General features: G+C 38.7%; 53 protein-coding genes and 6 pseudogenes (2 of these 59 cut by a window edge). 19 read left to right on the top strand and 40 right to left on the bottom strand.

Annotation, left to right across the window (positions count from 1 at the left end; all coding sequences use genetic code 11):
- Both CUU64_RS20675 and CUU64_RS20680 read right to left on the bottom strand, forming a co-directional pair.
- Positions 1 to 57, bottom strand: partial view of a YcnI family copper-binding membrane protein gene (locus tag CUU64_RS20675; protein WP_101635564.1) — the 5' end (the start) only. 591 nt of this gene lie to the left of the window's left edge; the window shows 57 of its 648 coding nt (coding positions 1-57); it begins with the start codon at positions 55 to 57; the stop codon falls past the left edge of the window.
- Between the two features lie 23 nt (positions 58 to 80).
- Positions 81 to 1,715 (bottom strand): copper resistance protein CopC, encoded by a 1,635-nt coding sequence (locus tag CUU64_RS20680; RefSeq protein ID WP_101635565.1) that lies wholly within the window; start codon positions 1,713 to 1,715, stop codon positions 81 to 83.
- A gap of 385 nt (positions 1,716 to 2,100) precedes the next feature.
- On the opposite strand from CUU64_RS20680, the gene CUU64_RS20685 reads away from it, so the two are divergent.
- The 3 genes from CUU64_RS20685 (at position 2,101) to CUU64_RS20695 (ending at position 4,500) form a co-directional block, all read left to right on the top strand.
- A complete protein-coding gene (locus CUU64_RS20685; RefSeq protein WP_101635566.1) occupies positions 2,101 to 2,898 on the top strand; it encodes a sensor histidine kinase in 798 nt (265 codons plus the stop codon).
- Entirely contained in the window at positions 2,895 to 3,542 is a 648-nt protein-coding gene (locus CUU64_RS20690) for a response regulator (RefSeq protein WP_101635567.1), read from the top strand. Before CUU64_RS20685 ends, CUU64_RS20690 begins: the two co-directional genes overlap by 4 nt.
- Before the next feature lie 130 nt (positions 3,543 to 3,672).
- The gene (locus CUU64_RS20695) at positions 3,673 to 4,500 is read left to right on the top strand and encodes a phosphatase PAP2 family protein (RefSeq protein ID WP_101635568.1); all 828 of its coding nucleotides are present in this window, start codon (positions 3,673 to 3,675) and stop codon (positions 4,498 to 4,500) included.
- A gap of 182 nt (positions 4,501 to 4,682) precedes the next feature.
- Here CUU64_RS20695 and zupT read toward each other — a convergent pair.
- Together zupT and CUU64_RS20710 are read right to left on the bottom strand one after the other, a co-directional pair.
- Positions 4,683 to 5,473 (bottom strand): annotated as a pseudogene (gene zupT / locus CUU64_RS20705) (zinc transporter ZupT).
- Between the two features lie 147 nt (positions 5,474 to 5,620).
- Positions 5,621 to 6,133: an SLC5/6 family protein gene (locus CUU64_RS20710; RefSeq protein ID WP_142383664.1), complete on the bottom strand. Its 513-nt coding sequence runs from the start codon at positions 6,131 to 6,133 to the stop codon at positions 5,621 to 5,623.
- Between the two features lie 71 nt (positions 6,134 to 6,204).
- Between CUU64_RS20710 and CUU64_RS22840 the strand changes: the two are divergent.
- Together CUU64_RS22840 and CUU64_RS20720 are read left to right on the top strand one after the other, a co-directional pair.
- A pseudogene (locus CUU64_RS22840) lies at positions 6,205 to 6,423 on the top strand (transcriptional regulator).
- 247 nt (positions 6,424 to 6,670) lie between these two features.
- Positions 6,671 to 6,892, top strand: coding sequence for an endonuclease domain-containing protein (locus CUU64_RS20720; RefSeq protein ID WP_257985618.1), 222 nt, complete (start codon positions 6,671 to 6,673; stop codon positions 6,890 to 6,892).
- A 220-nt stretch (positions 6,893 to 7,112) separates the two neighbouring features.
- Here the strand turns inward: CUU64_RS20720 and CUU64_RS20725 are convergent, their stop codons facing one another.
- Positions 7,113 to 7,208 (bottom strand): sporulation protein YjcZ, encoded by a 96-nt coding sequence (locus CUU64_RS20725; protein ID WP_101635570.1) that lies wholly within the window; start codon positions 7,206 to 7,208, stop codon positions 7,113 to 7,115.
- Between the two features lie 215 nt (positions 7,209 to 7,423).
- Between CUU64_RS20725 and yjcZ the strand changes: the two genes are divergently transcribed.
- Entirely contained in the window at positions 7,424 to 7,561 is a 138-nt protein-coding gene (yjcZ, locus tag CUU64_RS20730; protein ID WP_101635571.1) for a sporulation protein YjcZ, read from the top strand.
- A gap of 449 nt (positions 7,562 to 8,010) precedes the next feature.
- Here yjcZ and CUU64_RS20735 read toward each other — a convergent pair whose 3' ends face one another.
- The 9 genes from CUU64_RS20735 to CUU64_RS20775 form a co-directional block, all read right to left on the bottom strand.
- The gene (locus CUU64_RS20735) at positions 8,011 to 8,781 is read right to left on the bottom strand and encodes an MATE family efflux transporter (RefSeq protein WP_257985619.1); all 771 of its coding nucleotides are present in this window, start codon (positions 8,779 to 8,781) and stop codon (positions 8,011 to 8,013) included.
- 105 nt (positions 8,782 to 8,886) lie between these two features.
- Positions 8,887 to 9,651 (bottom strand): ABC transporter ATP-binding protein, encoded by a 765-nt coding sequence (locus CUU64_RS20740; protein ID WP_101635573.1) that lies wholly within the window; start codon positions 9,649 to 9,651, stop codon positions 8,887 to 8,889.
- On the bottom strand, positions 9,644 to 10,702 hold the full coding sequence (locus CUU64_RS20745; protein WP_257985620.1) for an ABC transporter ATP-binding protein: 1,059 nt from the start codon (positions 10,700 to 10,702) through the stop codon (positions 9,644 to 9,646). Before CUU64_RS20745 ends, CUU64_RS20740 begins: the two co-directional genes overlap by 8 nt.
- A 21-nt stretch (positions 10,703 to 10,723) precedes the next feature.
- Positions 10,724 to 11,515, bottom strand: a complete 792-nt coding sequence (gene nikC, locus CUU64_RS20750) for a nickel transporter permease (RefSeq protein ID WP_101635687.1) — start codon at positions 11,513 to 11,515, stop codon at positions 10,724 to 10,726.
- 65 nt (positions 11,516 to 11,580) lie between these two features.
- Complete coding sequence (gene nikB, locus CUU64_RS20755) at positions 11,581 to 12,522, bottom strand: nickel ABC transporter permease (protein WP_180954712.1); 942 nt, start codon at positions 12,520 to 12,522, stop codon at positions 11,581 to 11,583.
- A gap of 3 nt (positions 12,523 to 12,525) precedes the next feature.
- Positions 12,526 to 14,097, bottom strand: a complete 1,572-nt coding sequence (gene nikA / locus CUU64_RS20760; protein ID WP_101635574.1) for a nickel ABC transporter substrate-binding protein — start codon at positions 14,095 to 14,097, stop codon at positions 12,526 to 12,528.
- Positions 14,098 to 14,228: 131 nt separating this feature from the next.
- Positions 14,229 to 15,110 (bottom strand): DMT family transporter, encoded by an 882-nt coding sequence (locus CUU64_RS20765; RefSeq protein ID WP_101635575.1) that lies wholly within the window; start codon positions 15,108 to 15,110, stop codon positions 14,229 to 14,231.
- Complete coding sequence (locus CUU64_RS20770) at positions 15,107 to 16,420, bottom strand: opine metallophore biosynthesis dehydrogenase (protein WP_101635576.1); 1,314 nt, start codon at positions 16,418 to 16,420, stop codon at positions 15,107 to 15,109. Before CUU64_RS20770 ends, CUU64_RS20765 begins: the two co-directional genes overlap by 4 nt.
- Positions 16,421 to 16,422: 2 nt before the next feature.
- Positions 16,423 to 17,238: a nicotianamine synthase family protein gene (locus tag CUU64_RS20775; protein ID WP_101635577.1), complete on the bottom strand. Its 816-nt coding sequence runs from the start codon at positions 17,236 to 17,238 to the stop codon at positions 16,423 to 16,425.
- 600 nt (positions 17,239 to 17,838) lie between these two features.
- Between CUU64_RS20775 and CUU64_RS23265 the strand changes: the two genes are divergently transcribed.
- Both CUU64_RS23265 and CUU64_RS20785 read left to right on the top strand, forming a co-directional pair.
- The gene (locus tag CUU64_RS23265) at positions 17,839 to 18,006 is read left to right on the top strand and encodes an IS3 family transposase (protein WP_101635578.1); all 168 of its coding nucleotides are present in this window, start codon (positions 17,839 to 17,841) and stop codon (positions 18,004 to 18,006) included.
- Between the two features lie 274 nt (positions 18,007 to 18,280).
- The gene (locus tag CUU64_RS20785; RefSeq protein WP_101635579.1) at positions 18,281 to 19,288 is read left to right on the top strand and encodes a L,D-transpeptidase; all 1,008 of its coding nucleotides are present in this window, start codon (positions 18,281 to 18,283) and stop codon (positions 19,286 to 19,288) included.
- A gap of 388 nt (positions 19,289 to 19,676) precedes the next feature.
- Here the strand turns inward: CUU64_RS20785 and CUU64_RS20790 are convergent, their stop codons facing one another.
- The 10 genes and pseudogenes from CUU64_RS20790 to CUU64_RS22850 all read right to left on the bottom strand — a co-directional run bounded on the left by CUU64_RS20790 (position 19,677) and on the right by CUU64_RS22850 (position 28,401).
- Positions 19,677 to 19,907: a hypothetical protein gene (locus CUU64_RS20790; RefSeq protein WP_101635580.1), complete on the bottom strand. Its 231-nt coding sequence runs from the start codon at positions 19,905 to 19,907 to the stop codon at positions 19,677 to 19,679.
- 77 nt (positions 19,908 to 19,984) lie between these two features.
- Positions 19,985 to 20,860: a LysR family transcriptional regulator gene (locus CUU64_RS20795; RefSeq protein WP_180954700.1), complete on the bottom strand. Its 876-nt coding sequence runs from the start codon at positions 20,858 to 20,860 to the stop codon at positions 19,985 to 19,987.
- A gap of 431 nt (positions 20,861 to 21,291) precedes the next feature.
- Positions 21,292 to 21,867, bottom strand: a complete 576-nt coding sequence (locus CUU64_RS20800; protein ID WP_101635582.1) for a DJ-1/PfpI family protein — start codon at positions 21,865 to 21,867, stop codon at positions 21,292 to 21,294.
- A 546-nt stretch (positions 21,868 to 22,413) separates the two neighbouring features.
- A pseudogene (locus tag CUU64_RS20805) lies at positions 22,414 to 24,833 on the bottom strand (cytochrome P450).
- A gap of 314 nt (positions 24,834 to 25,147) precedes the next feature.
- Positions 25,148 to 25,936: a 3-hydroxy-5-phosphonooxypentane-2,4-dione thiolase gene (lsrF, locus tag CUU64_RS20810; RefSeq protein ID WP_101635583.1), complete on the bottom strand. Its 789-nt coding sequence runs from the start codon at positions 25,934 to 25,936 to the stop codon at positions 25,148 to 25,150.
- Between the two features lie 15 nt (positions 25,937 to 25,951).
- Positions 25,952 to 26,308: a cupin domain-containing protein gene (locus CUU64_RS20815; RefSeq protein WP_101635584.1), complete on the bottom strand. Its 357-nt coding sequence runs from the start codon at positions 26,306 to 26,308 to the stop codon at positions 25,952 to 25,954.
- Positions 26,309 to 26,322: 14 nt separating this feature from the next.
- Positions 26,323 to 27,891 carry an autoinducer-2 kinase gene (gene lsrK / locus CUU64_RS20820; protein WP_101635585.1) on the bottom strand — a complete coding sequence of 523 codons (1,569 nt, stop codon included), beginning with the start codon at positions 27,889 to 27,891 and terminating at the stop codon, positions 26,323 to 26,325.
- Positions 27,888 to 28,127 carry a sugar-binding domain-containing protein gene (locus tag CUU64_RS20825; RefSeq protein ID WP_101635586.1) on the bottom strand — a complete coding sequence of 80 codons (240 nt, stop codon included), beginning with the start codon at positions 28,125 to 28,127 and terminating at the stop codon, positions 27,888 to 27,890. Before CUU64_RS20825 ends, lsrK begins: the two co-directional genes overlap by 4 nt.
- 3 nt (positions 28,128 to 28,130) lie before the next feature.
- Complete coding sequence (locus CUU64_RS22265; protein ID WP_180954702.1) at positions 28,131 to 28,283, bottom strand: hypothetical protein; 153 nt, start codon at positions 28,281 to 28,283, stop codon at positions 28,131 to 28,133.
- Positions 28,267 to 28,401, bottom strand: a complete 135-nt coding sequence (locus tag CUU64_RS22850) for a hypothetical protein (protein ID WP_257985621.1) — start codon at positions 28,399 to 28,401, stop codon at positions 28,267 to 28,269. Before CUU64_RS22850 ends, CUU64_RS22265 begins: the two co-directional genes overlap by 17 nt.
- 249 nt (positions 28,402 to 28,650) lie before the next feature.
- On the opposite strand from CUU64_RS22850, the gene CUU64_RS20830 reads away from it, so the two are divergent.
- From CUU64_RS20830 to CUU64_RS20850, 5 genes are all read left to right on the top strand, one after another.
- Complete coding sequence (locus CUU64_RS20830) at positions 28,651 to 30,165, top strand: sugar ABC transporter ATP-binding protein (RefSeq protein ID WP_257985622.1); 1,515 nt, start codon at positions 28,651 to 28,653, stop codon at positions 30,163 to 30,165.
- Positions 30,166 to 31,194 carry an ABC transporter permease subunit gene (locus CUU64_RS20835; protein WP_101635587.1) on the top strand — a complete coding sequence of 343 codons (1,029 nt, stop codon included), beginning with the start codon at positions 30,166 to 30,168 and terminating at the stop codon, positions 31,192 to 31,194.
- A complete protein-coding gene (locus CUU64_RS20840; RefSeq protein WP_142383665.1) occupies positions 31,178 to 32,179 on the top strand; it encodes an ABC transporter permease in 1,002 nt (333 codons plus the stop codon). The genes CUU64_RS20835 and CUU64_RS20840 overlap by 17 nt, the downstream gene beginning before the upstream one ends.
- Before the next feature lie 19 nt (positions 32,180 to 32,198).
- Positions 32,199 to 33,239, top strand: a complete 1,041-nt coding sequence (gene lsrB / locus CUU64_RS20845; protein ID WP_101635691.1) for an autoinducer 2 ABC transporter substrate-binding protein LsrB — start codon at positions 32,199 to 32,201, stop codon at positions 33,237 to 33,239.
- A gap of 391 nt (positions 33,240 to 33,630) precedes the next feature.
- Entirely contained in the window at positions 33,631 to 34,590 is a 960-nt protein-coding gene (locus CUU64_RS20850) for a TRM11 family SAM-dependent methyltransferase (protein ID WP_101635588.1), read from the top strand.
- Between the two features lie 435 nt (positions 34,591 to 35,025).
- On the opposite strand, the gene CUU64_RS20855 is transcribed toward CUU64_RS20850, so the two are convergent.
- The gene (locus CUU64_RS20855; protein ID WP_101635589.1) at positions 35,026 to 36,471 is read right to left on the bottom strand and encodes a DEAD/DEAH box helicase; all 1,446 of its coding nucleotides are present in this window, start codon (positions 36,469 to 36,471) and stop codon (positions 35,026 to 35,028) included.
- A 425-nt stretch (positions 36,472 to 36,896) separates the two neighbouring features.
- Here CUU64_RS20855 and CUU64_RS20860 point away from each other — a divergent pair, with 425 nt between their 5' ends.
- Together CUU64_RS20860 and CUU64_RS20870 are read left to right on the top strand one after the other, a co-directional pair.
- Positions 36,897 to 37,115 carry a helix-turn-helix domain-containing protein gene (locus CUU64_RS20860; protein WP_101635590.1) on the top strand — a complete coding sequence of 73 codons (219 nt, stop codon included), beginning with the start codon at positions 36,897 to 36,899 and terminating at the stop codon, positions 37,113 to 37,115.
- A gap of 449 nt (positions 37,116 to 37,564) precedes the next feature.
- A complete protein-coding gene (locus CUU64_RS20870) occupies positions 37,565 to 38,059 on the top strand; it encodes a CarD family transcriptional regulator (protein ID WP_101635592.1) in 495 nt (164 codons plus the stop codon).
- A gap of 513 nt (positions 38,060 to 38,572) precedes the next feature.
- Here the strand turns inward: CUU64_RS20870 and thrC are convergent.
- The 6 genes from thrC to CUU64_RS20900 form a co-directional block, all read right to left on the bottom strand.
- Complete coding sequence (thrC, locus tag CUU64_RS20875; RefSeq protein ID WP_101635593.1) at positions 38,573 to 39,982, bottom strand: threonine synthase; 1,410 nt, start codon at positions 39,980 to 39,982, stop codon at positions 38,573 to 38,575.
- 399 nt (positions 39,983 to 40,381) lie between these two features.
- A complete protein-coding gene (gene glnA, locus CUU64_RS20880) occupies positions 40,382 to 41,746 on the bottom strand; it encodes a type I glutamate--ammonia ligase (RefSeq protein WP_101635594.1) in 1,365 nt (454 codons plus the stop codon).
- A 477-nt stretch (positions 41,747 to 42,223) separates the two neighbouring features.
- A complete protein-coding gene (locus tag CUU64_RS20885; protein ID WP_101635595.1) occupies positions 42,224 to 44,185 on the bottom strand; it encodes an alkaline phosphatase family protein in 1,962 nt (653 codons plus the stop codon).
- Positions 44,186 to 44,324: 139 nt separating this feature from the next.
- Positions 44,325 to 44,516: a hypothetical protein gene (locus CUU64_RS20890; RefSeq protein ID WP_101635596.1), complete on the bottom strand. Its 192-nt coding sequence runs from the start codon at positions 44,514 to 44,516 to the stop codon at positions 44,325 to 44,327.
- A 604-nt stretch (positions 44,517 to 45,120) separates the two neighbouring features.
- Positions 45,121 to 45,933, bottom strand: coding sequence for an STAS domain-containing protein (locus CUU64_RS20895; RefSeq protein WP_101635597.1), 813 nt, complete (start codon positions 45,931 to 45,933; stop codon positions 45,121 to 45,123).
- A 628-nt stretch (positions 45,934 to 46,561) separates the two neighbouring features.
- Positions 46,562 to 47,827 carry a hypothetical protein gene (locus tag CUU64_RS20900; RefSeq protein ID WP_101635598.1) on the bottom strand — a complete coding sequence of 422 codons (1,266 nt, stop codon included), beginning with the start codon at positions 47,825 to 47,827 and terminating at the stop codon, positions 46,562 to 46,564.
- 253 nt (positions 47,828 to 48,080) lie between these two features.
- Here CUU64_RS20900 and CUU64_RS20905 point away from each other — a divergent pair, with 253 nt between their 5' ends.
- On the top strand, positions 48,081 to 48,272 hold the full coding sequence (locus tag CUU64_RS20905) for a hypothetical protein (protein ID WP_101635599.1): 192 nt from the start codon (positions 48,081 to 48,083) through the stop codon (positions 48,270 to 48,272).
- 176 nt (positions 48,273 to 48,448) lie between these two features.
- On the opposite strand, the gene CUU64_RS20915 is transcribed toward CUU64_RS20905, so the two are convergent.
- From CUU64_RS20915 to CUU64_RS20935, 5 genes and pseudogenes are all read right to left on the bottom strand, one after another.
- The gene (locus CUU64_RS20915) at positions 48,449 to 48,745 is read right to left on the bottom strand and encodes a hypothetical protein (RefSeq protein ID WP_101635601.1); all 297 of its coding nucleotides are present in this window, start codon (positions 48,743 to 48,745) and stop codon (positions 48,449 to 48,451) included.
- Between the two features lie 623 nt (positions 48,746 to 49,368).
- Positions 49,369 to 49,935, bottom strand: a complete 567-nt coding sequence (locus tag CUU64_RS20920; protein ID WP_101635602.1) for a DUF4256 domain-containing protein — start codon at positions 49,933 to 49,935, stop codon at positions 49,369 to 49,371.
- A gap of 12 nt (positions 49,936 to 49,947) precedes the next feature.
- Positions 49,948 to 50,505, bottom strand: a pseudogene (locus CUU64_RS20925) (FMN-binding negative transcriptional regulator).
- A gap of 44 nt (positions 50,506 to 50,549) precedes the next feature.
- Positions 50,550 to 51,068 carry a spermidine/spermine N(1)-acetyltransferase gene (gene paiA / locus CUU64_RS20930; RefSeq protein WP_101635603.1) on the bottom strand — a complete coding sequence of 173 codons (519 nt, stop codon included), beginning with the start codon at positions 51,066 to 51,068 and terminating at the stop codon, positions 50,550 to 50,552.
- A 25-nt stretch (positions 51,069 to 51,093) separates the two neighbouring features.
- Positions 51,094 to 51,546, bottom strand: coding sequence for a MarR family winged helix-turn-helix transcriptional regulator (locus tag CUU64_RS20935; protein WP_101635604.1), 453 nt, complete (start codon positions 51,544 to 51,546; stop codon positions 51,094 to 51,096).
- Positions 51,547 to 51,660: 114 nt separating this feature from the next.
- Between CUU64_RS20935 and CUU64_RS22855 the strand changes: the two are divergent.
- Positions 51,661 to 51,753: pseudogene (locus CUU64_RS22855) on the top strand (YitT family protein); the annotation flags it as partial.
- A 363-nt stretch (positions 51,754 to 52,116) separates the two neighbouring features.
- Here CUU64_RS22855 and CUU64_RS20940 read toward each other — a convergent pair.
- A complete protein-coding gene (locus CUU64_RS20940) occupies positions 52,117 to 52,374 on the bottom strand; it encodes a hypothetical protein (protein ID WP_101635605.1) in 258 nt (85 codons plus the stop codon).
- A 473-nt stretch (positions 52,375 to 52,847) separates the two neighbouring features.
- On the opposite strand from CUU64_RS20940, the gene CUU64_RS20945 reads away from it, so the two are divergent.
- Positions 52,848 to 53,114 carry a hypothetical protein gene (locus tag CUU64_RS20945; RefSeq protein ID WP_101635606.1) on the top strand — a complete coding sequence of 89 codons (267 nt, stop codon included), beginning with the start codon at positions 52,848 to 52,850 and terminating at the stop codon, positions 53,112 to 53,114.
- A gap of 1,304 nt (positions 53,115 to 54,418) precedes the next feature.
- Here CUU64_RS20945 and CUU64_RS20955 read toward each other — a convergent pair.
- The 3 genes and pseudogenes from CUU64_RS20955 to CUU64_RS23270 form a co-directional block, all read right to left on the bottom strand.
- A complete protein-coding gene (locus tag CUU64_RS20955) occupies positions 54,419 to 54,949 on the bottom strand; it encodes a YfiT family bacillithiol transferase (protein ID WP_101635608.1) in 531 nt (176 codons plus the stop codon).
- 109 nt (positions 54,950 to 55,058) lie between these two features.
- Positions 55,059 to 55,265, bottom strand: coding sequence for a UPF0158 family protein (locus CUU64_RS20960; RefSeq protein ID WP_101635609.1), 207 nt, complete (start codon positions 55,263 to 55,265; stop codon positions 55,059 to 55,061).
- Between the two features lie 102 nt (positions 55,266 to 55,367).
- Positions 55,368 to 55,493, bottom strand: a pseudogene (locus CUU64_RS23270) (DUF2750 domain-containing protein); the annotation flags it as partial.
- Positions 55,494 to 56,527: 1,034 nt separating this feature from the next.
- Between CUU64_RS23270 and CUU64_RS20970 the strand changes: the two are divergent.
- On the top strand, positions 56,528 to 57,671 hold the 5' portion of the coding sequence (locus CUU64_RS20970) for an ATP-binding protein (protein ID WP_101635610.1). Its footprint extends 110 nt past the window's final position; only the first 1,144 of its 1,254 coding nucleotides appear in the window; its start codon is at positions 56,528 to 56,530; its stop codon lies beyond the right edge, outside the window.

A 57,671-nucleotide genomic window follows, 5' to 3' on the forward strand; every position in this document is an offset into this window, starting at 1 on the left:
TAACGCGGCAGCTATCGCTATTAGGCAGAAGCACCATTTCTTCCATAATGTTCTCATCTTTTTTAAACTCCTCTTATCGATTATTTTCTACCCACGTTGGGGTGGAATTCCACATCATAACTATCTAATGAGCTGGTCAACACATGGACAGAGAGCTTCCATTTCCCATTCATGTTCAAATACATGCCTGCTGTTTGAAATTGGCCAGGTAATTGTTTGGACAGAATGATGGTGTTTTCCTCCATCTTCATCTCCGTATGACTCAAGGTTAGGCTAACCTGTTCTATGTTTGTCACTGGGTCCCCTTTCGGGTTCTTCACATCGATTTGAATGGTATTTTGGCCTTCCACATTTGGACTTATTTCCAACGTTACAGTAGTTCCTTCATCTGCTTGCTGCGTGTCTTTAAAAGGACTGGGTGAAGAATCGGCTGTCGGTAAATTGGTAAGGATGGCCACAAGAATCAAAACGACTACCCCCATAATCAACTCGATCCATGCGGTACCGCTGATTCCTTTTTTCCCTCTTTTCCTGCCTCTCCAAAAATGAAAGGCTCCCAATATAATCATGATGAAAAATAATAGGATTTTTCCAAGGAGAATTTTCCCATAAGGGGAATGGAACAAGGAATGCCATGTCGGCACATACAGCAGACTTCCGTACATTCCAGTTAAAAGAATGATCGCGACAGCTATTATCGCCCATAATGAGAAGCGATGGATAGACTTCCAATACATCTGCTGCTCATGTTCTGAATCTAATCGAGCTTTTGGTAGCAGGAACACCACTGTGAACAATCCGCCTACCCAAACGGAACTAGCCAATAAGTGCAAGAAATCCATCATAACCGCTAGTATAGGGTTTTCCGTTCCTGCCGCGTGGCTTATGATGGATTTACTAACGAGAAGCCCTATGGACACCAGAAGTGGGAGTAGCCAATTTCTCACCGAGTATACGGAGCCATTCAATGTGGCCATGCAGGTAAAAAGAAACAAGATAACTAACAATAGTAACTGAAAAATCCACACCGTTCCCGCGGTGGTTTGCTCCAGTGTCTCCTGTAGCAAAGAAGGCCTCAAAGCCTCTAACCACGATACATCCGCATAAAAGGTGGTTTGCAAGGGTAAGTTCAGCAGCAAAGCAATGCTAAATACGATTAAAGCTGCCCAAATGACCCGGACGCTTGTTGGCTGGTGTGCCCCTTCCTCAATGATAAACACGTTACAAACGATAACACCGATAAATAAGGAAAAACCTATGTAGAGTAGCCAACGGAGGACGATTATATCCAATATAGGATAGTCTTTGTCAGAGGATGCTGAAACTATATCTGTTTCTTTTTGTCCGGCTCCTACACTGAATGAGATCGTTCCGTGTATCGGATGACCATCTGCCGAGACCACTTTCCATTGGATGGAATATGTGCCAGGGACGATTTCATCTTTTAATTTTGCTTCTAGAATGGACCGGTCATCCCCTATGGCATCATTCAACTTAATCTGCTCTCCAGAATGGTCTAGCAATACGAGAGAGTGAAAACCGGATTGAATATGTTCACTGAATTGCAGGCTGATCTTGGATGGTGACTGGCTCAATATTTCATTTTCCGCAGGGGTCGAGCTGACCAGATAGGCATGGGCAAATGTTTCTTTTGGAAATAATATGAATATATAGATCAATAGTAGAAAAATGCTGCATTTCTTAAGATTTCTCATAACTTTCTCTTTTTAATCATGAAGAACAGGAGCAGCCGCCGTCCTAATGTCTCCACCGAAACCTTTCTATAATTAATCGCTTGGTCATCTAGGGTAAAGCAATGACCTTTGGATGGCAGCAATTCATGATAAAGGTCGCTTTTTTAGTATTCATGAGTTTCTGCCTTTCAATTTGAAACAATTCTTCCCTGTTCCACCTTTGACTATTCTACTCCTCAAAAAAAGCAAAATCAAAAACACTTATGTCACAATAAATCTAAATTAATACATATAAGAGTAAATCTACCGTTCCAACGTGTAAATAGCCCGAACTAGCTATCAGTACACATACGTTTAGGGTTATTATATTTATAAAAATTAAGAAAGTAATAAGGAGAGGTCCTAATTGTCTTACCGGGTTTTGCATGTACTTACTGTTATTCTACCAACTTTATTAATCGGAGGATTTGAGTATATACGCCATGACTTCCTTCTGGGACATTTATCGATGGAAACAGGAAATTTATATATAACGATTCTTACGTTTATTCTCTCTCTTTTGTTTTCTTCTTGGGTGTTTCGGATTATTAAATCTTCGAATGCCCTGCTGGTTCAAGAACAGGCGAAACGGGCTGTCTATGAAGAGAGGGAAAGACTTGCTCGGGAGCTTCATGACGGAATTGCACAATCCCTTTTTTTCCTAAATATTAAACTTAAGCAAGGCGACACTGAGGCAGCTTCCCGTGCTGTGTCAATCATTGATAATCATGTTCGTCAATCTATATTTAATCTCCGATCTATCCCAGAAGTACACGGTTCATTGAAATCCAGAATAACTAGCTGGCTATCCAATTGGAATTCGATGACAGGTATTCATGTACAAGAAGAAATCGAAATTGACAATCATTTATTTACCGTAAAAGATGAAGTTCAGGCCTTTGCTATCATACAAGAGGCTTTTGCTAACATTAGAAAACATTCTGGAGCTTCTAAATCATGGATTCAATTTAAAGGAATCCATGGTCAATGGCAATTGAAGATCAGCGACAACGGGTGTGGAATTGATACAGCGAAGATATCAGAAAAGAAATATGGAATTTCCATGATGCAGGAACGTGCAAACCAATTAGGAGCAGAGTTACAAATAAGGAAACGTGACATGGGCGGAACAGAAATAATCGTAATCAAGGAGGACAAACAATGAAGCCGTATACTGTTATTATTGCGGATGATCATCCATTGGCACGAGAGGGTATTCGAAGTGTGTTAGAAGAAGATGCATCCTTTGTTATTGTAGGGGAAGCTACAGACGGCCATCAAGCCTTTGATCTTTGCAGAGAATTACAGCCCCATTTACTTCTTTTAGATATTAATATGCCCAGTTTAAATGGATTGGAAGCAGTTCGTAAAATCAGGATGGCCTATCCTCGGATCCACGTTGTCATGCTAACCGTTTCAGATGATGTAAAAGACCTTTTTACAGCCATTCAATTCGGCGCTCAAGGATATTTACTGAAAAATATGGAACCGGATGATTGGATAGAATACCTTCATGCTTTGTTGGGGGATCACGCGGAAGTCTCACGCGAAATAGCCAGCCGGTTATTATATTCTTTTCGTACAGGGAATGTTTCTAACGAACCTAGTCCGAATTCGTTGACACCTAGGGAATGCGAGATCCTTTCTCGAGTAGCAGTCGGTGAAACAAATAAGCAAATAGCTCAGCATTTAATAATTGCAGAGAATACTGTAAAAAATCATGTAAAAAACCTCTTGGAAAAACTTCAACTTAATAACCGGGTACAGCTTGCTGCTTATGCTGTTAGACATGGTTTGGCAGCAGAATAGATTCTTATTTATTAACAACCCAACATACTAAGTAAGTATAAGATGACCCGTTTGAGCCATTCTCCAAAGTTTATTGGCGATTTAAAATAAAAGGGTAGATGATTATATAATAAATTTGTTGGGGGAAGTCATGAAACAGAACAAAATTACTCTATATGCTCTAAGCATGGTAACCGGACTTTTACTATTAACCGCCTGCAATTCGGAGCAAACTAGTAAAGCAGAGGCCAAAAAAGAGGAAAATGAGAACGTAGGAATGGGTTGGACTCATGAACATCCTGTTACACCAACAGCAGGCAGCTGGAAAGCACTAGAATTTAAGGATGGAAGTTCGTATAAAGTAAAAGCACCTCCTGCAAATGGTTCGGAAGAGACAAAAAAAGAATTGAAGGATTTAAAACATCTGACTGAGAATCGCACACAGGAAGATGTAGAATTCATTAAGCACTGGCAAAATACTGCTAGTCCAAATACGCTTTGGCTTAACACCACTGAAGAGTTGATACATAAATATGGTCTAATGGGACCGGAATCTGCCCGAGTTCATGCTGTCGTCTCAGGAGCGACATATACATCTCTGACAGCGATATATCAAGCAAAATATAAGTATTTACGCCCAAGACCCACTGATTTAGACCCGAGTATTAAATTACCTGAAGGAATGATGGTGCCTCCGCACCCTTCTTATCCTTCAGGACATACAGCAACAGCTTGGACGGCTGCTTACATCTTGTCCTATTACTTTCCGAATGAAAAAGCTCATCTAGAAGAAACAGCAGAAAAAGTAGCACTATCGCGAGAACAAATGGGTATTCATTTTAGAAGCGATAACGATGCAGCTAAGAAATTAGCACAAGCCGTTACAAAAGATATAATCGAAAGTTTAAAAGATGACAACGCTCCAACGAAATACACGGAAGTTAAAAATACAGGTTCTAGTCATGGGGCTGGACATTAAAACAATTAAGAAGCCGACCTCTAATGGGCGGCTTCTGGTTTTGACGATGACATTATTCTTGAAGCCAATTATGTCAGAAGAGGATAATCTGGTATATAAATTCAACAAGTTTGATGCTAATTATGAAGTAAACTTGTCTGTTTACAAAAAAAGCCACCCACAAAGATCAGCTCCGAATTTTGCTAAATAAACAACAACAGACTAAGAGCCATCACGGCCTTCCCGCCAATTAATCCATAGATGGATACGTGTCCTTCATCATATTTTTTTGTAGCGGGAATTAACCCGTCGAGGGATATAAATACAATGATACCCGCTACACCATACCAAACATTATATCGTTAAGGAACGGCATTAAAATCAGGTAGGCAATAATCGCACCCACAGGCTCAGATAACCCGGATAAAAATGACAGCTTAAAGGCTTTCTTCTTGTTTCCCGTCGCAAAGTAGATAGGCACGGCCACTGCTATCCCCTCCGGTATGTTATGAAGTGCAATTGCAATTGCAATGGCCATTCCCAGACCCGGATCTTGCAGAGCCGAAGTGAATGTAGCAATTCCCTCGGGAAAATTGTGAATAGCAATGGCTAAAGTAGTAAATGTACCCATTTTCAATAATGCAGACTCTTCAATGGAGGAATTCATATCCTCTATCTGTTGGTGTTCATGAGGATTTCCTTGTGATGGTATAAATTTATCAATCAATGCTATAAGAAGCATCCCTGCAAAGAATCCACCAACGGTCAGCCAGTTTCCTAACTGTATTCCTACACTGTCTATGAGGGCATTCTTGGCCTTCACAAAAATTTCCACCAACGAGACATAAATGATGACACCCGCGGAAAAACCGAGCGACAATGATAGAAATTTTTTGTTCGTCTTTTTTGTAAGAAAGGCTATAATACTGCCTATTCCAGTAGCCAGTCCGGCTAACAATGTGAGGCTAAAAGCCAGAACAACGTTTTCACCCATCTGTCTATCTCCCCCTACCATAAAACGGCTGTTGCCATACCCGTCTTGCTACATACTTCACTGAAAACATGGACTGTCTGCCAGAATATTTCCTTTGAGAAACATTTGATACGTAAGCAATACATTGCTCCTATAGACTTCATGAGATTAATGAAAGGTTTCAAAAAGAAGAAAAGTATTCAATAAAATGACAACCCCTGATATGATCCAGCCTAATACTGTTGTCATTCGATGATTGGTCAGTCCGCCCATGATTTTTTTGTTACTTGTAAATTCATCCAGATTAGTCAGTTCGGCGTAAGGAATCAAAAATTGACTAAATTCTTTTCCTTGCTGAATCTTTTCGTATACATACATTTTATCTCCGATTGAACGGCTGGTAACCGGAATTCTTTCGTACAAATAGTCTGCAATTTCTTCACCTTTTTCAGTTATAGGATAACTTGCATTGTAAATCACATCTGGAAATGGGAAATCCTTTTCAATCCATTCTCCACCCTCATAAACCTTCCCTAAAATTGTGTGATTATTAATATCTACTTTCCCTGTGGTGAAGTAAAAGAAATCTATCCCATCGGCCTTTGCTACAACAGCATAAGTATAGGCCTTCTTCACCTTCTCTGGATTCGCCCTGTGATGCAGCATTCCAACTAAGGTCATAAAAGTGTCTCTCCTCTTTTTTGACCAAACTGTGTCTTAGTTGAAGATTAGGGAGGCAATCACCGTGTGGTTTGGGGAAACCGAGAAGTAAATTTGGGAAGTTTTTAGATCAGCACGAAATATCTCAGCAGTATCTTGTTGTGGAAAGCAAAGTAAATAAGGAAACTATAAGTCGTATTTGCTAAGGGGATGTGTTCCAGCCATCGATGAACAATGCGGGTAAGATTATAAAGTCTCTCCGGAAAATGACTGGGAAGAACGTTGATTATGATGATTTCTGGAGTATGTAAAACTAAATCACTGGCAAGACTGCTGCTTAATCAAAAACACGCTGGAGGGTTATGTGTTGGTCGGAGCGGCAGTCTTCTTTTTATTGATTTTCACAGCATTTTTCTTTCATTTTCTGGCTAAAAAACAATTTGTACATGAAGAGCAGGTAATTGGCGATGTAGAACGCGCGTAATTGGAATCACCAATCGAAAGGCGTTTATATGATGCATTAGTTGTCAGGGGTGAATATGTGAAATCACAGGTACCATGCGGTTACTATCGTATTGTCTAACGCTTCATGCATACAGAATTGCTATCGAATGTGATGGAAAGGCATATTACTCTAGTCCTGCTCAAAAAGCATATGACAAGCGTAAAAATGCTTACTTGAGGAAAAGTGGCTGGAAAGTTTTGAGATTTTCCGGAAGTGCTATAACCTCCAGACTGGGGAAAGTGTTAGCACGGATTGAAAACGAAAAGACCAAATAAAAATGGCAAAGAAAAAAGCCCAATAATCAGGCATTCCCAATTATCAGGCCTCTTTCTTAGCCATTTTCGGGAGAGAAAATGACGGATAGGGCTGTAGGGTTGGTTTGGTTAATTTATAATACGCCTAAGCTATCAAAATGACAGCCCTTCTTCAAATGAAAAAGCCTAACAATAGGCTTGTACCACAATGGGCTTGACCAATTATTAGGCTTGTCTTAGATTAACCCCAGTAATAACCTGCTCCTAAAATGATAACCAGCAGAACGAAAATAACAAGAACAAATGCAGCATCTTTGCCACGTCCGTATTCACCCATAGTATTCACTCCTTTTCCTTTTCCTCGGTCTATATACAAGCCATCAAATTGACAGTGTTTTTAAATAGTATTTATTGAATTGATGAAAAGGCACATTTTCATTAGGACAAACGCTCTACCATGACCTTTTCAATTAGTTATACATACAATAAAAACCACCACATATTCTCATTCGTGGATGTTCTTTAACTCAATCAAAAAGGGGAGGGAAATAAATGTACGGTTATGGCGGTTATGGCGGCTACGGCTACGGCGGCGGCTACGGCTACGGCGGCGGCACTTTTGCTTTTATCCTTGTAATCTTCATATTATTGGTGATCATTGGCTGCGCTGGTTTTTGCGGCGGTTATTAATCTTTTAGACATTTAAAAGGACTCTCCAATGGAGGGTCCTTAATTTCTTCTTTAAACCTTGATAATACAATCAAAGATGCGTTCCCCATACCCATATTTTGAACTTGAACTAATTGCCTTTAGTACCGCAGCATCTCCAGATCCTTCTCCGAGAACGCTCTCCGGTTATTGTCTGTTCTTGGGAAAAGATAACCGTGATTCTCTAATGAATGACACTTTCGAAGAGTACTATCTCCAATGCCTAATTTTATACTGACATCCTTGGGAGTTATGTAATTCCCTGTTCCCCCCATCGTTCTCACTTATTTTAACCTTCTATTGTTTAATTTATCATAAAGGTATTTGGCTCTTAATTTAAAATAAATTTTGATTTAACATGTACTTTTATGAAGGACTTGAATCAAATTAATATCCAGGATTGAAAGAAAACAGTGATTCTATCCTGGGTTTTAAATTGATTTAAGATTTTCATGTTCTATACTTTTCTTTGGAAAAAACTTCTGGTTTAAATTTGGAATACAAATAGCTAAAAATACAGAACGTCCAAGACTAAATAAAATGAAAGCTAACCATAAACCATGATTATGATATGAAGGCACAAAAAAGAATTGAGAAAGCAGATAAAGCACTAAAGCCAAAATCATCGAGTTTCGAATAGAGGCTGTTTCCGTTGCTCCTATAAACACACCATAGAGAATAAGACCAAGACCTGCTGAAAATGGAAATAGAATGAGCCATATCTGGTAAGTATGAGCTAATTCAATGACACTTGGTCTAGGAGTGAATAACAGCAATATATAATTACTCCATAAATAGTAACACCCCGCTATAAACAGAGCCGATAGAAACGCCCACTGACACGATAGCATAAGAGTCTTCTTATACAACGGGTCATCTCTTGATGCGATCGCTTTCCCAACCAAAATACTGGAAGAATTCGAAAATCCATCGAAGAAGTAAGCCATAATAAAATGAATTTGAAGAAGAATAGCATTTGCGGCTAAAACTTCTGTTCCAAAAGAAGCCCCTTTTGCTGTAAATGAATTAAACACTGTTAATAAGCAAAGCGTCCTGATGAACAAATCCCGATTGACCATCATCATTTTCTTTAATGAAGCAGGATCAGCGATTCTTTTTAAAGGAGGCATCTTCCGTTTAAAAGGAGACACTTTCCAGACTATGATCAGTCCAGCAGCACAGGCTATTACTTCCGACAGCAAGGTTGCTACAGCTATTCCAGCTGTTCCCCAATCGAATACGTTAAATTATTACGATTTGAACAACTACTGTCTATTCCATATAAAGCGGGATTGATTATAATTCCTTTATGATTCCAATGCAGCCTCTATAAGTTCCTTCGTATATGAATGGCGATCTTCTGAAAAAAGATCTTTTGTTGAAAATAAATCAATCAGCCTTCCTTCTTTTAAAACCGCTATTCGTTCACACATATACTGCACGGTGGCTATATCATGTGAAATGAACAAATAAGACATATTGATTTCCCTTTTCAAATCCTTTAGCAAATTTAAAATTTGTGCTTGGATGGATACATCTAAACTGGAGGTTGGCTCGTCCAAAATAAGCAAGCTTGGCTGAAGGCTTATTCCCCTTGCAATAGCAACTCTCTGCCGCTGACCCCCACTGAGCTGGTGGGGATACCGATCAAGTAAGCCAGAATGAAGACCTGTCTTTTCAAAGAGAATTTCGGCCATCTCACGTTTGTCTTTTCTTACTCCTTTTAAAAAAGATGGCGTCACTTCTGGATAATTTTCAAGAGGTTCTATAACCGATTTCCAAACAGGCCGCTTGGGGTTTAACGACGCAGACGGATCCTGAAACACCACCTGTACATGGCGTCTTGCTTTTCTGAGCTTACGGCCCTTTAACTGTGTAAAATCAACGTTATGTAACATGATTTGGCCGGAATCAGATCGATCCATTGCTAAAATCAGCTTCGCAATCGTACTTTTTCCGCTCCCGCTCTCTCCAATCAACCCAAGGCATTCCCCTTGCTCCATATAAAAAGAAACATCTGTCAACACGGTATTTGACTGATACGATTTAGAAACGTTTTTCACTTCAAGCATCTGGATCCTCCATCTCCCTTTGTGCAGCGTGACAAGCCGTCCAATGAAAACTACTTCCTTCAGGCAGCATCGCAGGGATGATACAGCATTGTTCAAAGGACTGCGGGCATCTAAGGGCAAATGAACATCCCTCTTTGGCAATAAGACCCGGCTCTCCTGGTATGGTAGTAAATTTCTCTGGGGCTGTATGATGTAAAATAGGCCGTGCTTTCAGCAGCAGCTTTGTATAAGGGTGCCTTGGACTTTCCTTGAGGCTCTTTGTTAACCCTTTTTCGACGATTTGTCCTCCATACATAACAGCCATCGAATCCGTTCTTTTTAATACATGCTTTAAATCATGGGAAATAAGGAGAACGGCACAATTAAGATCTTTCTGAAGTTCGGCAAGAAGATCCAACACCTTTTCACCTGTCAAAACATCAAGAGCAGTGGTTGGTTCATCTGCAACAATCAAAGCTGGTTCAAACATTAAAGCAGCTGCAAGCGAGGCTCTTTGAAGCTGACCTCCGCTAAGCTGGTGAGGATAGCTTGAGAAAATCCGTTCCGCTGGCAGCTTTACACGTTCAAGCCATATAAGGGCTTGTTTCTTCGCTTCCGGCTTGCTGATTTTGTTATGACTGCGAAGCGCTTCCACGAGCTGTTTTCCAACCTTCATAAAGGGAGTAAAGCTGCCCTGATAATTTTGAAAAATATAAGCTATCTCTTTTCCACGCAGGCGTCCTATTTCCTTTTCAGAAAGACTGATGAGCTCCCTGCCACAGAACTCTATTTGACCTTCTGAAACCTTTAAAGACTTAGGAAGCAAGCCTAAAATAGCGGAAGCTGTCAAGCTTTTTCCGCTGCCGCTCTCACCGGCAAGACCCACCATTTCGCCTGGCCGAATGCTGAGATTCAACTTGTTAACCAGCTTGTTTTCTTCACTCCCTCTGCCCTTATAAAAAGAAACGGAGAGATTTTTTATTTTTAGCACAGGATCAATTTGAGAAAAAGCATCTCTCAGGTTTTCTTTTTCTATCGTTATTTCTTCAGTAAGCATCATAATGGCAGCCATCCTATACCTCCTGTTTCTTTTTTAACTGCTTTTTACATCAAGCTTATCCCGCAGGCCCTCTCCAATTAAATTGCAGGATAATACAACAAGGAAGATCGCCATTCCTGGGTAAATCATCAATTCAGGAACCGTTTGAAAATAAGCTCTTCCGTCATTTAACATCGCTCCCCATTCCGGTGCAGGAGGCTGAGCACCTAAGCCTAGGTAAGATAAAGAAGAAATGATTAAAATGACTTTGCCAACATCCAGCGCGGCAAGTACAAGAACTGGGGAAATGATTTGCGGAAGCAAATGCCTCGTGATAACCTTCCAGGTTGGACACCCTCCAACTTTGGCAGCCAATACATATTCTTTTTCTCGTTCTGATAAAACGATGCCCCTGACAACCCGGGTGTAGCTGACCCATTTAACCAGCACGACAGAAATCATTAAGTTCGTTAAACTTGGACCTAGAAATCCCGCAATGGCAATCGCTAAAATAAATTCAGGCAATGCAATGAGACCGTCTGCCACTCGCATCACAAATGAATCAAAACGACCGCCAATATAGCCTGATAGTAAGCCGATGGGAATGCCGATTAAAATGACGGTCGCAATCACCAATGCTGTAATGCCAAGCGTAGCCTGAGAACCAATAACAAGCCTTGAAAAAATGCATCTTCCCATATGGTCTGTCCCAAAAGGATAGGTTAAACTCGGGGGAGTCAGCCGCTCCGCCATATTTGCTGATAAAGGATCGTTCGGTATAAGAAACGGCCCAATAATGGTCATCATTAAAATAATTGTAAGAAGAAATATGCCCAAAAGAATCATCGGTCTACTGCTTTTTAAATGCCAGCGTACAGAAAAAGGATTTTTTTGCAGAGCAGAAGAGATTTTCAAACGCTTTTCTCCTTTCCTTGTTGCATGCGTGGATCAATGAGATAGTAGGACAAATCCACGAGCAGGTTCAGTACTACAACAAGTACACCTGTCAGCAGGACATAACCTTGAATAACAGGATAATCCCGGCTAAAAATAGCTTCAACCGCCATGCTCCCCAGTCCCGGCCATGAAAACAAAATTTCAATCACCACTGCTCCCCCCAGTAAGCTCCCCAAGCTTAAACCGAAAACTGTAATTACAGGAAGCATGGCCGCTCTGAATGCATGTAACCAAAGAAGCCTCCACTCCTTTATACCTCTTGCTCTTCCCGCCTGGATATAATCCTGAGAGAGGCTTTCAATCAGCCCTGCACGAAGAAGCCTGGAATATACAGCTGCCATTGAGAATCCCAGTGTAATGGAAGGCAGAATCATGTGAGAGTAAGAGTCCATTCCTGTTGAAGGAAGGAGCTGAAATTTAAAAGCAAAAACGTAAATGAGCATCAATCCAAGCCAAAAACTTGGAAAAGATGCTCCTATAAGGGCAAAGATCCGGCCAATTTGATCCGGCCATTTCCCTGGATAACGGGCAGAGAGAATGCCTAGAGGAACGGATATGCTCACCATGACCAGGAGCGCACCGACTGTAAGCTGAATTGTGATTGGAAAGCGTTCTACTATTTCATTCCATACAGGCTTTCCGCTCATATAAGACGTGCCGAGATCCAGCTGCACTATTCCTGTAATCCACTGGAAGTACTGGACATAGATAGGCTGGTCAAACCCTAGGCTGCTGCGTAGCCTAGCTTGATCAGCATCTGTAACGGTCATCTCATCCGCATTTAAAATGGCGAGCACCGGGTCACCGGGAGCCATTTTCATTAACCCAAAAGTAAAGATGGATAAGAAAAGAACGACCAACACCAATTGTAAAAGCCTTCTTCTAATCAAGGACAACACTTATTTCACATCCAGGGTGTAGGTTAGAATGTAATACTCTTCCGCTGTAGGCTTCCAGTTTGTGACCCGGTTGTTTACACCGACAATAATGTTGGGGTAAACAGCATAGCTGTGGGCAACATGTTCATTGATAATATCGGCGGCGCTCTTTGTTAACTTGGTTCTTTTCTCGGCATCGGTGGTCCTATTTAATTCTTGAATAATGTCATTTAATGTTGGGATATTAATTTTCCCTACATTCAGTGCCCCCGTGTCTGTGAACGCTGTATTCAAGAAATAGCTTCCGTCTCCACGTGGAGACGTATTATTGCTATAAGTGGCTAGATCCCAGTCGGTGTTTTCTGCAAGGTGTGTATCCGCATTTTCAACGTTTTTGATTTCAACGGTTACGCCTGCTTTTAGAGCATCGGATTGAAACAGTTGGGCAATGAGCGGAAGCTCCGGCCGCGCTTTGTACGTGATCATTTCAAGTGTAAGTGGCTTCCCGTCTTTTTCCATCAATCCCTTTGCATTTTCTGTATATCCTGCCTCGCCAAGCAATTCCTTTGCTTTTTTAACATTCAGCTCTTGAATTTTATCCTCGAGGCCAAAAGGAAGAGCGCTGTTAAACGGGCCGTTTGCCGGTTCTGCATGCCCAAGCATAATATCATCCGCAATGCTTTTCCGATCAATTAACAAATTAAGCGCTTGTCTGACTTTCACATCTGAAACATTGGTACTTTGCTGATTATATAAAATAAAATGCGATCTAAGGCCTGCCACTGATTCCACCGTAAGTTCCTTATCCTGCCCAATCGCTTCTATGCCTTCAGCCGGAAGATTATACACGATATCGGCTTCTTTAGACTGTAAAGCAAGCGCCCGTACATTTGCATCTTCATTAAATCGGATGGTTGCTCCGTCTATTTTCGGCTCTCCTGCCCAATAGCTGTCATTTTTGCTCACCTGAACTTCCTGATTAGGGATAAAGTTTTTCACTTTAAATGGACCCGTACCTACCGGGGCATTTTGAAACACTTCTACACCCACCTTTTTTTCCGCTTTCGTGTTTACAATAGATGTGTACGGATTTACCAGCTCAGAAGGAAGAGAAGGATATGATTCTGTTGTCGTGATGGTAAGCGTTTGACCCTCTGCTTCCATCGATTTAATTTTTAAAGAACTACTAAGAGATTCATTCACATCCATACTTCTTTCCAAGGATGCTTTAACCCCTTCGGCATTCAGTTTTGTCCCATCATGAAACGTAATATCGTCACGAATAGCAAATTCCCACGTGATATTATCTTTTGTTGACCAATTTTCAGCCAGCCATCCTTCAAGATTTGAATCCTTATCAAGCTTAAGCAGGGTCTCTGTAACCCCTGTACGAATGGGTGTAAACCCTGTATGGGGATCCATGTTTGGGGATTTAAAACTGAAAATCATCGTTACGTTTTTTTCTTCTTCATTTGTTGTTTCCCCTTCTTTTCCTGAACTGCTGTTGCCAGATGAGCAGCCTGCTACGAAAAGAACAAACAAACTCGTTAACCAAACAAGCAAGTTTTTTGTGCTAAAAAAGATTTTGTCCATTTTTTATCATCCTTTGCTTTTTATACGTAATGATTACGATTTAAACTATGTGTTTTAAATCGTAATCATTCTGTTTTATATATTAGAAGTTATTACGTATTGTACAATTAGTCAATGAAAAGTTAAATAGCTTATTCAGCCTGTGAGCTTTTCAATTGTTTGGCAGGCATTGCAGCGGGTTTTTTCTTCTTCCTTGATAGAAAAAAGCATGAGGCAATAATAAGCAGGCCTCCTATAACTGTATAAACATCAGGAACTTCCGTCCAAAATAAAAATCCCCACATAGCGTTAAATACAATTCCTATATAGCGGGTAATTTCAACAACCACAACGCTCTCATGCGTAAATGCTTTTGTAAGAAAAATCTGTCCAAAAAGAGAAACAATGCCTATGCATAACAAATAAAAAAGCTCGAGTGGAGATGGAATGACAAAATTCCCCCACATTAATGGAATGGAAACGACCACTCCTGTAGCTAAAAAATAAAAAACAATTTCATAAGAATGGTGCAGTTTGCTCAAATACCGAATAGAAGTAGCTGCTCCCGCAGCAAAGAATGCACTTAAAACTCCAGCCAGCGCATAAATAGAATAAGACGAATAGTTGAACGGCTTGACTAGAAGAATTGCGCCTAAAAAAACAAGGGGCAGTACGTAAAACGTCTTTTTTGATACCTTTTCCTTTAAAAAGAGAGCAGATAAAATCAGGGCGAAAACCGTTGATAAATGAGCTAAAATACTGGCATCTGCAAGCGGAATTTTAGCAATTGTATAGAAATAGGCTAGCAGATACAAGGCACCAAGCATCCCCCTTACCAAAAGCATCGGAACACCTTTTGTGGAAAAAGCCACTTTGCTGTTGCGCATCATTAAATAAATAAAAACTGTTCCAATAAGGCTTCTAAAAAAGACAACCTCAGCTGTCGGGATGGTCAGGCTAACCGCTTTGACCAGCGCATTCATCACACTGAACACCAGGGAAGAAATAATGGCCATGATTACACCGTTTTTCATTGGGTTCCTACCCTTTCCTGGGCAAGATCAGCCTTCTCTAATGTATCAAACGCTGGATAAAAATTAGAGAAATCCACCTTGTTTTCCGTGCTAAACTTAACCGCTTCTCTCTCAAATGTCTGCAAGAGTGATAATGCTTGAGGCATTTGAATGCCTGCTGGCTGGGCAAGTTCATAAATGAGCTTTAGTTTTTGATAATCCTCCAGAGGAATTCTTGGAATAATCCACTTTCCGTTGCTGTCTATCTCAGCTTGCTTAAAAGGGACAGCAGAAAAGTCAAAGTATTTTCCTTTCTCGTCTGGGATAGCAAATGGATCAATAAGTATGGCTGAATATCTTATGTATAACAGGTACTCTTGTTTTTCTTCACTGAAGGAATAAAACATGTCAATATCTTCACGCGAAAGAGTCTCTTCATGAACCGGGTAATTATCATCATTTAAGAATTGCAGCAGATTAATAGGTTGTGCACCAAAATATTCAACCACAGCAGAAATTTCTTTCCAGAGACGGACCATTGCCCGTATTACGTGCTGAGTAATGGGGCCTTCCGGATAAATTTTATACATAAATGTTACTGACTGTTCTTTTCTCAAAATTTGATTCATGGAAAAAGCATTCATGAATAAAGGAGGATGAACATACGTTGTGATGCTTTTGCTTTCCGCTTCGATAGGAGACCCAACAACTTGACATTGGACACCTAAGCTTTCAATAAATTTGACGACAGGCTCTAAGCACAAGCTATCCTTCTTGGATGAAGCTAGGTAGATTCGCTTTTTCAATGCTTTTGTCAGTACGGCGGTACTTTCTTCTTCACTTCTTTCATATTTGGTTGCTGCATAATAAGATGAGAAACTAATCACATCGATTTTTTCTATTTCTTCTTTAAAATGACGCTCAATCAGGAGATTCGATCCTATGCCGGGAGAGAGGAGAATTAATGTTTTTGCTTTTTTTAATCTTTTGAGTGACAGGCTTTTTATGACTTCAAGATAGCTGTCACTGGGAGTACAAATAATAAGTGTCTTCCAACGGTCTTCTATTTCTTGAAAATCACCGTAAAAACAATCAAGCTTTGCCTCTCCACTGAGTTGGCGGCTTTGGCTTTGATACGTTGCTTTAAGCACTTGGCCATGCTTTTTAAAACTTTCTTTCAACCAGCTTGTATGAGCTCCTGCCCGGTTGACAAGCCCAAGCTTATCGCTCCACCCCCTTGATAGATTCACAGCGATATTCACTGCTGCAGGCCCCGCGCCTATTATTAATGTGCTTCCAAAAGGCTTTCTGTTAGATGTACTAAAATTCATGTTTATCCCAGCTCCTTTCTTGCACAGTGGGCCTTTCCCTTCTTCAAGACAACAGTATCGTAGAAGCGATCCTTTTGCTCAACGCTCGAATAGTTCCATTCATTTGATAAATCTTGATCGAGGGGATAATTAAACATCGATTTAAGGCCGTTTCCATACCGGATAATCACTTTTGCTTCTTCAGAGAGCACAGACTTTAAGTCTTCAAGAACTTCAAGCTTGTTTTTGACAAGTGAAGCGATCATGACATGCGTCGCTCTTTTAATATAGGATAATTCACTTACAGCTTGATTTGTAAAGGCAACATTGGATTCGAGGCCCGTTAGCTCCGCTATATTTTTGCCCATCTCAACCGCCTCCGCATCAATGTCGAGACACATAATTTCAGCACCTGTCTGCTTCGCAATGGTTAGAGCTGAAATAGGGAATGCGCCTGAACCTATAAAAACGATTTTTGAATTCCTATTGATCCCAAATGATTCTAGTTCGTTTTTTACCGATTCACATAAGGCAGACATGTATGTAGAGATATCTGCCTGAGCATTAACTGTACAAGATGATTGGTATTTTTCCACCATACATATTGCTTTTGAAGAGGCTTCCCGAAGCTCTGCCGAATATTTTTTGATTTCCGCATCCTCCCCCCATAGCTCCCACTGTTCGCCATTCTCTTCACTGACAACAAACTTTGAAAGGTCATCAAGCTTGTTTGTAAGCAAATCATAACAATACTTGCTTTCTTTTATGTAAGCTGAAAGCTCGTTTAATTCATGGTGTAGCATTTTAATGGAAACTAAAAATTGATACTTGTCAGACATTTTTTCATCCTCCCACTCTACAAATCGTAATAGTTACGATTTGTAGAGTAACATTCCCACCCTTTTCACGTCAATCAAGTTATTGCAAATTAGTTAAATATACCCTAAAAACAAAAATATTTCTGGTGGCCAGTTTTCGCTTTTTAATCTGCCAATAAGATGTTTGGCTCTTATAATGAATTTCGCGTAAAAGTGTACTATCTACAAGATATGCGAAGAGAAAATACACCAAAAAAGAAAAGACAAATTAAGTAAAAGGGCATTCACTTTTATTCACCGAACTTAACACATAAGTGAAAAACATACTTGGAAACCTTATTGAAACCCGTAGCACACCTTTAGAAAAGTGCTGCATTAAGCTTTTTATCGGGCACATATGCTGAAACTTATCTTGAACGGATGAGGAAAATCATGACTCAAACGGAGAATCAACGTGTTGAAAACCTATACTGTATAAAGGATGCTCTGTTCCTAACTACTGTCGAACAATAATTGAATAAGTAAGAAAGAGACTCATGATTACCACCGAGATAATCATGAGCCTCTTAAGTTTCTATGGCGCAAATTAATGCGTAAAAACTGCGCAGTTCATTTGACGAGATGAAAAACGATATTGAGGAATACATAAAATTTTATAATCATGAAAGATTACAAAAAAGACTAAGCGGCCTTAGCCCCTTGGAATACAGGGCGAAAGTGCTTAGTAAGTTTTATTTATTTCCACTGTCTACTTGGCAGGGGGCAGTTCATAATTACCGTGCCTTTTAGTTATACCATTTAATGTTAAAACTTATCCTTGTTAAATTATGACCCTAAACGGATTAAGTTATTTATCTATTTTATAAGTCTAAATATTTACCCTAAGAAATAAGTTTTAATAAAAAAAGATAAAGGTAATATTCCCTTATTTAACATTAAAAAGAGGGAGGTTTTTAAAATAGATAAGAGAAACTTAATCGAGATAAGACCTTATATTTTTTTAGATAAAACTGATCCTAATTTCAAGTTTAAGTATCTAAAATACTTTCCCAGTGATTCAGAGATGTTATATGAATATGGTCTAGAACTTCTTGCTAAATGCAAGACTGAGGAAGGATGGAAATATATTATAAAAGCGGCTTCGCTAAATCATTATGCGGCTAAAAAGAAGTGGGAAACCTATCAAGGTAATCTACTCAAAGATATCTCACAAAAGAAACCTAATACTCCACCAAGCAAAGTTCCTTGGGTTATTCTATTGTTAATATTATTAATGATTGCTATTGGATTTATTCTCTTCTTGTTATTCAGTCATTTCTTTAAGGATTTTTACAAAAGCTCCACAGAATACTCCACTACATATGAACGTTATTATCAAGAAACTAGTAAAGACATTATTGAAAAACCATCGGTGTTTTTAAAAACAAAAGGAGAAACGCTGCCTGTTTTAGTGGTTCAAAATGCGGTTGAAAGATATAAAGAGTACTTCGGTTCTTTTCCTGAAAGTTCTTCTTCTTTAACAAATCCGAATCCAGATAATTTTTTATCTTTTATTCCGAAAGATGTTGTTTATACAAAAAGAAATACTGGTTACTATTTACATTCCAAAATAGATGGTGAGGATTTGTATGTAAACAAGCTATTAAGCCTTCATTTATACCCAGATACGAATCAGTTAGCATTGCAAAGAGACGATGAAATATTGGCTTTATTTTCGGTTGCAACCGGACGTAATAAACTTCCTCCAACCACTAGTTCTGTAACAGAAAGGGTGGTTGAACCACAAGGAAGAAATGGAGCTTTTGGTTCAAAGGGATTAGCTTTGACAGATAATTTTGCTATCCATGGGACTAATGATGAGACCAGTATCGGTAAAAAACTATCTGAAGGATGTGTCCGAATGCGCAATGAAGACATAGACCTTTTATTTCCTTATATTTCTTTAGGCACTCCTTTTATTGTTGAACATGGAGCACCTGGAGAACCAACTTTTGCAACGTTACCACCTCTTTCAGAAGACATTCCATCCCTCAAAGAATCTTCTAGCACCCTGTACAATTGGAAAGATTGATAAAAAATAAATTAGAGAGAAGGTTGATAGGAATGTAATTATTCGATAGCAGTTTTTGCATTGGGGCCGCAGGAGCCTTTTTTATATGTTTGCTAAATGTTCAAATGTTAATAGGGTAATTAGCGTATGTATTTTATCTGGAGGTGGTTCGTTTGGTATATAAAAATATAGAAAAGTCTATAGAAATGGGTAATTTCGTAGTATACAAGCTGGAAACTACCGTAGTATTTTTCAATCCAACAATGGGTCAAAACAAAGTCATACAATTTGAGAATCGGCACGACAATAATGATTGGAAATGAACGATGGCAAACCTTCGAAATGAGCTCTTAATCATACGGAATCCAGCTCGCATGGATTCCTTTCCGCTCAAGCAACGGTAGATCTGTCACGCACTCCCCCCTTCCCTCTGCCATACATCGAATGTAATCGCTGCCTCAAAATCCAGCTTGCCCTCGTGATCTACTAAAATAAATTCACCATCAAGAATTCTGCCAGGCGGTATGTCTAATTGCGGGATCTTTACCGTTACCTCCTTTTCACAGTCTACCGTTGATGAGAGGAATAGCTTGGCGTTTATTAGTCCGCTGAAGTGCCGCGTTAAATATTGTAATTCCATTAATCTCCTAGTTAATAAATAAAGAGTTCTTCAACCTAGGCGTGTCGCCCTTACCAGGTAAATAAAAAAGGGAGAACTTAATAGTGATCGTTTAACCATAAGGTTGCCACAGCTATAAATTTTTCTGCTGCCGGGGGCAGATGTTTCAAGGTTAAACTGCCAATACCAATCGACACAGATTCTTCATCAACAGCCAGAGGTATAATTTTGACTCCTTCCGGAATGCTATGCAGGGCTATCTCAGGAAGGATCGCCACTCCCATTTGATTTTTTGCCATCGATATAATGGCCTGTTCGTCTTCTAACTGGAAGGCTACATCAGGTGTCAATTTCTTCCCTTTAAAAAGTTTATACATGATCTCACGTGTTGAATTTTGCAGTAGGAGCTTCTCTTCCTTTAACAGCTCAATATATATACTATCTTCTTCACTTAGTGGATGAGATTCAGCCATCACACAGAAAAATAGCTCCCTTTTTAAATGAAGAACTTGGAAGCTTTCGGCAGCAGGCAATAACATAAAACTAAAGTCCACTGTGCCCTGTATAATCCACTGTGCCAGTTCTTCCTGCTTTCCTTCCATAATTTCAACTTTAATATGTGGATACTGCTCCATGAATTTCTTTACTATACCTGGTAGCCAAACAACTGATACTGAAGAAAAACTGCCTAGCCTTACTTTGCCAATTTCCAGCCCTTTGATTTCCCCGGCTTCCTGCCGCATTTTTTCATTTAGGTATAAAATATCTTTTATGTATAAAAGCATTCTTTCTCCGTTAACCGTTAGCTTGATTCCTGCTTTGTTACGTGATAATAAAGAAAAGCCCATTTCTTTTTCCAGACTGGAAATGGCATGGCTGACACCGGATTGAGATATATTTAGAGCGGCACTTGCTTTTGTCAGGCTCCCAAGCTCCACCACTTTAAAGAAAATTTCGTATTTACCAATCGACAAACTCATCCCTCTTCACATTACATTTTTTCATAATATAACATAAAACATGAAATATTTTCATTAGTGGACACCTATTTCACAAAGTGTTGTTAATCTTGTCAGTCGGCTTCGGCTCCATGCACACGCTATCCGGGTAAGTCTGGAAAAAAAGGGTTTCAAAGGGGTTAGTAGAAGGAAGAATTACGAAATCTTTGGATATCAAGGGTTGGAGGTACCGTGTGGTGACTAGAAACTATACGAGCCTCTGTCTTTTAATGGAAAAATCCAGAAATTATGTAAACTCTTATTCATCCAAACACATTGGAATATACACTTGGTTTGGCAGTTTCTTTAACCGATTGATTTTTATGAATATAAGAATTTACTGTCTCAAATAATTCATCCTGGTCAAAAGGGACTGATACAAATATCAGTCCCTGCAAAGTGCTCTTTTATTGAACGGAAGCTTCTTTTTTGACGTTCAGCAGCTTGAAGAATTCTTTCATAAATCCAGGGAGATCGGGCCAAGCATGGCCTGAAACAATATTTCCATCCACATGAAGAAGTTCTTCAATATAGGTCGCTCCAGCTGCCTCTATTTCAGGTCTACAAGCTGTATAGGCAGTCATTTCCCTTCCTTTTACATACTCTCTCACCGTTGTTAATACTAATTGACCATGGCAGATGACTCCCAGTGGCTTATCTTCCTGCAGAAAATGTGCAGCAATTTCCTGGACTTTTGGATTCATTCGAATATATTCCGGAGCACGTCCCCCAGGAATGATTAATCCGTCATAGTCTGCAGGATTTATATCATCAACGGAAGCATGGGACTCAATTTTATATCCCCACTTCTCCGTAAACGTTTCCATTTCTGGTAAAAAATCATGGACGACGGTTTGAAGTTTCTTTTTAACAGGAGAGGCAATTGTGCAATTAATTTCCTCTTCAATACAGCGATAGTATGGATAAAACACTTCCAACGCCTCTACAGCATCACCTGTTACGATAAGTACATTCTTGCTCATCAAAATCACCATTCCTTTACATAAAATTTATATCAAAAATGCTGTGTGCATTTTCGAATGCTTATCCCTTTGCCTCAGCAGCCGAACTGTGCTTTAACACATTTCTTTTTATATAAATACAATTAAACTAACAATTTCCCTTCAAAATTTTAAATGTTTATAAAATCTCTTTGAAATTTTTTAAGATTAGTTGGATGACATTTGCCCAGGAGTTATGAATCAGATTAATAAAGTGAAGCCTGTGTTAAATGAAAAACTTCTATTAAAACTGCTCCCTGAATACGAGACTTTACATGATGTACAAGTATTATGTAACAACAATCTCCTTTGTTAATAGTTAGTGCATTTTTCAACTACTTTAACAATTAAGCTTCTCATGGGATTCCTACTTGATTGGTTTAGGGGGCAATTACCTAACTAGATACGAGGGCATTTTTCCACCGCTTTCTGCTTTTTTCTTGCGCTAAAATTCTTCTTTCAAATTACGTAGAAACCAACAAAAAAGGATTAGCTCGGCACACTGCTACCAAGCTAATCCTTTTTTTATCAAGAATAAACCAAATACTTTTTTTCTTCAGCTAAATTAAGAGGTGATAACAGCAGCAAGAAGCGCTCAAACGGTAATTCACACGCTTCGTACTTTTCTAACAGGTCCAGCATCGTTATTCTTTTCATTAATACCTGCTCTTCATAGGTCGTCTGATCTAACAATGCTTCCAGCTCTCGCTTATGTGGCGGACAAACCGTAAAGTCCGCAAGTTCACGAATATGTTCAGGCGTTGCTGCACTCTGTAAATCCAAACCGTAACGTAGAAGCTCATAAATACTCATTGGACGATTCAAAGGTAAGTAGGACGAAGAGTCTCCACCATTTGTTAAAAACACTAGCTTATTCCCATTCAATCTGTATCGGCGTATTACTCTGTTAATATCCTCTTCGTCATTCCTTGGAACAACACCGATGGTTTCATCTGGTCCATTAAGGTACTGAATTGCAACTGTATCTTTCACATTATCACTTTCACCTATTTTTAAACCAAACACTCTCCTAGCGTCAGAAAACATCGAGCTTGCCCAGTCATGGAATTGCTGCTCAAAATCGATGCTCACATCAGCCTCGCCACGTTCTGAGAACCGGATAGCTCCTTTAGAGGCTAGTTGTTCGTCAATAAATATAGGTACATGTTGATACGTTGTTGCCCAGTTGCGATCTCCGCATCCAAACACTGTATATTGAACTCCTTTCAATCTTTCGGTTTGAACGTTTTCCAACCAGCGCACAAACTTCCTGGCATTCTTCGGTGGTTTTCCATTATATGATGAAGTAATGATAATTACCGCTCCTTTTGTTGGAAAACTCTCAATTCGATCGTCAAGAGCTGAAACTTCATTTTTAATGCCGTGTGCAGTTGCCATGTCAGAAATCTCGCGAGCAACCCCCTCTGCAGTCCCTAGATTCGAACCATAAAGGATAAGAAGCGGTTGATTGTTAATTTCCATTAATGAAGAATCCTTTGCATGTCTTCCCTCTTTAAAATTGTCAGAAACCTTTTCTTCTCTAGATACAGTAGTTGGATTCAATATTTTTTTGTCTCTTAATTGAACACGTATCTTAAAGTTGTCCGGTTTAAGTGTCATTGTTTGTTTAATTTTCAGCTGATAGTTTGTATGATCGATTAGTTCAAAATGTTGAAGAATCATGCCTATTAATAAAGCAGATTCGTGCAAGGCAAACTGCATCCCTATACAGGCTCTTTGACCATTGCCAAATGGTTTATAGGCATTATGAGGAATTTTCTTTGGATTTTCAAACCGTTCAGGACGAAACTTGTCTGCATCCTCTCCCCACGCTTCTTTGTCTCTGTGCAGCTGAGGCAAAAGGATTGCAACATTTTGGTTCTTTTTAATGGGGTATTTTCCACCGAGAATTAAATTTTCTTTTGCATAGAGGGTAAACTGTGGTGCTGTTGGATATAAACGTAAGGATTCATTTAAAATCATTCGTATATATTTAAGTTGAGTAACTTGAGTGTAGGTTGGAATATCACTTGTTAAGACTTGGTCTACTTCTTCGTATGCCTTTTTTAGCACATCCGGATTTTTCAAAAGGAGGTAGAGAGTAAAGGACAATAGTCCACTTGTTGTTTCATGACCGGCTATTAAAAAAGTAATAATTTGATGCCGAATGTTTTCATCATCGAGCTTTTCGCCTGTTTCCGGATCCTTGGCTTGTAACATTCGGGCAAGCAAATCGGTTTCCCCTTGGTCTCCACTTTTCTTGCGTACAGCAATAATTTTATCTACTAAAGAATTGATCTCTAAGATGTCTTTCTGGAATTGCTGTTTCCGTTTAAACATTAATTTATTTTGTATTGGGAGGCGTGTGCCTTTTTGCATGGCTTCTTCTAGCGTATTAACCATATGGATAATAAAAGGGTCATGGGATTCCCGATAAAAACTGTTAAAGCGATAGTTAAAACCACATAAACCAATCGTATCCAGTGTCAGTCTAGTCATATTATCTGGCATATCAATATCCTGATCCTCATTCAAACGAGCCCACTTTTGTACAAGCTGCGAGGCAATGTCAACCATCATAGAATGATAGCCTTTCATAGCCTGTTGACTAAAGGAAGGCATTAGGATGTTATGCGCCTTTTGCCAATTGGGTTCTGTAGTCTTACCTGTAAACAACCCGTCCTTGGCTAAAGGTCGTAATGGATACAAACCACCTAAAAAAGGCTTTTGTCAAACTTTGAGTCATCACATACTTCTTCTACAAATTTGTGACCAGAGAGATATATGATGGAAAAATCACCAAAGAACTCCATTTTAAATATGGGACCATACTGTTCTGCTAATTTGCAAAATGATAAGACTGGGCTCTCTTTGTCAATTAAGGGTAAATTTCCAAGTGGACCATACGTTTTAGGCTGCGGAATTGTAACCAGTTCTTTCATAAACATTCACCTCTAATCAATTTCCATTGTGATTGTAATTTTTGTCCAACACTAAAATGAATGAATATTCACTCATTTTCGGTTAGTGGAATAAAATTGGTAATAACATAAGTAGATAATATCATATTTGCTTATGTAAAAGTACCTAACTTTGTAAGTTTAACTAAAATTACACTTATGAATTGATTAACTAATTAACAGAGTTTAAGAAAACAATTGACTCTTCAGCACATAAACAAAAAAAGCCTACACCCCTACCTCTAAGGAGTCAAGGCTATTTGCTATAAATCACCTGAACTTTCGAACGGCTTTTATGTTCCTCAAGCCTTCACCTCAGCACTATCCTCATACACCTCAACAGCTTCCTTTACACTACACCCCTCATGCACTATCGAGTGAATCGCTTTGATCATCGCTACCGGATATTCCGATTGCCATATATTTCGTCCCATATCTACTCCAGCAGCACCTTGCTCCATTGCATTATAGGTTATTTCCAGAGCTTCTTTAACCGTATCGAATTTTGGTCCGCCTGCGATGACAATCGGGACCGGACACTTGCTTGTTACTTGTTCAAAGTTCTCGCAGTAATAGGTTTTGACAATGTCTGCTCCCATTTCGGCTACCACTCTTGAGGCCAGGGCCAGATATCTTGCGTCTCTTTTTTCAAGTTCTTTTCCGACAGCGGTAATTCCTAATACAGGCAAGCCATAATCATGGGCGTCTGTCACTGTTTGAGCGAGGTTGGTGACCGTTTGGGTTTCATTTTTTGACCCGATAAATACGGATACACCTAACCCGATGACATTGTGGCGAATGGCTTCCTTTACAGAAGTAACAATGGTTTCATTGGAAAGGTCATTCAAAACAGATGGTCCCCCTGAGACCCTTAAGACCATTGGTTTTTTGGTATCTTCTGGTATACAGGCAGCCAGTACTCCTCTTGTTAAGTATAGTGAGTCTGTATATGGAAGCAGGTCTTTTACCGTTTCTCCCGGCTTCTCAAGACCATGAATAGGGCCGAGAAAGTAGCCATGATCAATTGCTAGCATGACAGCTCTTCTGTTTGGCAAGATTTTGTTTAAGCGGTTTTGGAATCCCCAGTTCATTCAACAAACACTCCTTTAATCAATCTTTGGATTATCGATGATGACAGAATCCTTCTCCGGAATATGCGGTGACTTCACGAAAAGGGCTTTAAAATTTCTCGTGGATTTATTGATAAGATAGTGGGAATCTTTCGGTCTGCACTGAATCATGTCACCGGGCTTAACCGGAACACGGTCATTATTTATATAAAAATCAATTTCACCTTCCAAGATGTAAAAGATTTCTTCACATGTTGTGTGATAGTGATTGGGAAAGTCCTGACCTGGTTTGAGTACAACAACACCCATATCTACATTGGGACCTTTGGTTAAGTATTTTGGACCATTGTCTCCAAATCGATATTCAAAGTCTGACTCGTTCACTTTTTTCATCCTTTCACCTCCTTTCAGTTGGACTGAAATCCAGGTGCTTTCCACATATGGGAGGTGACACCTTCGTCAGCGAGCTGAAGCTGACGTTCATAAACTACCCTCCATTTATCATAGATTTTCAAGTACGTTTGATGATTGGATTGGTCAGGTTCATGGACCCGGTCCCATTTTACGACATTATTCACCGCTTCTTTGATATTCGTATATAAGCCGGCTCCCACTCCCGCGTAAAGCGCTGTACCGAGAGCTGCCGATTCCTTAACTGTGGGTACTTTCACTGTCACTCCCAATACATCTGACAGTGTTTGACTCCAGAGCTTTCCTTTTGAAGCACCGCCAACAAAAATGACTTCCTTCGGATAGGATGAGGTTACTTCTTCAATCAGCTTCAAGTTGCCCAGTGTGATAAGAGCAGCATTCTCCTGCAAAGATCTAAACATTTCTTTCTTCCCTGTTATATGCGGGTCCAGGGTTAGATTAATGAAGGAAGGTGCGGCATGTCTCCAGGCATAGTAGTTCATAATGTCTGAAAAGACTGGGAATATCCCATTAGAACCGACAGGAACATCCTTCGCTAATTCTTCCAATAAATCATAAGGATCACGTCCGCTTTCCCTGCCTTTGGCTACTTCCGCCTGGCAAAAAGCATCTCGGAACCACCTCATGACCAGACCTGGAAAAAAGGCAATAGTCTCAATCTGCCACAGTCCCGGGACTGCATGGCAATTTACACGAATTCTGCCTTTCACATCCACAAAAGGCTGGTTCGTGTTCACTTCCTGCTGCCAAAAAGATCCCCCCGAGACTACTGTCTGATGCTCTTCAATTGCGCCTGCCCCTACGGTTGCCATTTGAGCGTCTCCTCCACCGGCAACCACTTTCGTTCCTTTAGCAAGTCCGGTTAAGGATGCAACCTCTCCGCCAATTTCTCCAATCACGGTTCCCGCTTCGTTTACCGGGGTGAACAAAGTATCCTTCAATCCGCATTTTTGTAAATAGCCTCTTGCCCAATCTCTACTCTTTAAATCGAATATCCCTGTTGTACAGCCATTGGATGGATCAACTTGCAGCACTCCTGACAGTTTATAAAGAATCCAATCATTCAACATGGTCATGGATGCAGTTTGTTCGTAAACATCCGGCATATTATTTTTCAACCACAAGAGGCGCGGAACAGCACCGAGTGCAAACGTCTGTCCGGATAATTGGTAAAGCTTTTCTTCAAGCATCTGATAGGTTTGCTTTAAATAGGAGACTTCCTCCGAAGCCCTTGAGTCCACATTCGCACAGGCCCATATTTCGTCACCGCTGGAGTTATAGAGGACGATTCCTTCTCGCATGCTTGTGGCGCTGATTGCCTTAATATCCTCAGGATTTACACTTGTCTTTCTGATCACATCCCTGGTGCATTTGATAAGCAATTGCCAATTGTTCTCATAATCAAATCCCATTGAACCCGGATATCGTTTATCTGAAACATGAATCCACTCATGCTGGGAGAAGCCAATTTGATTCCCATCTGTATCAAATAAAACCGCCCGGATACTGCCGGTACCTGCATCATATGCCAAAATATACTTCATTTTGACTGTACCTCCATTTCCAATAGAGATTTGGCCGTGTCTTCATCCGTGGACATAATGTGGACATAATCTCCTTTTAAGGCGCCATAAATTTCTTTTACTTTTTTCTTTCTGCCGGCAACAGCAATGACATTTTTAAATCGCTTCAAATTTGATAAAGGTGTTCCTATTAATCTTAAATGGTGAGGGAAATTCAAAACTCTGCCATTCTTGTCAAAAAAACTGGCCGAGTATATCGCCTACTGCCTGCTGCTGTTTAATGTAAGTTTGTTCATTAATGGATATTTTTCTTCCTGAATCATCGTTGCATCAGGGTATACTCCTCCAATGCCTGCCACGTTGTATTTAGATAGATGGACAAGCTCGAGAATATCTTTAATGGAAGGCTCCATTAGACTTTGCTCTGGATATATCTAAAAGGTTGGCAATCTCATTCTGGATCAAGTTTTCCTTGTAGTAATACCAAGCGACCCTGATCATCATGTTTTCTGCATACATATCAACGCTCATGGGTCACATCACCCTTTGGACAATTGTTCGTTTCGGTTCTTTTGTTCAGTCTTAGGCAGAGTATATTGGTCCCTTCTCCAATTCAGAACGATAAAAATAAAAGTTCCCGTAAGGTGCGAAGTACTTGTAATATAAGACAAAGGTGCTGTGTAAATAATTAAAAAGCACTACACACGGTGTGAACACTTTCTCGGTTCTTTTATTTTTTATTAGAAAGCGCTTTCTAAATATATTAGGTGGTGAGAGCCATTGAAAAAAACAGCCGCACCTCTCTTCCGCGCCAACAATATTCATAAATCCTTCTCAGGCAATCCAGTGCTGAAGGGCGTTTCACTAGAGTTGCATAAGGGAGAAATCCATGCCCTTGTAGGCGGAAACGGAGCAGGGAAATCAACGCTGATGAAAATCATAACAGGATTATATAAAGCGGATGCCGGGACCATAGAGATTTCAGAACAAGAGGTTTCATTTGGATCACCTTCAGATGCACATCTAAAGGGTATCTACCTGGTTCCTCAAGAACCGCTTGTGTTTCCTAATATGACTGTCCAGGAAAACATAGTGATTGGAATCCCTGGGAAAAAACAAGGATTGATTGCCAAAATTCGACGGTTTATCAAGCTGCTGGGTTGGAAGATTGATCTGCAAAGAAGCGCAACGACCTTATCGATTGCGGAACAGCAGTTAGTGGAAATTTTACGGGGGCTCACAAGGGAAGCAAGGATATTGATACTTGATGAGCCTACTTCTACCTTAACCTTTGGTGAAATTGATTCATTGTTTTGTACAATCAAGCAATTGACTAAGGATGGGTTAGGAGTGTTTTTCATTACCCACCGATTTCCTGAAATTTTTGCCCTTGCAGATACCGTAACAATTTTACGGGATGGATTAGTGTCTGCACAGGGACCTACCTCTATGTTTACTTACGAAAAATTGCTCCAGGGATTGGTACCTGTTCGTACAAAATATAGGGATCCTGAAATATCTGATCCAGCCATTAATTCCATTGAAACAGACTATCACACCCCTCCCGTCTTATCCGTGAAAAACCTTTCCGGCAGCCGGTTTCATGATATCACCTTCGATTTATGGAAAGGAGAGATCCTTGGGGTTGCAGGAGTTGTGGGAGCAGGCAGAACAGAATTGGCAGAGGCTCTCTTCGGGATAACAAAGGCCGTGAGCGGAACCATCCGTTTATACCAAGAACCGATAAATAAATTAACGGTCAGGCAGCGAATCCATCGAGGACTGGTCTATATTCCCGAGGACCGACAGCAGCATGGCGTCTTTTCCATTACCTCTATTCAAAGCAATATCTCCTCCACCTTACTCCACCTCTGGAAGGGCACCTTTATCCCCTTTCAAAAAGAACATAGCACCGCATTGACTTACATGAAACACCTGAAGATTGAAGCAACGACTGCCAAACAACAGCTGAGCGACTTATCCGGGGGAAATCAGCAGAAAGTGGTTTTATCAAAATATCTGGCTTCAGAGCCACAAGTTCTGATTCTGGATGAACCTACCCGCGGGATTGATGCAAGTGCAAGAAATGACATCTACCGGATCATCAGGGATCTTAAAACAACCGGACTTGCCGTCATCTTAATCTCATCTGATATAGAGGAGATTGAAGAGCTGAGTGATCGTGTACTTGTCATGTACCAAGGAAAAACAATTACGGTTTTGCACAAGGAGGAGATTACGAAAGACAGCATTATGTCATCTGCTTTTGGCGCGAAGAATGGGGTGAGCAGTTAAATGAGGAACCTTGCATTATGGCTCCTAAAAGCTCGTGAGTTGTCCATTGCACTATTAATGGTCGCCTATATTTTAGTAGTAGGAGCTATTAATCATGATTTTATTGTAGGTAATTCTCTTTCGCTCCTTGTCAAAGCAAGCGTAATATTGATTGTGTTGGCGATTGGCCAGTCCTTTGTTCTTTTTACTTCTAATATCGATGTATCAGTCGGATCAATAATGGGCCTTTCTGCTGCCGTATGCGGTGTTTTATTGACTGACGGTCACTCACTGCTTGTTATCGTCCCAATTGTAATTCTCCTTGGTGCGGGAATAGGCCTACTCAATGGATTAGGAGTAACGATTTACCGGATTCCTTCTATTATAATGACCCTTGGCATGCTCGGCGTAGTGAGAGGCTCCATGCTTCTTTATACGAAAGGAATGTGGATAGAAGATATACCCAATTACTACAAGAAGCTTTCTTCCCTAAAATTTATCGGTATCACGTTGCCGGTTTGGATTACGATTTTCCTTCTTGTTCTGGCTACTCTGCTGTTAAAGAAGACAAGGGCTGGACAGTATTTTTATGCTGTAGGAGACAACATTGAAGGAGCAAGGCTTGTTGGTATTCCGGTTATAAAAATTACAGTAGCTGGCTTTATTCTCTCGGGAGCTTCCGCTTCCATCGCAGGATTGTTCTTTGTAATGAATATCGGATTTGTTCCTAACCAAACAGGAAACGGTATGGAGCTGCAGGTAATTGCAGCAGCCGTTCTTGGTGGCGTCAGTTTGTCAGGAGGTCTTGGAAGCATATTTGGTGCAGCCATAGGTGCGATCTTTTTCACGACTATTAATAACTCGTTAATTTTCTTAAAAATTCCTTCTTACTATAACTCTGCCATTTCTGGTTTACTATTGCTGATTATAGTGGTCGGTGATTCGAAATTGCAAAAATACTTGAGAGATAAATCGCTTAAGCAGCGGGAAATCGAACTGATGAAGCTCCAGACAGCACAAGGAGGTGTCGAAGGTGCTACAAAGGATTAAGCCTCTTCTAGTATGGGAGACATTCCTCATCTTATTTCTAATCTTTATTGTGCTGTTATTCGGACTGATCACTCCCGGGTTTATGGATCTGAATAATCTCCTCTACAGCACGAATGATTTTGCTTATATTGTATTGGCCGCCATTCCAATGACCTTTGTCATTATTACTGGAGGAATTGATGTATCAGTGGGCTCCATAATGGGGCTGTCCTCCATTACCACCGGAGTGTTGTGGATCAATGGCGTGAATATATGGCTCGCTCTCATCATTGCACTGCTTGTATCTTTACTTGCCGGTTTTCTTAATGGAATGATTGTCTCCCATACCACCGTCCAGCCGCTTGTCGTCACTTTGGGAGGAATGTTTTTGTTCTCGGGAATTGCCCTCGTTTTATCAGGAGGATCGAGTGCTTCAGGCTATGAAGGAATCAGTGGTTTTCCTTCCTCCTTCGTAGAAGTGGCAAACGGCCAGGTATTCGGCATTCCCAATTCGATTTGGTTTCTGTTAGTAAGCATCATTATTTTTGGCACCCATCTTCATCTAACACGTTACGGCCGTAACGTCTTCTTAGTTGGGATTAACATAAAAACAGCAAGATTCAGCGGGATCTCAACAAAATGGACCCTTATAAGCGCCTATATGCTTTCAGGACTTGGAGCTGGTATAAGCGGCATCATCCTCACTTCATACTTTAGTTCGGCTCGTTCTGACTTAGGTGCCGATGCTGTATTGCCAGTTATTACAGCAGTTGTTTTAGGCGGAACCAGTATATTCGGTGGAAAGGGTAGCATTCTGGGGACTGCCATTGCAAGCCTGATCATTGGTATTATGCAATACGGCCTGCAAATGGCAAGCATGACAAGCCAGGAAACTAGTGTGGTGATTGGATGTATGCTTATTTTCTCTGTTTTGCTTAGAAACACAAGATGGCAACGAATCTATCAGCATGTCTCTAATTTAAGTGATAAAAAGGGAGGAATTTAAAGTGAAATGCTTAAAGCCAATGGCGTTGTTTCTATGTATCCTGCTAATTGTTGGATCATTATTTGCTTGCAGCTCCGGGGAAAAGGCTTCAAAGGACGAGGACGGGAAAAAAGACGCTAAACTGGCGTTTATTCCGAAATTGACAGGAGTCGGTTTTTTCACTTCCGGAGGTGAAGGGGCAAAAGAAATGGCAGACTCATTAGGTGTTGAGCTAAAATACGACGGCCCATCCGAAGCATCGGTATCCGGCCAGGTAAAATATATCAATAACTTTGTCAATCAAGGGTATGATGCATTAATGATCTCGTCTGTATCAGTAGATGGATTAAGCCAGGCCCTAAAGCGTGCGAAAGACAAAGGCGTTAAAATCCTGACCTGGGATTCTGATGTAAAACCTGAAGACCGTTCCTTTTATATTAACCAGGGCACCCCGGAACAACTGGCAGAACTACTGATCCAAATGACTTCTGACCAAATTGGCGATTCCGGCAAAGTCGCCTTCTTCTACTCTAGCCCAACGGTAACGGATCAAAACCAATGGGTAACAAAAGCAAAAGAAATCATTGCAGAGAAATATCCAAAATGGGAAATCGTCACCACTCAATTTGGCGAAAATGATGCTCAAAAATCTTTAACTGTAGGAGAAAGTATCCTAAAAACATATCCTGATATAGACGCCGTTATCTGTCCGGATGCCACTGCCCTCCCTGCTATGGCACAAGCAGCAGAAAACCTAGAAAAAGCAGGAGAAGTAGTCATAACAGGCTTCTCTACACCAAACGTTATGCGTGATTATGTAAAACGCGATACCGTAAAACAATTTGGCCTTTGGGATGTGAAAAAACAAGGTGCACTGGCTGCCTATGTAGCCTATCTCATGACAGTGGAAGGCAAAGATTTAAAGGTTGGAGACGAATTTGAAGTACCGGAGATCGGAAAAGTAAAAATTGAACCTAATAGCATTCAAGGGTACGATTATGAAGTGGCAGACAGCGGGATCATCTTACTGCCTGAACGTGTGGTATTTACAAAGGATAATATTGATAATTATGATTTTTAACTAATACAAAAAGGTATAATGGATGCCTTTGGCTGCCTATTATGCCTTTTTTATATTTTGCAGCAATTCAGTGCCGCTCTTGCCATTGAATTCTTATTAGGCGGTCCAGCCGGTTTAGGTAAGTTTGTCAAAACCATATGAAGCCTCTTTCAATATGTTACAGGTCCCTTTTAAATCTTGGATGTAATATAAATGATTAATGATAAATCTTATAGTTATAGTTCCCCGAACATAAACAGCACAAAAAGTTTGTCTGAGTGAATGGAGTTCCCTATTCCAACAATAACTGATAAACTATCCCTTTAGAAGTTTTGAGCTGGTGATACAGCTAAATGTGGCTTAAAACAACCCCATAGTGAAAAAGAATTAGCTTATAAAGGATGAGAATCGATTGGACAATCTTAGCCAGACACGTGAGTTTATATATACATATGTATGCAGTGAAGAGGAACGATCCCTGTGTCTTTTGGAAATGCGCTCTTTTTTTGGTCATGACAGTTCGAATAACATAATAAAAAGCTCGGTGAAGATTGACCCAAGCAGAAGCCCGTTTATCAAGGAACGTATTGAAGTAATGTTTGAAGGAGGAGACCTGGCAGAAATACTGGAACAGGTTGATCAAATACACCTGAACGCATTAACGTTCAAGGTCGTCTTCGTTAAAATTAATGATCTTGAAAAGTCGGATAAAATAGAGTATCAGGAACGGTTGAAAATAGAACGGGATATTGGCTGGCGGATTCACGGTGAAGCAGACCTTCATAATCCGGATCAGGTATTTGGTGTGGTTACGTTGGGCGGCAGATGGTATTTTGGGAAGTACTTGAAAGGAGAAGCAGTTTGGCTCCGCCATTTGAAAAAGCCGCGGGAATATTCTACGGCTCTTAGTACCCGCATAGCCCGGGCAGTGGCCAATATCGCCGTTCCGAATCCTGAGGGTATAAAAGCAATTGACCCTTGCTGTGGCATTGGGACAGTTTTAGTGGAAGCATTATCTATGGGAATACATATTGTTGGGCGCGACATTAATTATTTAGTAACAAATGGTTCGAGGGAGAATATTGCTTACTTCGGACTACATGGAGAGGTAGTAACAGGATCCATCTCGGAAGTTACACAAAACTATGATGTGGCAATTATCGATATGCCGTACAATCTTTATACTCATGCTACACCAGAAGATCAGCTCTCGATTTTAAAACATGCCCGCCGTTTTTCCAAAAAGACTGTCGTTGTAACCATTGATACAATCGATGATATGGTGGCAGAGGCTCGTTTTCAAATTACAGACCGCTGTGTTGTAAGGAAAGGTAAAAGTGCATTTGAAAGACAAATACTGGTTTGTGAATAAAGGTTCAGCCAACTTGTAGCTGGGATTATATTTAGTAGCCATCTGAAAAGGGTTAAACCTTTGAAAAACATGATTCATTTGGTGTCTTGGTTTGCATAATCAGTTGCTCCACTACCGAAATATGACCACCTTCAACCTAGCAAGACGCCATATTCACCTATATAATTACCCTGAAAAGTTATTGCTCCAATAACTTTTCAGGTCCATTTCTACATGGAGTCCAGTTCTAATTCTATAGAACACAGAATCCCAGAATAAAGAATTTTTCCAAATCCCATGATTTTCTTTAACTATGGCCCCACCTTACGAAAAAATGGAGTCCCCTCACACTAAATTCAAATATAATAAGTTATAATATTATATGTAGTTCAACGTCTGTTGATTTTCAACCAATGTGGTTGAATCTACTGCCATATCAGTGCCCTATTGTACTCTTTATTTTATTGCCTTGCTAACTTTCAGTTTCTTCCCTTTGATCGTTGTATTCTCCATGGCTTGTAAGACTAGTGATCCTTTTCCATTAAGAATATCCACATAGGACAAGTTGTCCTGGATGGTTATAATTCCAATATCCTCTACTGATACTCCAGGAATTTTTGAAATAGTTCCAACAAAATCGACAGCTCGAATCTTCTTCTTTTTCCCCCCGCTAAAATGGAGTTTCATGATATCTTTGTTTATTCGCGCAGTTTTATTATTTTTCACTACTCGACGGCCGCTGATTTTTTCTTCGAAAGCAGCTTGTCCGCTAGCAACTTCCTCATGTCTCGGCGCTTCTATTGTAGTTATCTCAAATCCAATGTACTTTTCAATTGCTTTAAGGAATTTCCCTTCATAAGGTGTCGAAAACGTGATGGCTTTTCCTGTATTGCCAGCACGCCCTGTTCTTCCGGTTCGGTGGACATAGCTCTCTTTTTCCATTGGAACGTCATAGTTGATGACAAGTGTCACGTTATCAATATCAATTCCTCGCGCAGCTACATCGGTGGCAACAAGGTAACGGAAGTTTCCCATTTTGAAACCATCCATAACTGCAAACCGATCTTCTTGTTCTAATCCTCCATGAAGTCTTTCACAAGAATAATTAGATTCCTCCAATTCAGTAAACACATTATCAACATGTTCTTTTGTGTTGCAAAAAATGATGCAACTCTCCGGGTTTTCAACGACCGTAACATTTTTAAGCAGTGAAATCTTTTCTGCTTCTTTCACTTCGATTAAAAAATGCTCAATTGTATTGGTCGTTATGCCGGTAGAAGCAATCTCGATATTAACAGGGTTTTTCATGTATTTATGGCAAAGATTTTCAACATCTTTAGGCAATGTTGCAGAAAAGACCATCGTGACTCTGCTTGAAGGAAGTTCTTTAATGATCGCTTCCACTTCGTTGATAAAACCCATATTAAGCATTTCATCAGCTTCATCTATGATAAGATACTTTATTTGGTTCAAAACTAAGGTACCTCTTTCGATATGGTCCATGACACGTCCAGGTGTACCAACAACTACATGTGTTTTTTGTTTCAATTCTTCTTTTTGTTTCACAAAAGGTTCTTTTCCATAGACGGCCATTGCTTTGATCCGTTTAAATCTTCCGATATTCGTTATATCTTCCCGAACTTGAACAGCCAGCTCTCTTGTTGGTGTAAGAATTAACGCCTGTGGCTTTTTTTCCTCCCATTCAATCATTTCACAAATAGGTATACCAAAGGATGCAGTCTTGCCACTTCCTGTTTGTGATTTTACTACAATATCCTGATTTTCCATTGCAATTGGGATTACTTCACTCTGAACCTCTGTAGGTGTACTATATTTTAATAAATCAAGTGCTCTTCTTATTTCATCACTTAAATTATAATCCGTAAAACTTCTTTCACTCATAAATTAACCTCTTTTTTTGTATTATCCGACTTATATATAGGCTTCTCTCAAAGAACTATCATATGCTAAATCTGATTATGATTGATTATACTTGAAATACCAGAAAAATCGTCATAAATTTTCGAAATACATAACTAGCTGGATTCTGCAGCAGTCGTTTTTTTGTAATGGGACGAATATGCGCAGTATACCGGATTCCTACAAACTTCGCCAGATTAAAAGACGAGTTGCACCTAACCTTCACAGATTGACCTAAATTCATTATTCAAAGGATATTGCTGTTTTTTTATTCTGACTGTGTACGAATGTTGTATTATCGGTAAGAAAATTGAGTCGAGACTATCTTCAATAAGGTGTTACATGAACTTGAATTCTTTCTTTTTCCATCGGACTATGATAAGGTAATATAAAAGCGAGGTGTCACTTTGACCCATTACAAAGCAAAAAAAAGTAATCTTGAAACACTTTTATTAGAAAACAACACAAAGCTTGATGTATTAGCTGCTAACACAGGCATATCAAAATCGACACTAAATGACTATTTAAGTAAAAAGGTTATGAGTTTAAATAATGCTATGACCATATCTAAAGAATTAAATTGCACAATTGAAGATCTTTATGTATGGAATGTGACTAAAGGGTGATTTAAGCACCCTTTTTTCTTTACTAAAAATCTGTCACATTTGTGAAACAGCGTCAATTTCCAAGCAGCTATTTTAGTAATTTTTGAATTTCCAACAGATTGCTATCACGCTAATCCAGGAAGGCCTGATGGCAACCCCTCCATTGTGTTATGGACGTTGCAAAAAAACATTAAGACTTTACTGCGAACTCAGCAAACCTCAAACATTATCCTATTTTTTCACCATCCTGGCTTTATATACTGTGTATTTAACATTTCCGAAGAAATCCATCAAGAAGAATAATTTAAATGTAAGCTATTTTTTATATTTTTTTAAGGTAGCATTATTAAAAACAAATTAATAATCCACGCCTAAAAATAACCAAAAACTATTGACATTTATTTACCCTTAATGATATTATAAATAATTTGATAAAAATCCTGACAAATGTTATCATGGAAATATGATACGTGGAGGTGGATTATTTGTTTCAAATTGGCGATAACATTATATATCCAATGCATGGAGCAGGTGTGATAGAGGGAATTGAAGAAAAAGAAATACAAGGACAAACCCAAAAATATTATGTAATAAAAATGCTGATGAATAATATGCAAGTTCTCATCCCAATCAAGAATGTTACCAATTTACGCATACGTTCGGTTTCAAATAAGATTTCCATGAAAAATATATTAGACATTGTCCATCAAGGAGAATCCGATAGGTCATTATCCTGGAAACAAAGATACCAGATCAACTCAGAAAAAATGAGATCGGGTAAATTACAAGAAGGTGCTGAAGTAGTACGTGATTTAACGCGCATCAAAAATGAAAAAACTCTTAATTCCAGCGAAAAACAAATGTTGGAGAACGCCAAGAAGATTTTAGTTGGCGAATTAGGGTTAATCAGAGGAATAACTGAGGTGCAAGCAACTGATTTGTTGAAAACCATCATCAACGGCTAGAACAAACGGTGCATTTATAACTCCGATAGGCGTAATTGCTGTTTCTTGTTTTTTGATACTTCTCCGGCTCACATTCGCAACATACAACCTCCTTTGTCATTTCGATAAGCTTGAACCACACCATTTATTATTATGTTCATCCCGCTTCTCCTTTGGTAAGACAATAGCCTCGCCAAATAACTGCATTATTTCTCCAAGAGATTTATCCTTAAATTCCACTAATGGTTTTATTTCTTAAATTGCACATCAACAATCTTCATTAACTAAATTTTTACAACTAATCCATATTTTCAGTGTAATTGTAGGCCTCTTCCGTCCACAGTAAAAAAGCTGAAAAACCTGATAAACAAGGCTTCCAGCTTTTAATGACCTGCGAACGGATCGAACCCCCTCCCCCCACCTTGGGCAGGGCCTACACTTGCTAGTAACAACTTTAACAGTTAAGCTTTATATAGCCAGCATTTTGTTAAACAATGGAGAATTAGGCACTATTTTTTAAAGTAATCCTGAATTTTAATCATTTTTTCGAGCAGAACTAAAATGCTTTTCTAATTTACGAACAATTTCACCATTGTCCGCCTCGACAACTTCCAGGTATTGCGGTTTATCAAACAATTGATTAATTTGTTCAGGGAAAATCTGTTCAATATCACAACGTTCAATGGATTCATTGAATTTTGCTGGATGAGCTGTTGCCAGTGTGACACATACTTCACTAGGATCAATAATTGTTTCATATGCAGCGACTCCACAAGATGTATGCGGATCAAGTAAATAATTCGTTTCAGCATAGTACTTGCTGATCGTTTGCAGGCATTCTTCTCCCTCTACTGCATACGCCGCGAAATCAACTTTTACCTGACGAAGCTGCTCCTCATTGACCACAATTTTTCCTTTTAATTTGAATTGATCCATTAAGGCGGTTACTGATTCTGGATTTTCATCAAGCAAGTAGTACAGATAACGCTCAAAGTTGCTGGCTACTTGAATATCCATGGAAGGGCTAAATGTACTGCGGAACTCACCAGGCTGATACACTCCATCCTTGATAAAACGCTCTAAAATATTATTCTCATTCGTTGCAACAATGAGCTTACCAACTGGCAGACCCATTCTTTTCGCCAAATAACCAGCAAAGATGTCCCCGAAATTTCCTGTCGGTACACTGAAGTTAAGCGTCTTAATGTCTTTCTCTTTTGCCACTTGGAAATATGCATAAAAATAATAAACGGTTTGCGCTAAAATACGAGCAAAGTTAATGGAATTAATGGCACGCAGATGATATTTGTTTTTAAATTCCAAATCTGCAAATAATTCCTTGATAATTCTCTGGCCGTCATCAAACGTTCCATTTATCGCTAAATTCAAAACACTCTCGTCATCAACAGTCGTCATTTGCAATTCTTGTACCTTACTTACTTTTCCATGAGGGTGCAAAATACAGATACGAATACCTGCTTTTCCCCTTACACCTTCAATAGCCGATGCACCTGTATCCCCTGAAGTAGCACCAAGAATATTGATTGTGACACCTGTCTTCTTTGCTATATAAGAATACAAATTTCCTAAAAGTTGTAGAGCTACATCTTTAAAAGCAAAGGTTGGACCATGGAACAGTTCTAGCACATACATGTTATCCTTTACCTTTTGAACAGGAGTTACTTCAGAATGGCGGAAGGTTCCATAGCTTTTCTCGATTATTTCCTTCAGTTCGTTTTCTGGAATTTCCCCCTCAACATAATAGGAAATGATTTCATATGCTAATTCTTGATAAGTCAACTGGGACATTGCCTGCAGCTTTTCTGTAGGAATTTGCGGGATTTTTTCCGGAACTAAAAGTCCACCATCCGTGGCCAGCCCCATCAAGACTGCGTCAATAAAACCAATATTACTTACATTCCCGCGTGTACTAATATATTTCATAATATCCTCCAAAAAAAAATATAATCTATACAATCGTTACCCAGAATCAGCTGTGAGTCAATATAAAATTAAAGAATATTTATTACTTTTTCTACTAATCTGACAACTTTTAATAAAATCAAATAGTATTTTAGTCTTAAAATTATAACTCGCAGTACTTATAGGTAATTTCTTAGTAGAATCGCACACCAACAGTACATATGGTTTAAGTACTAACGGTAGTATAAAATAAGGTGTAGTGGTGTATCAAGCCCCCAGTGTAACCATCTCAACTTTATTCCGATTACTCACCAACCATTTTGTTAACATATCGCACTTATTATAAAAAGCCTGCGGCTAAGACCCCAAATGCAGGGACTTTGTCTACAGGCTTAAGCAGGCTAATCCCCTGCTTTCCTATTAAAATTTAGATTGATAGTTCTCGATTTCCCATGCGTGAACAGCTGTGCGATAGCTATCCCATTCTGCTTTTTTCACAGCAACATATTCGCTATATACGTGTTCGCCTAATGCTTTATAAGCAAAATCGCTTGATTCTAGTTCATTGATTGCTTCTGTTAAGCTTCCAGGCAGGTTATCGATCCCAAGCACCGCTCTTTGTTCTTCTGTCATATGGAAGATATCTTCATTGATCGGAGCCGGAGCCTCTAATCCTTTTTCGATTCCATCTAAACCTGCAGCAGCAATAACTGCAAAGGTTAAGTAAGGATTTGATGATGGATCTGGACAGCGTAATTCTACACGAGTCGCCAGACCTTTTTTCGCTGGAATACGAATAAGTGCTGAACGGTTAGACGCTGACCACGCGATATAGCAAGGCGCTTCGTAGCCAGGGACTAAACGTTTATAAGAGTTTACTAGCGGGTTTGTTACTGCTGCAAAACTCTTCACGTTTTCAAGTACTCCTGCAAGGAATTGATAAGCTTTTGTAGATAATTGCAGCTCATCTGAAGGATCAAAGAATGCATTTTCGCTTCCTTCAAAGAATGACATATTCACGTGCATACCAGAACCGTTGATTCCAAATACCGGTTTTGGCATAAACGTAGCATGTAAACCAAACTTTTGCGCGATCGTTTTTACAACCCATTTATATGTAGTGGATAGATCTGCTGCCGTTAGTGCATCAGAATATTTAAAGTTAATTTCATGTTGTCCTTCTGCTACCTCATGGTGAGATGCTTCAATGGTAAAGCCCATTGCTTTTAAGGCACGATAGATTTCCAAACGAACGCGCTCCCCAAGATCATGGGGTGACGGCTCGAAATAGCCGGCTCTATCGCTGATTTCTTGAGTTGCATAGCCCTTTTCATCCGTTTTGAAAAGGAAGAATTCTAACTCAGGCCCTACTGAAATGGTATAGCCTTTATCAGCTGCACGTTCAACCGTTTTCTTTAGTACATTCCTTGTGTCTCCCTCAAATAGCATTCCATCCGGGTTCACTACAGAGCAAAGGAATCGTGCCTCCGCATAACCTTCTTCTTGAGTCCAAGGAAGAACAGAAAATGTAGCTAAATCTGGCTGCAGATAAAGGTCTGAATTATTAATAGGTGAAAATCCTTTAATAGAGGATCCATCAAACATCTGTTTACCATCTACTACATCTTCTAATTGTTCAGTTGTTACAGTGACATGCTTTAAAATCCCTTCAAGATCTACAAATTGTAAGTGCAGCAATTCAACATTTTTTTCTTTAATTGTTTCTTTAATTTGTTCTAAAGTTGTCGTTTTCGATATTGTATCTGGAGTAATTGTTTTAGTCATGTTATGTTACCTCTCGGTTTTATGTGATAATTCCTTACAATAAGATTATATTTTAATTTAAATGGTTTGACAACGTTTTTTTCGAATATTTACGCTATTTATTTTACAAGTAATTTTCCTTAACTTAATCGCGACCTAAGTGAATCTATTCTTTTTATAAACGAATAATTTACTAATACATTCTTCACTTGAAACAACAAGACTGATTACTAATTAGAATAACCTCCTGTGAAAGCACAAAAAAACACATAAGAACCTTGATACATTTATGTCCTATGTGTTCTCATTTAATGATCTATAAATAATGTTAACTTGTTGGTAATTCTGTTTTCCAGGGGGAGAAAGGGAAACAGAGAGAAGACCATGTCTTCAAGGAGTTTAAAACAGAAGGTAGGACTAGTCCATTTACTAAAACCATCCTTACCTTCCGTAAAATAATTTTAAGAAACTCAGATCTTTTTATGAGAGACAGGCACTCTACTTTATTCCTTCTCTGATCTTCTCCCCTTCGACAAACGAAGGAGTTTCCAATCCTAAGATACTATATACGGTAGGTGCAATATCAAGGTTCGAAATGGGGTCAATCGTTTTATTTTTATCAAATTGTTCTCCCATGGCTAGAAATACAGGTTTCAGTTTGTCACGGTCCGGATCTCCACCATGGCATCCTAGTTCTTGCGCAGGTGAAACAGCTTGCTCGTGGTCTTTTCCCATGACAAACCCCGATCCGGCCAGCAAGAGGATATCTCCGGAATGCTTGTTGTCAAGGCTGTCTATTTTTTTTGTAACGATTACTTTATCATAAGGATGGACTTTGTCTAGGATCAAATAATTATATAGATTAACTGCATTCTCTTTGTAAAGCGGGAAATTGAAGCCTTGACCTGGTATACTTTCAGCAGTTTCCCTGATCGTATGCTTCAAATAACTGACTTTTCCAGTCGGCTTGACTTGATAAGATCTAAATAATTTTATAATTTTCTTTTCTACTTCATTGTAATCATTTCTAGGGACTGCACCTCCCTTTTCCCTTTCTTCTACATTAATATACACATGAGCAGCTCCGCTGGAGGTAACTGCATACGCTTTGGATTTTTTCATATCTATTTTGCCATTTTGATCAAGTTTCAATAGGCCTGCTTTCTTCAAGAGATGATTGGGATGAATAGTTGAATGGGCGGGTTCCATTCCATGATCAGATACAATGAATAAATGATCCCTGCTGTTAAGGGACTCGAGGGTCCTGCCTACCACATGATCGGCAAGTTTGTAGGACCACTTAATATAGCCCATATATTCCTGAGATTTTTCCTTTGTATAGCCCGGTTGCCGCGGATCGGTAAGTAAAAACTGATGCTCCTCATGATCGATTTGGGGCGCGTAAAACATTAACAAATCAGGCTTGTATGTTTCCTTAATATAAAGTGATACATCGGTGACCCAATTGACGAACCTCGTACTGATTTGTTCATATTCTTTTCGCGTGATCCAGCCTTTGTTAAACGCTTCCGAATCATCCTGAACGGGGAAAAAACCGAAAGAATCCGTAATATTCTTTGCAAAACTACCGGGACCTGCAATCACGCCCGAGGTAACGGCAGTTCGGTACATCGTGACGCCATTTAAATCGTCCGATAATTGCTTAAATTTAAACCAAAATCCCGCCGGCACACCGTCTTTGACGGGTAAAGGAAGGGACGCCCATTTACCGCCAACTACCACTGCATCATGGTCATCAATTCTTTTATCGCGGGACAAGATGAACTCCTTATAGTTCCTTTTGCCGTCATTAGTAGAATCAACAGCTAAAACGTAAATCGTTTGATTTTTTGCTTTTTCCATCTGTACCTCAAAGCTTGCTTCAAATAATGGGCCAAAATGAGTCCCCGGATTTTTCCAGCCATCGGTTTCCTTAAATGAGAGCTTCTCCAATTTGCTTGGGGACCACGTTTCGCCATAATAGACGGAATAATCCCCCTGCTGGCCGGCCTTTGGGTTGGCACCAGCAAAAGCGACTGTCGCTGTCGTCTTGCCTTGTTTTTTTGCTTCCACCCATAAGGGATTGACCTGCAGCCTTTTCTGGAAAGCATCATCGGTATTGAGAAGCTTCGTTTCAGGTTCATGCCATTCGTTGCTGACAAAGCCGGTTTTGGAAGGAGTTGCTCCGGTTGCGATTGCAGCATGGGAAGGAGCTGTTAAAGACGGGGTAATGGTCCTTGAGGATTCGGCGATGATTCCGTTGTCCATCACTTTTTTTATGGAAGGAAGTGATCCTTCTTCAACATATTTCCTCGTTAAATCATTTCGCATTCCGTCAAACGAGATCAACACAACCTTATCGCTAGATGTTGTGTTTTTTGGCGCAGCGGAAACTAAGCCACTGCATAAAAAGAATCCAATAAAGAGTAAAAATGAAAGTTTGCATAGTTTGCTGTACATTTAAATCCTCCTGAGATGTTACTTTCACAGGACTTTACCCATTTTAAGCAGGCAAGTAAACTAGTTAGGTCGCCCAACACTAGAAGTATATGGTGAATTGAATTCCTACACCGCCCCACCCATACAAGGATTGTTGTTTTCATACCTCTCGTAGTCTAATGGTTAGTTTTTTCTTTTTCTCTTCCCTAACAGATAAGACATTAGCCTCTTTTCCGTATTCTATTCGAATAGTTTTTCTAGCTTCCACGGGCGATCTCGCGGTTACTGGCTTGCTTTGCTGTTCTCCGTTCATTTCCATTTCAACTAGAAAACATTTTGATCCGCATCTCATTTTGAACTCTCCTTTGCTTGTTTATTACCCTTTTATCCTTATATTATAATAGTTGCTTGAAACATGTTTCGCTTTACCTCTAATGCAGAAAAAAACCTTTAAATGTAGTTTTAGAACCAAGGTGCTCTATGATAATTTTAATGTTTATATATTTGTTCAATTAAATCGTTAAGTTTGACCATTCTTTTCAGTTACGAATGTCTTTGAAAATGCTATAATTGAAATGTTATTTATCTTATTACCTTCTGAAAATAATAATGATCAAGTACATATGTTTACCTTGTCTTCGGGCAAGGCTTTTTTTATATATCAGTTTGTCAATCTAAGTGCGACACCTACTCCTGAAGCGCTTCGTATAGAGTTTTCGAGCTGAGACATTTTCTAGCTCGATTGTTAATGAGGCATAGTGATTCCAGTAATTCTTCTGTTGAAGCCTCGGCCAAATCAGTTGCTTTGGGAAAGAACTCTTTACGTAGATCTTTGGGATTCTCGTAGACCAAGTTGCCATGATGAATAACGATTGGCAATATAAATCTTAACCTTAAGATTTTTTTCAATCGTTGAATATGTTTAAAATATTGTGGGTTAATAAAACAGAATGAAGTTAAAGTCTTTCCAGTGCTTGTTTAACAGTACCGAATGAGTTAATAGACGACATATCGATGCCACTATTAACTGCCGTTTGTGCCAGTTCAGCCCGGATTCCTGTTGATACTGTGTTTATCCCAAGTAGCCGAAGCATTTGCCCCATGGCATATAAACTCCTGGCTGTTTCCATATCAAGATTTGATAACCCTGAATAGTCCACTATTAGTTTATTTAGATTTAGCTGTGAAATCCTAGGAATTACTTTATCCAAAAGATATTTGGCTCTATACGAATCTATAGTCCCGATCAAAGGAAGGACCGCTATCCCGTCCTTAACGGGCACAATGGGTGCTGATAATTCAGCCATTTCCTTTTGGTTATTTTCCAATATTTCTTCTGTGAGCCGTTCATATGCGAAAACAGCCTCATTTAAACTTATATCAAGCAATGTGTTTACCCGTTTTATTAAAAAGCTGTTTTCCTCTATGGAAAGTCCTAATTGCAAACTAATTCTCGTCACAATATCAGTCAGGATTTCCCTTGTCGGTTGGTAACGAATCATTTCGTTAGATATTTTACCTCCTGAAGAAGCTATTCTTTCTCCATTCTCTTTACTCCATTTAATTAGGCCTTCAGGTATTTCCTGGTTATTGTCAGTAAAATCTTTCCCTAAAAAGCCTAGGAATTCAATATACATGCAGAATGCTCGTTGTTTTTCCTCTTCAGAAATTTGTAGATTTAATTTTTCAATAACACTACCAACTATTTCCACAACTAAAAATTCTGCATGATCAATAAAGTAACTAGAGACATTTTTAACCGTATTCATTTGTTTCGTCCACACCTTCTCAATATTTTTATTTAAAAGTAATAAATGGAAGATTTACTAAGAATTTTTAAGTAGAATTATACTATACAAACCAAAAAAGTGTATGCTTAAAAGGCCGCTTAAGACCCCTAAGAAAATAAGTGGAATTTTTCTAAGAGTTTTTACGATAAGAAATAATAAAATAAGGCGGATTATATAATTACTTGTTTGAAACCTTTCGTAAAGGTTTTACACTTGCAGTGGTATCTGCAAAGTTTATAGGGTGAAAAAGAGGGATTTACAAAAAAACAATAAGTTCTACTTCATGAATGAAGTTTACGGATTGTAAAAAAACATAATGGTATGAAAATGAAAAAGCAGGCAAATTAATTGCCTACCCTAATTTTACTGGACTGTAGTTATTAGCGCTGGACTTAAGATTTCTTCTGGCACAAATTCTTTTAACGGCTCATTATTTTTCACTTTATTCCCCAATCACCGTTTGCATGTGCGCCTCGTTCTATTGTTACGATATCGGCCTCTCCCTTTTCAATTAAGGACTTGTCTCCTAGCCCTTCTTTCTACAGAATTGGGAGAATTTATGTATGAAACTAAACTATGAACTGTAGATTTACCCTGTTTCCGTAATTCAGTTTCCTCTGCTTGCTCGTTGGACATATACAAGATCCCCATTACGGCTAAAATGAAGAGTAACCTCTTTTCCTTCCAAACGCTCCGCTTCATTCTCCCTAAAGTCCTCAAGCTTTCTACCATCCAATACTCTAGCACCAAATATGTCCCCTATACAATCATAAACTTTACCATTTACTTCAAATGAATCACCGTGATATATTTGCGTGATCTTTCCGGTTACGGAACGATTGTATATTTCGCCCACACCCCTTTTACCGATGACATTCTTGGCGTCTTCATTAAAATACAATATATCACCAACTTGAAAATCTGAAACAGAGATTGGTTTTGTGTTTTTTAAAATTATGTAACTGCTTATATCCAGCTTTTCCCCACCAAGCCCGTATACAATATTATCTTTTACTTTCTCTATAATAATGGGTTCTGTGGCCCATGTGTAAGCATAAACAAACGCTGCGTCTCCATCTTCATTCAAGACTAATTTGGCATAAGGAAATTCCTGACCATTATAAGCAGAAAATTCCGTCTCTTTTCCGTTCACATATAGCGTTGTATCAGCTGTTACTTTGTATTTCTTGCCCGAGGTTACTAATTTAATCTTACTTCCTACTTCCATTCCATCATAGAGTACGGGATCCTCGGTCATTACCATCCTTCTAAGAATGTCACTAGAATCATACCATGCACGAATACGTTGTCCCACCATCTGTTGGAAATCAACAAGAAGATCTTCGGAGACATTTAATGTTCCGACACCACTTAGTTTAATTTTACGATTGTTAGCATTGGCGCTCGTTACATATCCGTCTTCATAATAATTATAATGTTCAAATTTAATTTGCTGCACCTGGCCGTTATGTTCAAAGGACAATGTATAAGGTTTTCCTGTTTCTAATGTATTTCCCTTATACAGAATGATCACAGCGCTTGTTTGACTTTTATTCAATCGAACTTCCTCTGTACCCATCACATCGTTTGAATTATTTTCAATTACTTTAAATTGAAATCTCTCTAACTGGTAAACCGGCTTATTAAATGTTACTTGTAAATATCGACTATTAGGCGTTAATAATTCAACCTCTTGGACGGTTAATTCGATATTCCTAGGTTGTTTGATCAATGAATTTGCATTAATAGTCACTCCGTGGATGGAATTTACATGATTGTCTTTGGCAGACGCGGCACTTGCACTTAGAATGAGGCCACTTGCTGCCACAGCTACAGATATAGTTCCCATTAAAATCCTATTTTTTTTTACCACTATTGAGACCCCCTAAAATCGATAATTTATCCCTCTTCCTTGATAAGGCACTTTAAATGAACTAAGATGCCCAAAAAACATAATTGATAATGATAATCTTTATCAATTATGTCACAAAGAATATCATTATCAATTAAGAATGTCTATATTTATTTTTTATTAGTAACCTTCAACTATAGCCTAAAAGACAAAACCTCCGATCAAAATGAAAAAGCCCTAATTACACTAACAGCGGGTGGAAAAGTAACAGCATATGGGCCTGCTTCAAGATTTAGCCTTATTCATGCATGTAATTGCTGTAAAACCTGCAGCAGAAATCCTAGAAGCAGATCCAATACACGGGCAAGTCATTTCTTTTGAATACATCCTTAGCACAATCCTGACATCATTTACGTTGTTGACAGGGTTGCGGCAGTTGGTAAGGGGAATAATGCCAAAAAGGTAATGGAAAACAGTTTAGTAAAGAAAACTAATGCTTTTAAAAAACGGAAGATTGTTTATTTAGACCCCGGTTTTTGGTATTTATCCGGAGGTGGCTTAATCTCAGTTGGTGAAATGATAAAAGAGGTAGAAAAAGGGTTCGATTTGATCATGTTGAACAATACTCCAAGTTTCGTTAAATCATAATTTTTTTCTTTGCTCTATAAACTTAATTTTATCTCCGCCCTGTAATTCGAAGGAAAGATTCATATACCATTTCCCATCACCTTCAATCACTTCTTTAAATAAATGTTGCCGCCAGTGTTGATAGTAGCGATGATATTCACCTTTTCTTTGAGTGCCCTTATATAGTAACTTCTTACCCGTGGAATATCTTTCTCCCAAATAAGTATTCCAATTTTTATCTTTTTGTTTTGGTTTGTAGTTTAAATCATTGGAATTACTAAAAAGGCTGCCAAAGCACCCCACCTTTTTCAATTAACGCACCCGTTCGTTTAAGTACGATGCTACACATACTTGCTTAAAGTGAAACTAATCTTAGTCATTTCTGAAAATATATGATTTCTGTCCAATCAAAATCCTCCTATAACTAGCCAAGGCGCTTAAAACAAAAAAATAGCAAAATCCAATTGTAAGGATTTCACTATCTGTAGAGAAATCAAGTCACTCTTAATACACCTAAAGTCTGAAGGGAATTGCGATAACCCCGTGAGGTCTCCACCCTACCAAACAGGCAGGGTTCTCGTCTATAAGGACAATCCAAGTGATGAAGAACGGGTGGAGAAGTCAGACGTTCTCATAGTACGGAAGTAGCTTGTTGACCATAACAACGAGTGAACGGAAGAGGAATGACCTATGGCTATATGCCATCAACAAGATGTAATGCCAACAATGACGTTACTGCCGTAAAACCATTTACGTGTTTACCATGAAGCAAATTGCTATATTACCAATGCACCCTTTGCGACTGCCCGTCGCACAAGGAGCTGCCACATCAGCCAAGTCTTATAAATTAATGCACCTATTAGTTGAATATGAAATTAAAGCCTTTCTCCAGGTAATCCATTCTCCAAATTCAAATTTAGCTGTTTGTGCATAATTTACACCCTTAGCAAGCCACGGAACCCCCTTGCAGCATAGTAGGATTCCGCTCCATTGTGGTACACAAATACAGTGTCGTAGCGACAATCACAAAAAATGGCCCCGCCAAGTTTTCTAATATTAGCAGGAGTTTGCACCCAACTCGATGTTTTCATATCGAAATTCTCAAGTTTCTGTAGCTCCCGGTATTGTTCTTCTGTTAAAAGTTCAATTCCCATGGTAGTTGCCATATCAATAGCGTTATTTTCTGGTTTGTGTTTTTTTCTTGACTCCAGTGCTTTACGGTCGTAACAAACACTTCTGCGACCTTTTGGACTTTCCGGTGAACAATCATAAAAAATGTATTCGCCCGTCTTTTTATCATGGCCAACAACATCCGGTTCACCGCCAGTTCCCTCCATTTCATTGAGCGACCACAGTTTTTCAGTATTAGCTTCGATCCTAGCTTGTACTTGAGCCCATTCGAGACCTTTATGTCGGTGCATGTTTTTCTCAAAACGGGCTTCCAAAGTTCTTAGTAGTTCTTCACGTTGTTCTAGTGACAACTCCTTATTTCTCTTTGTCATATTTAAAGCTCCTTATCTTTGTATATTATCTTGTTGAGAAGTATTTTCCAGATGCTTAATAATTAATCCTTGTCGTTCCATAGGATGATTTTGACTTAGTTTAGCTTTTGCTTCAATTTTTGTAATTTTTATTCTGAACGCTACAATTCCTTTACTCATTCCTTCGATAAAAGTAGGTTCAACATCATTTAAATTGTATGGACTACCAAGGCTTTCATATTTATTTACCAAGTCGTTTAAAGAATCAAATATTACTTTTCTATCTTCGACAATCTCCAGCTTTCCATATAAATGGATAGACACATAATTCCAAGTGGGTACTGCTTTAGTTGTTTCGTACCAAGAAGGTGAAATATAACAGTGAGGACCTTGGAAAACCACAAGAATTTGTTGGTTTTCAGCATCCTTTCATTGTTCGTTCGGATGTGCAAAATGACCGTATGAAGCTTTTTCAGATTTATTTAATATCAGTGGAAGATGAGTGGCGTAGGTTTCTCCATTATGCTGAGAAAATAAGGTTGAAAATCCATAGTTTTCTATAAAATCATAGATTACTTCTTCATCATGGATTTTAAATGTTTAGGTATACACACAATAATCCACCTTTCAAAAAGTTATATGAATGTTTTGGTCATAATAAAGTCCATTTGTTCTTCATCACCCATATAAAAAGAGTGGGCTCCAGTTTGAACGAACCCCATTTTCTTATAAAAAGCAATAGCATTTTTATTTTTTTCCCATACGCCTAGCCAGATTTTCTTTTTATTACGTTCCATCGCAATTACCATAGCTCTATTTAGCAAATATTTACCAAGCCCATGTTTTTGAAATTTGTTTTTTATATAAATCCTCTCGATTTCAAGTGATTCATCACCCATTTCTTCAGACTGAGCATCATTGGTATTGACCTTTAAATATCCAGCGACTTCATCATTAAAATAAACAAAAAAGAATTGCGAAGAAATGTTGGATAATTCTTTTTCTAATTGTTTTAAGTTAAATGCCCTTTCCAAATAGGCATTCATATTTTCAGGTGAATTCTGATCTTTAAATGTATCGTTGAATGTTTCATAACTAATTTCTTGAAGTTTGTGTGAATCTTCGAGGGTACACTTTTTTATATGTATAGTCATCTAAATATGTCGCTCCTTGGTATAGTCAATAATTTCTCTTGTTCCCCTTTTTTACAAATTCCCAGTCTTTTTCTATATTTTTTCTTACCCTTTGAAGAAGATTGGAAATGGTTTCTACTTCTATTTCGGAAAATCCCTCTAATGCAACGATATTGGAATAATGATTTTCTCTTTTTATAAAAGGATAAACATTTTTCCCTTTCTCTGTTGGAAAGAGTTTTTTAATTTTTTTGTTATGTTTATCTTCTTTCTTTTCAATAAAGCTATTAATTTCAAGTTTTTTTATAGCACGAGCTGCTGTTGTTCGATCTACTTTTATCATCTCGGCTACCTTTTCTTGAATGATTCCTGGGTTTTCACATATTCGCACAAGGTACAAATACTGCCCTTTTGTAAGGTCATATTCTTTAAATTCTATATTACTTATAGAATCTAATGCCCTTGCTATCATTCCAACTTCACGAAGAATTTCCTTCATAATTAACTCCTTAGTACATATATTTGTTGCAAATGCAATAAAATGGCATATATTAAATTTAATCTCATTTCGTTGCAATTGCAACAAAAAATTATGATAAAGAGGTCGAGTCAAGTGAAATATGTTTTTTATGTATTAGGAATTTTAATATTAACCCTTGGTATTTCTTTCACTATACAATCAGACCTTGTAACTTCACCTTTTGATGTTTGGCATTGCCCTTTTTAGAGAATATCGGAAGTTAATTTTCATGGTAGTTTAAGTGCAATCATTCACAATCAACATCTTCAATATTTACTATCCATTAAAAGGTTCTTTTGAAAAAAGGGCTGTCACTTCGAGAGCTTGTACATATTATAAATTAAGCCATCGCCAACCAGCATATTCGCCATTTACCTCCTTTGAATAGCAAAAAAGAAGCCCGCTAATTAGTGCCAGCCTAATCATTGGGCTTCTTTGAATTCGTGATTTGAACCTCTTTCGGTTCGCTAATACCTAAATGATCTATCCGATTTGTTGTTTAAGATATCGTAAGGCCATTTTGTCAAACTCTCTTACGGCATCCCTGTATCATTCGAAGGCAATGTCTGTAAAAATCATATTTCTTTTATGTATGAAATCCAAAGCCACCATAATGTTGTTGAAGTATAAATAAGGGTTGGTCAATTCATATAAAAACAGGAATTCACTCGGATCGAACAAATCTGTACAGGATTCCTCACAAGCCAAGATTATATCAATTACTGTATTTCCTTCTTGTTGTAAGACAAAGACAATCTCTTCCGGGTTATCAACCACATCTTTCCTACAGACAGAACGGCTTTTCATCCCCAAAAACTGGTCAACAGCATCAATATCATTCCCCCTTTAGGAAAAATACGATTTATGGAGTGTTTTTACCTCTTGGCAATAATGTGAATACTCACCCATTTTTTACACCATTTTACGATGCCCCCTTTCTGCCTACTTTATTCGATGGGAAGAGGGTATTTCCTGTGTCGATAAATTAACTGAGACTCCATTTTGGTGTTTTACCGAGTAATTTCCGAGTAAATACATGCTTGTGATTCAGGTGTTGGGCAGGATAATGGATACAGAAACAGTTATTAGAAGAAGCAGGTTGCAGACGCTTTTTTACGAGAAGTTACAGGAAGGAATACAACAAACCGAAACGAACTGAAGTTGGCATTGTAATTTCTTGATGGTGGGGTTACGCTGGTAGTCACAAAGATTGACCGTTGGCCATGTTCCACGTTCTTAAATTACGCGAGATAAAAAGAAAAAATAATAGGAGGATTTATATGCTTATTAAATCTAATAAGTCACCCAAGGAAATCGTGGGAGTTTGGCACCTTACAACCGCTGTGTTTAAGAAACGTAATATACCGTTGGTTGATGAACCATTAGAAAAGTTAGTAAATGCTGATATGCTTCCATTTGTGCTTAGAGATTTAAATAAAGTAGCAAGAATTCAAAAGACGCGGTCGAATAACGTAGCTTTATTTATAGGTATTGCCCGCTTTTTTTCGGAGATTAATATCGTTTATTGCCTTGAAACGGTTGTTTAGTCATCATTTTAGTACCGTATTTCTCACGTATGATCAGGTATTTTGGTTTTCGTAAAACCATGAATAAAGAGAACACAAAGGCAATACTTAATATTGCTGAAATTGCCCAACCTATAAATTCTACTGATTCCACACTTAGCTACCTCCCTTCTAAGATGCAATTTGGTATTAGGCACCGCCTTCACCCAATACCCTGATAGCCACTGTTGCCATCCAACCTAAATAGTTCAAAGTTCGCTAAACAGGGTAATATTTCCCTGTAGAAGTATATATTTAAACTGGAAATAATTATGTCTTATTTGCCATACGTAACCCTTTAATCTTATCCATTTAACAAAAATAGGCCAAGAACGATCTTCCGCGTAAATCTGCAACCTAAACTTATCGTGGCATTTGGGTCGGTTCGTAGAACGTTAACCCCTCTTGTAACGATGTCGATAAAACACAAACGGACACAAAAGAAAAAGCCCATCCGAAGAATAGGCATATATACAATATTACTCATCAAGTCTCTGCATATCCCAAGCCATTTGTATCACTATGTCATTATAAACACACTGCCGCTTGCAATCCGCTTATTTGAGCAATGTTCATACCGGGAATAAAACTGTTCCACGCCAATATCCAGTAAATTTTTTGGGTCTTCGGATTATATGGTGGAATGATGTATGAAAATATTTTAGTAATAAAGTATTTTCAAACATCACCCCCTGTATACATTTGGTGAACTAACGCACCCGGTAGTTAAAGAAGAGATGTTTTAAAAAAAGGACAACGCTTGCACGTTGCCCTTTTTACTAACCCTTTATATGGCCTGTAAACTGGAATCAATCAAGATTTCATTGTAATCTTACATACTCTGTTACTAAAGGATAGAGCCTCATATAAACTTGTTAGATTCATCCAATTGCATTAATTTAATATAAATTACCTCAACTAACCAATAAATAAAAAATAGAATTGGAACAAGGTAAAAAGGAGTTTCCAAGATCAAACTCAATACTACTCCTATCATTATTAAGCCAAACAATTTCATTACTGGCTTTATTTTAAAGAAATGAGTAATTAGCTCCAAAATTAAAGAAATAGGAATAAGAATTGGAAATCCAAAATATATTGCTGTAAAAACTGCGTCAATAGATAAGGGGAGCGAACCCTCCCCTCTAAAAATTATCGCTACATAATAAGAGAACACCCAAACCGTTATCATATTAAATATTACTAGTTTTATTATAGTACGCACATAATTATCCCCTTGAAAATCAGAATAATTCCAATACCAGTTAAGCGCAGGTTGAAATCTTTCACAAAGTCCTTTTCCAACCCTGACGATTACACAATGAAGTAATATGTGCAAGATGATGTCGACCGTGCCAAGCGTAGATTCCTATATTTTTACCTACTGAAACTTTACCTGAATCTGGGTGAATAAATATCTTTTCCATATCCGAAGGACTTAGACTTCGTAAAAGGTTTGTCCAGCGTTTGTGCAAGGCTTCGAGCAGAGATAGTGAAATATCAATTGGTAATTTATAATCAGAAAGCTCAGCCCATTTCGCTTCGGCATAAGGCTTAATTACAGGTTTTTCTTCCGTAAGAGCCAATTTAAAGCGAACATAGGCATTCATATGACTATCCGTAAGATGATGTATTACTTGTCGAACAGTCCACCCTCCTGAACGATATGGTGTATCAAGCTGTTTATTGTCTAAGTCTTTTACAGCATCTCTTAATAATCTTGGTAAATCTTCAATCTCATTTATCCAATCATTTGTAACAGTAAAAGTAATCTCACCATCATATCGAAATTTTCCAATTGGATACTTCATATCCATCTACTATTCCTCCTCTAAAATCTCTTATATTATGTTATTCAGCTATAATGCCCCATTAGCTTAATAAGCGGCCTGAAAGTGGCGGCTTATTAAAAATCACTCTTTTTCTTTATTCCACATAGGCTATGTTATTGTCTTTACACCAATTTATCACAGTCTCTTTGTATCGTTCGTAACGAAATGAATACCATGTTTCTTCAATACCAATATCGATGATATGATCCTTAAATCTTCTAAAGGCACTCGTTCCCTTAATTGCTCCCAACAACTTGTTTCGAATAATTAGATCATTAACACCAAAGCATTCGTTAATCAATTAAAAAGTAATAATTTAATTTGGTACTATCATAATTATTAGTTCATTATTTAAATCATTATGGATAATATCTATTTCCATTACAATATCTATAGGAAAAATTTAAGGTTTAACCCCATCTCTTCTCATTCCCTTGAGCCATTTAACCATCAAATCGTAAAAGTCAATTCGTTTTGCTTTAAACCACTCTTTGACAGCACGATATTCCGCGAATTCTTTTTTCGGAAAAAATGGTGTGAGATATTCCCATTGTTATCTTGTTCTGTCGCACATCCATCAATGAATGGGCCCCAAATCTCAACAAAGTCTACCACTTTTTCACACAGCAACTAGAGCTATCATCATGGAATCATGGTATTCACCACGCTGCAACCGTTTCGCACTGCCTTAAGATGTAACCCGATGATGATGATAGGAGGCAGAAGCAAGGTGTTTATGAATTTCAGCGTAGCTTTCAAATTTTTAGTGACAGGAATGTTTATTCAAAAAAATCAACCTAAAGTAAGCAGATTTTGCTGGCTTTGTAGCACTTTGCTACTATTATGCTTGTGCTTTCCATATAACTTTTCCCGCCAAGTTAATTAGAGTTTTATATGAGGGTTCCAATTATCCCCTTCCATATAAAATGCATTGCTGGTCTACCGCACTAAACGATTGTTGGATCGACTAGAATAATCAATCATTATTTTATTGGTTCCTTTGTTCTTTATTTTATATGTTTCGATGGGTTGGTTTTTCGACTCGCTCGGTGCGGTGTTTTTGCCGCAAAGGGAACAGGAACCCACGGAATGTTGGCCCCTAGCCGTACAGACCGTGGTTATCGGGCCATTTAGTACCAAAGCGACACGTATGGAATGACAGAAAAGCTCTTTCTTTCTGATCAGTCCGTAGTGCTGCCGTTAAAAAATGCCCCTACTAAGGAACTTAAGCTAAAGAATTCACTCAATAATCCTTACCATTCTTATTTCAATACGAGGACGTAATTTATAGATATATAAATTTCAAATCACTATCATACTCAAGATTTTCAGAAGTTACCGTTAATACAGAATATCGACTATGCCGCCAACTAAAACAGTAGGATAGTAGCCACTTTCAAGTATTCGTTAAGCCATCCCTTCCAGCAATGCAAAATGTGTCGAACTGTTAATGTATACTATCGGAAAATGTTGAAGTAAAATTGCTTTAATTCTATTTCCTCTCATGGTTAACTCACTTCAAAGGAGGATTAATCACTATACTATTTTTTAGGGGGAAGTAGATTGGCAAATATAGGGCAACTTTTATATCAACTGATATTTGTACTTTTTCCCATTTTCTGTTTTTACTTTTTTTTAAATGAGCGCTTTAAAAAACACCGAAAAGTAAATTTCACTATATTAATAAACAGTATTTTATTACTGATCATGTCTTTTCCTGTGGAATATACGGAAGGCTATCGATATGACTTCAGGTTGATTCCGGTCGTCCTGTCATTTCTGTACAGCGGATTGGCTCCGGGGATCATAACGGTGTTAACTTTACTTTTATACAGGTTCTATCATGGCGGGTCGGGGTTCGAATTGACACTCATCCATTATTTCATTGCAACGATTCTCCTTTCCATTAATACTTCTAAACTTAAAAATCTCCAACAAACAAAACGTAAACTGATCGACGTTTCTTTAATATTCTGGATCATTGTCTTAGCAAAAATCGTAACGTTAGTGGTTATTGATCAAATAAATCAATTATCATTCGCGCTCATCTTCTATTTCTTCACTTGGTTATTGCTGATGGCTCTTTTATACTTTATTGAGAGCATCAATCATATTCTATCTATTCGTAAAAAATTGCAGCAAGCAGAAAAAATGAATGTGGTCAGCCAATTGGCTGCTTCTGTTGCACATGAAGTAAGGAACCCGATGACGACTGTCAGGGGATTCCTTCAGCTTATGCATAGTGACGGGAAGTTAGATCAATCGCATTCCAATTATATTGATATTGCTTTGAAAGAATTAGACCATGCCCAGGCTATCATCAATGAATATCTCTCCTTGGCAAGGCCGCACACTCAGGAATTGTCTACCATCAATATATCGGAGGAAGTAAAGAAGACTGTTGAACTTATGTTCTCCTATTCCAATATACAGAACATCAGCATCCTCACAAGCATACATGATTCCCACTATATTAAAGGGAGAAAAGACGAAATAAAGCAGGTATTGGTAAATCTTATTAAGAACGGAATCGAATCGATGGACAATGGTGGAACCCTGAAAATAAATGTATTTGAGAACTGCGGTATCGTGACGATTGAAATCATAGATAATGGTAAGGGAATGACAAGGAAGGAAATGAATCAGTTAGGAACTCCTTTTTATTCGACAAAGGAAAAGGGTACTGGAGTGGGTCTTACCCTCTGTT

This window comes from Bacillus sp. V5-8f, assembly GCF_002863565.1.
Classification (GTDB): domain Bacteria; phylum Bacillota; class Bacilli; order Bacillales; family DSM-1321; genus Peribacillus.

Coding starts and splice junctions, on each gene's coding strand:
- CUU64_RS20680 (WP_101635565.1), bottom strand. CDS start 1,715: ATGAGAAATCTTAAGAAATGCAGCATTTTTCTACTATTGATCTATATA.
- CUU64_RS20690 (WP_101635567.1), top strand. CDS start 2,895: ATGAAGCCGTATACTGTTATTATTGCGGATGATCATCCATTGGCACGA.
- CUU64_RS20695 (WP_101635568.1), top strand. CDS start 3,673: ATGAAACAGAACAAAATTACTCTATATGCTCTAAGCATGGTAACCGGA.
- CUU64_RS20710 (WP_142383664.1), bottom strand. CDS start 6,133: ATGACCTTAGTTGGAATGCTGCATCACAGGGCGAATCCAGAGAAGGTG.
- CUU64_RS20720 (WP_257985618.1), top strand. CDS start 6,671: ATGCGGTTACTATCGTATTGTCTAACGCTTCATGCATACAGAATTGCT.
- CUU64_RS20725 (WP_101635570.1), bottom strand. CDS start 7,208: ATGGGTGAATACGGACGTGGCAAAGATGCTGCATTTGTTCTTGTTATT.
- yjcZ (WP_101635571.1), top strand. CDS start 7,424: ATGTACGGTTATGGCGGTTATGGCGGCTACGGCTACGGCGGCGGCTAC.
- CUU64_RS20740 (WP_101635573.1), bottom strand. CDS start 9,651: ATGCTTGAAGTGAAAAACGTTTCTAAATCGTATCAGTCAAATACCGTG.
- CUU64_RS20745 (WP_257985620.1), bottom strand. CDS start 10,702: ATGGCTGCCATTATGATGCTTACTGAAGAAATAACGATAGAAAAAGAA.
- nikC (WP_101635687.1), bottom strand. CDS start 11,515: ATGATTCTTTTGGGCATATTTCTTCTTACAATTATTTTAATGATGACC.
- nikA (WP_101635574.1), bottom strand. CDS start 14,097: ATGGACAAAATCTTTTTTAGCACAAAAAACTTGCTTGTTTGGTTAACG.
- CUU64_RS20765 (WP_101635575.1), bottom strand. CDS start 15,110: ATGAAAAACGGTGTAATCATGGCCATTATTTCTTCCCTGGTGTTCAGT.
- CUU64_RS20770 (WP_101635576.1), bottom strand. CDS start 16,420: ATGAATTTTAGTACATCTAACAGAAAGCCTTTTGGAAGCACATTAATA.
- CUU64_RS20775 (WP_101635577.1), bottom strand. CDS start 17,238: ATGTCTGACAAGTATCAATTTTTAGTTTCCATTAAAATGCTACACCAT.
- CUU64_RS23265 (WP_101635578.1), top strand. CDS start 17,839: ATGAAAAACGATATTGAGGAATACATAAAATTTTATAATCATGAAAGA.
- CUU64_RS20785 (WP_101635579.1), top strand. CDS start 18,281: ATGTTATATGAATATGGTCTAGAACTTCTTGCTAAATGCAAGACTGAG.
- CUU64_RS20790 (WP_101635580.1), bottom strand. CDS start 19,907: ATGGAATTACAATATTTAACGCGGCACTTCAGCGGACTAATAAACGCC.
- CUU64_RS20800 (WP_101635582.1), bottom strand. CDS start 21,867: ATGAGCAAGAATGTACTTATCGTAACAGGTGATGCTGTAGAGGCGTTG.
- lsrF (WP_101635583.1), bottom strand. CDS start 25,936: ATGAACTGGGGATTCCAAAACCGCTTAAACAAAATCTTGCCAAACAGA.
- CUU64_RS20815 (WP_101635584.1), bottom strand. CDS start 26,308: ATGAAAAAAGTGAACGAGTCAGACTTTGAATATCGATTTGGAGACAAT.
- lsrK (WP_101635585.1), bottom strand. CDS start 27,891: ATGAAGTATATTTTGGCATATGATGCAGGTACCGGCAGTATCCGGGCG.
- CUU64_RS22265 (WP_180954702.1), bottom strand. CDS start 28,283: ATGGAGCCTTCCATTAAAGATATTCTCGAGCTTGTCCATCTATCTAAA.
- CUU64_RS22850 (WP_257985621.1), bottom strand. CDS start 28,401: ATGAGCGTTGATATGTATGCAGAAAACATGATGATCAGGGTCGCTTGG.
- CUU64_RS20835 (WP_101635587.1), top strand. CDS start 30,166: ATGAGGAACCTTGCATTATGGCTCCTAAAAGCTCGTGAGTTGTCCATT.
- lsrB (WP_101635691.1), top strand. CDS start 32,199: ATGGCGTTGTTTCTATGTATCCTGCTAATTGTTGGATCATTATTTGCT.
- CUU64_RS20855 (WP_101635589.1), bottom strand. CDS start 36,471: ATGAGTGAAAGAAGTTTTACGGATTATAATTTAAGTGATGAAATAAGA.
- thrC (WP_101635593.1), bottom strand. CDS start 39,982: ATGAAATATATTAGTACACGCGGGAATGTAAGTAATATTGGTTTTATT.
- glnA (WP_101635594.1), bottom strand. CDS start 41,746: ATGACTAAAACAATTACTCCAGATACAATATCGAAAACGACAACTTTA.
- CUU64_RS20885 (WP_101635595.1), bottom strand. CDS start 44,185: ATGTACAGCAAACTATGCAAACTTTCATTTTTACTCTTTATTGGATTC.
- CUU64_RS20890 (WP_101635596.1), bottom strand. CDS start 44,516: ATGAGATGCGGATCAAAATGTTTTCTAGTTGAAATGGAAATGAACGGA.
- CUU64_RS20895 (WP_101635597.1), bottom strand. CDS start 45,933: ATGAATACGGTTAAAAATGTCTCTAGTTACTTTATTGATCATGCAGAA.
- CUU64_RS20905 (WP_101635599.1), top strand. CDS start 48,081: ATGGGCCTGCTTCAAGATTTAGCCTTATTCATGCATGTAATTGCTGTA.
- CUU64_RS20920 (WP_101635602.1), bottom strand. CDS start 49,935: ATGACAAAGAGAAATAAGGAGTTGTCACTAGAACAACGTGAAGAACTA.
- paiA (WP_101635603.1), bottom strand. CDS start 51,068: ATGACTATACATATAAAAAAGTGTACCCTCGAAGATTCACACAAACTT.
- CUU64_RS20935 (WP_101635604.1), bottom strand. CDS start 51,546: ATGAAGGAAATTCTTCGTGAAGTTGGAATGATAGCAAGGGCATTAGAT.
- CUU64_RS20940 (WP_101635605.1), bottom strand. CDS start 52,374: ATGAAAAGCCGTTCTGTCTGTAGGAAAGATGTGGTTGATAACCCGGAA.
- CUU64_RS20945 (WP_101635606.1), top strand. CDS start 52,848: ATGCTTATTAAATCTAATAAGTCACCCAAGGAAATCGTGGGAGTTTGG.
- CUU64_RS20955 (WP_101635608.1), bottom strand. CDS start 54,949: ATGGATATGAAGTATCCAATTGGAAAATTTCGATATGATGGTGAGATT.